51 protein-coding genes (1 of these 51 running past the window's edge) are annotated in these 57,671 nt (G+C 40.8%); 50 read left to right on the top strand and 1 reads right to left on the bottom strand.

All coding sequences use genetic code 11. The features are described 5' to 3' along the window. From G628_RS0104190 to G628_RS0104350, 33 genes are all read left to right on the top strand, one after another. On the top strand, window positions 1-1,432 hold the 3' portion of the coding sequence (locus G628_RS0104190) for a hypothetical protein (RefSeq protein WP_027208533.1). It extends 59 nt beyond the left edge of the window; the window shows 1,432 of its 1,491 coding nt (coding positions 60-1,491); the start codon falls outside the window, past its left edge; the stop codon is at window positions 1,430-1,432. Then, window positions 1,422-2,042 (top strand): uridine kinase, encoded by a 621-nt coding sequence (gene udk, locus G628_RS0104195; protein WP_026655798.1) that lies wholly within the window; start codon window positions 1,422-1,424, stop codon window positions 2,040-2,042. The genes G628_RS0104190 and udk overlap by 11 nt, the downstream gene beginning before the upstream one ends. Window positions 2,043-2,103: 61 nt before the next feature. Beyond that, the gene (locus tag G628_RS0104200) at window positions 2,104-3,198 is read left to right on the top strand and encodes a DUF6077 domain-containing protein (RefSeq protein ID WP_027208534.1); all 1,095 of its coding nucleotides are present in this window, start codon (window positions 2,104-2,106) and stop codon (window positions 3,196-3,198) included. Between the two features lies 1 nt (window position 3,199). Further along, entirely contained in the window at window positions 3,200-4,078 is an 879-nt protein-coding gene (locus tag G628_RS0104205) for a hypothetical protein (protein WP_027208535.1), read from the top strand. Between the two features lie 13 nt (window positions 4,079-4,091). Further along, window positions 4,092-4,970: a LicD family protein gene (locus G628_RS0104210; RefSeq protein WP_027208536.1), complete on the top strand. Its 879-nt coding sequence runs from the start codon at window positions 4,092-4,094 to the stop codon at window positions 4,968-4,970. Window positions 4,971-4,972: 2 nt separating this feature from the next. Next, window positions 4,973-5,686, top strand: a complete 714-nt coding sequence (locus G628_RS0104215) for an IspD/TarI family cytidylyltransferase (RefSeq protein ID WP_027208537.1) — start codon at window positions 4,973-4,975, stop codon at window positions 5,684-5,686. Between the two features lies 1 nt (window position 5,687). After that, complete coding sequence (locus tag G628_RS0104220) at window positions 5,688-7,136, top strand: MBOAT family O-acyltransferase (RefSeq protein WP_027208538.1); 1,449 nt, start codon at window positions 5,688-5,690, stop codon at window positions 7,134-7,136. A 67-nt stretch (window positions 7,137-7,203) separates the two neighbouring features. Further along, the gene (locus G628_RS0104225) at window positions 7,204-8,274 is read left to right on the top strand and encodes a hypothetical protein (RefSeq protein WP_027208539.1); all 1,071 of its coding nucleotides are present in this window, start codon (window positions 7,204-7,206) and stop codon (window positions 8,272-8,274) included. Window positions 8,275-8,290: 16 nt separating this feature from the next. Next, window positions 8,291-9,757: a DUF6056 family protein gene (locus G628_RS0104230; RefSeq protein WP_155833762.1), complete on the top strand. Its 1,467-nt coding sequence runs from the start codon at window positions 8,291-8,293 to the stop codon at window positions 9,755-9,757. A 7-nt stretch (window positions 9,758-9,764) separates the two neighbouring features. Then, complete coding sequence (locus G628_RS0104235; RefSeq protein WP_027208541.1) at window positions 9,765-11,318, top strand: hypothetical protein; 1,554 nt, start codon at window positions 9,765-9,767, stop codon at window positions 11,316-11,318. Beyond that, window positions 11,315-11,680 carry a transporter gene (locus G628_RS0104240; protein ID WP_026655787.1) on the top strand — a complete coding sequence of 122 codons (366 nt, stop codon included), beginning with the start codon at window positions 11,315-11,317 and terminating at the stop codon, window positions 11,678-11,680. The genes G628_RS0104235 and G628_RS0104240 overlap by 4 nt, the downstream gene beginning before the upstream one ends. Then, window positions 11,673-12,029 (top strand): multidrug ABC transporter, encoded by a 357-nt coding sequence (locus G628_RS0104245; RefSeq protein ID WP_026655786.1) that lies wholly within the window; start codon window positions 11,673-11,675, stop codon window positions 12,027-12,029. The genes G628_RS0104240 and G628_RS0104245 overlap by 8 nt, the downstream gene beginning before the upstream one ends. Before the next feature lie 184 nt (window positions 12,030-12,213). Beyond that, on the top strand, window positions 12,214-15,483 hold the full coding sequence (locus G628_RS17965) for a glycoside hydrolase family 25 protein (RefSeq protein ID WP_051199016.1): 3,270 nt from the start codon (window positions 12,214-12,216) through the stop codon (window positions 15,481-15,483). 81 nt (window positions 15,484-15,564) lie between these two features. Continuing rightward, complete coding sequence (locus tag G628_RS0104255; protein WP_207637985.1) at window positions 15,565-17,016, top strand: hypothetical protein; 1,452 nt, start codon at window positions 15,565-15,567, stop codon at window positions 17,014-17,016. Between the two features lie 19 nt (window positions 17,017-17,035). Next, a complete protein-coding gene (gene rfbB / locus G628_RS0104260; protein WP_027208543.1) occupies window positions 17,036-18,121 on the top strand; it encodes a dTDP-glucose 4,6-dehydratase in 1,086 nt (361 codons plus the stop codon). Window positions 18,122-18,173: 52 nt separating this feature from the next. Further along, the gene (gene rfbA / locus G628_RS0104265) at window positions 18,174-19,043 is read left to right on the top strand and encodes a glucose-1-phosphate thymidylyltransferase RfbA (RefSeq protein ID WP_027208544.1); all 870 of its coding nucleotides are present in this window, start codon (window positions 18,174-18,176) and stop codon (window positions 19,041-19,043) included. A gap of 32 nt (window positions 19,044-19,075) precedes the next feature. Further along, a complete protein-coding gene (locus G628_RS0104270; RefSeq protein ID WP_026655781.1) occupies window positions 19,076-19,450 on the top strand; it encodes a hypothetical protein in 375 nt (124 codons plus the stop codon). 14 nt (window positions 19,451-19,464) lie between these two features. Beyond that, the gene (rfbC, locus tag G628_RS0104275) at window positions 19,465-20,010 is read left to right on the top strand and encodes a dTDP-4-dehydrorhamnose 3,5-epimerase (protein WP_026655779.1); all 546 of its coding nucleotides are present in this window, start codon (window positions 19,465-19,467) and stop codon (window positions 20,008-20,010) included. After that, on the top strand, window positions 20,007-21,080 hold the full coding sequence (locus G628_RS0104280; RefSeq protein ID WP_242827166.1) for an ABC transporter permease: 1,074 nt from the start codon (window positions 20,007-20,009) through the stop codon (window positions 21,078-21,080). The genes rfbC and G628_RS0104280 overlap by 4 nt, the downstream gene beginning before the upstream one ends. Window positions 21,081-21,122: 42 nt before the next feature. Then, window positions 21,123-22,529, top strand: coding sequence for an ABC transporter ATP-binding protein (locus tag G628_RS0104285; RefSeq protein ID WP_027208546.1), 1,407 nt, complete (start codon window positions 21,123-21,125; stop codon window positions 22,527-22,529). After that, the gene (locus G628_RS18405; RefSeq protein ID WP_081670550.1) at window positions 22,513-24,672 is read left to right on the top strand and encodes a class I SAM-dependent methyltransferase; all 2,160 of its coding nucleotides are present in this window, start codon (window positions 22,513-22,515) and stop codon (window positions 24,670-24,672) included. Before G628_RS0104285 ends, G628_RS18405 begins: the two co-directional genes overlap by 17 nt. Window positions 24,673-24,681: 9 nt before the next feature. Then, the gene (locus G628_RS0104295; RefSeq protein ID WP_026655776.1) at window positions 24,682-26,793 is read left to right on the top strand and encodes a glycosyltransferase; all 2,112 of its coding nucleotides are present in this window, start codon (window positions 24,682-24,684) and stop codon (window positions 26,791-26,793) included. A gap of 27 nt (window positions 26,794-26,820) precedes the next feature. Continuing rightward, on the top strand, window positions 26,821-28,881 hold the full coding sequence (locus G628_RS0104300; RefSeq protein ID WP_027208547.1) for a glycosyltransferase family 2 protein: 2,061 nt from the start codon (window positions 26,821-26,823) through the stop codon (window positions 28,879-28,881). Between the two features lie 64 nt (window positions 28,882-28,945). Then, entirely contained in the window at window positions 28,946-30,685 is a 1,740-nt protein-coding gene (locus G628_RS16390) for a phospho-sugar mutase (RefSeq protein WP_026655774.1), read from the top strand. Window positions 30,686-30,732: 47 nt separating this feature from the next. Further along, window positions 30,733-32,136, top strand: a complete 1,404-nt coding sequence (locus G628_RS17970; RefSeq protein ID WP_051199017.1) for a glycosyltransferase family 2 protein — start codon at window positions 30,733-30,735, stop codon at window positions 32,134-32,136. A 5-nt stretch (window positions 32,137-32,141) separates the two neighbouring features. Further along, window positions 32,142-33,113, top strand: coding sequence for a glycosyltransferase family 2 protein (locus G628_RS0104315; protein ID WP_034500634.1), 972 nt, complete (start codon window positions 32,142-32,144; stop codon window positions 33,111-33,113). Then, window positions 33,110-34,498 carry an undecaprenyl-phosphate glucose phosphotransferase gene (locus G628_RS0104320; RefSeq protein ID WP_027208549.1) on the top strand — a complete coding sequence of 463 codons (1,389 nt, stop codon included), beginning with the start codon at window positions 33,110-33,112 and terminating at the stop codon, window positions 34,496-34,498. The genes G628_RS0104315 and G628_RS0104320 overlap by 4 nt, the downstream gene beginning before the upstream one ends. A 149-nt stretch (window positions 34,499-34,647) precedes the next feature. After that, the gene (locus G628_RS0104325; RefSeq protein ID WP_027208550.1) at window positions 34,648-35,928 is read left to right on the top strand and encodes an LCP family protein; all 1,281 of its coding nucleotides are present in this window, start codon (window positions 34,648-34,650) and stop codon (window positions 35,926-35,928) included. Between the two features lie 185 nt (window positions 35,929-36,113). Beyond that, entirely contained in the window at window positions 36,114-37,043 is a 930-nt protein-coding gene (locus G628_RS0104330; protein ID WP_026655768.1) for a glycosyltransferase family 2 protein, read from the top strand. Between the two features lie 3 nt (window positions 37,044-37,046). Then, window positions 37,047-37,706, top strand: coding sequence for a GTP pyrophosphokinase (locus G628_RS0104335; RefSeq protein ID WP_027208551.1), 660 nt, complete (start codon window positions 37,047-37,049; stop codon window positions 37,704-37,706). 309 nt (window positions 37,707-38,015) lie between these two features. Then, complete coding sequence (locus tag G628_RS0104340) at window positions 38,016-38,501, top strand: hypothetical protein (protein WP_026655765.1); 486 nt, start codon at window positions 38,016-38,018, stop codon at window positions 38,499-38,501. Window positions 38,502-38,527: 26 nt separating this feature from the next. Next, window positions 38,528-40,126 (top strand): LysM peptidoglycan-binding domain-containing M23 family metallopeptidase, encoded by a 1,599-nt coding sequence (locus G628_RS0104345; RefSeq protein ID WP_027208552.1) that lies wholly within the window; start codon window positions 38,528-38,530, stop codon window positions 40,124-40,126. 193 nt (window positions 40,127-40,319) lie between these two features. Beyond that, window positions 40,320-41,612 (top strand): UDP-N-acetylglucosamine 1-carboxyvinyltransferase, encoded by a 1,293-nt coding sequence (locus tag G628_RS0104350; protein ID WP_026667489.1) that lies wholly within the window; start codon window positions 40,320-40,322, stop codon window positions 41,610-41,612. 91 nt (window positions 41,613-41,703) lie between these two features. Here the strand turns inward: G628_RS0104350 and G628_RS0104355 are convergent, their stop codons facing one another. Beyond that, entirely contained in the window at window positions 41,704-42,795 is a 1,092-nt protein-coding gene (locus tag G628_RS0104355) for an HD-GYP domain-containing protein (RefSeq protein WP_026655760.1), read from the bottom strand. Window positions 42,796-42,978: 183 nt separating this feature from the next. On the opposite strand from G628_RS0104355, the gene G628_RS0104360 reads away from it, so the two are divergent. From G628_RS0104360 to G628_RS0104440, 17 genes are all read left to right on the top strand, one after another. Beyond that, window positions 42,979-43,728 (top strand): ECF transporter S component, encoded by a 750-nt coding sequence (locus G628_RS0104360; protein ID WP_051199018.1) that lies wholly within the window; start codon window positions 42,979-42,981, stop codon window positions 43,726-43,728. A gap of 141 nt (window positions 43,729-43,869) precedes the next feature. Beyond that, window positions 43,870-44,586 carry a LytR/AlgR family response regulator transcription factor gene (locus tag G628_RS0104365; RefSeq protein WP_027208553.1) on the top strand — a complete coding sequence of 239 codons (717 nt, stop codon included), beginning with the start codon at window positions 43,870-43,872 and terminating at the stop codon, window positions 44,584-44,586. A gap of 13 nt (window positions 44,587-44,599) precedes the next feature. Continuing rightward, window positions 44,600-45,913, top strand: a complete 1,314-nt coding sequence (locus G628_RS0104370; protein ID WP_027208554.1) for a sensor histidine kinase — start codon at window positions 44,600-44,602, stop codon at window positions 45,911-45,913. Window positions 45,914-45,955: 42 nt separating this feature from the next. Next, a complete protein-coding gene (locus G628_RS0104375; protein WP_027208555.1) occupies window positions 45,956-46,555 on the top strand; it encodes a CPBP family intramembrane glutamic endopeptidase in 600 nt (199 codons plus the stop codon). A 618-nt stretch (window positions 46,556-47,173) separates the two neighbouring features. Next, entirely contained in the window at window positions 47,174-47,908 is a 735-nt protein-coding gene (locus tag G628_RS18850; protein ID WP_196803701.1) for a sensor histidine kinase, read from the top strand. Between the two features lie 351 nt (window positions 47,909-48,259). Next, window positions 48,260-49,270, top strand: coding sequence for a sensor histidine kinase (locus G628_RS0104385; RefSeq protein WP_207637986.1), 1,011 nt, complete (start codon window positions 48,260-48,262; stop codon window positions 49,268-49,270). A 42-nt stretch (window positions 49,271-49,312) separates the two neighbouring features. After that, window positions 49,313-49,495 (top strand): hypothetical protein, encoded by a 183-nt coding sequence (locus G628_RS0104390; RefSeq protein WP_027208558.1) that lies wholly within the window; start codon window positions 49,313-49,315, stop codon window positions 49,493-49,495. A gap of 381 nt (window positions 49,496-49,876) precedes the next feature. Next, window positions 49,877-50,848 carry a sensor histidine kinase gene (locus G628_RS0104395; protein WP_196803702.1) on the top strand — a complete coding sequence of 324 codons (972 nt, stop codon included), beginning with the start codon at window positions 49,877-49,879 and terminating at the stop codon, window positions 50,846-50,848. A gap of 198 nt (window positions 50,849-51,046) precedes the next feature. After that, window positions 51,047-51,739: an ABC transporter ATP-binding protein gene (locus G628_RS0104400; protein ID WP_026655749.1), complete on the top strand. Its 693-nt coding sequence runs from the start codon at window positions 51,047-51,049 to the stop codon at window positions 51,737-51,739. Further along, the gene (locus G628_RS0104405) at window positions 51,739-52,485 is read left to right on the top strand and encodes an ABC transporter permease (RefSeq protein ID WP_027208560.1); all 747 of its coding nucleotides are present in this window, start codon (window positions 51,739-51,741) and stop codon (window positions 52,483-52,485) included. Before G628_RS0104400 ends, G628_RS0104405 begins: the two co-directional genes overlap by 1 nt. 45 nt (window positions 52,486-52,530) lie before the next feature. Then, window positions 52,531-52,893 carry a hypothetical protein gene (locus G628_RS0104410; RefSeq protein WP_027208561.1) on the top strand — a complete coding sequence of 121 codons (363 nt, stop codon included), beginning with the start codon at window positions 52,531-52,533 and terminating at the stop codon, window positions 52,891-52,893. A 75-nt stretch (window positions 52,894-52,968) separates the two neighbouring features. After that, entirely contained in the window at window positions 52,969-53,349 is a 381-nt protein-coding gene (locus G628_RS0104415; RefSeq protein WP_026655746.1) for a DUF5975 family protein, read from the top strand. A gap of 144 nt (window positions 53,350-53,493) precedes the next feature. Then, complete coding sequence (tsaE, locus tag G628_RS0104420; protein WP_026655744.1) at window positions 53,494-53,931, top strand: tRNA (adenosine(37)-N6)-threonylcarbamoyltransferase complex ATPase subunit type 1 TsaE; 438 nt, start codon at window positions 53,494-53,496, stop codon at window positions 53,929-53,931. A 21-nt stretch (window positions 53,932-53,952) separates the two neighbouring features. Continuing rightward, window positions 53,953-55,197, top strand: coding sequence for a tRNA (adenosine(37)-N6)-threonylcarbamoyltransferase complex dimerization subunit type 1 TsaB (tsaB, locus tag G628_RS18410; protein ID WP_027208562.1), 1,245 nt, complete (start codon window positions 53,953-53,955; stop codon window positions 55,195-55,197). Further along, window positions 55,194-56,114 (top strand): ribonuclease Z, encoded by a 921-nt coding sequence (locus G628_RS0104430; RefSeq protein ID WP_026667496.1) that lies wholly within the window; start codon window positions 55,194-55,196, stop codon window positions 56,112-56,114. The genes tsaB and G628_RS0104430 overlap by 4 nt, the downstream gene beginning before the upstream one ends. Before the next feature lie 37 nt (window positions 56,115-56,151). Next, a complete protein-coding gene (locus G628_RS0104435) occupies window positions 56,152-56,727 on the top strand; it encodes a DUF6715 family protein (RefSeq protein ID WP_026655741.1) in 576 nt (191 codons plus the stop codon). A 15-nt stretch (window positions 56,728-56,742) separates the two neighbouring features. Beyond that, a complete protein-coding gene (locus G628_RS0104440; RefSeq protein WP_026655740.1) occupies window positions 56,743-57,633 on the top strand; it encodes a ChbG/HpnK family deacetylase in 891 nt (296 codons plus the stop codon). Window positions 57,634-57,671: the final 38 nt, after the last annotated feature.

The following is a 57,671-nucleotide window of genomic DNA, read 5'->3' on the forward strand; positions in this document are numbered from 1 at the left end:
TATTTTATATGCAACGACGATAGTTTTGGAGAGAAAAGACAGCTTGTATAAGTATGCCGATTTCTTTGAACTTGCAAAAAAAGATCAGATTGACGTTCTTTTTATCGGATCTTCTCACGTAATAAATGCGATAAACCCTACGGTTCTTTATAATGAGTACGGATATACTTCTTACAATATGGGAGGACACGGTTCGCTCCTTCAATCAACATATTGGGAACTAAGGGAGGCGCTTCAGTACACGACTCCGAAGTGGGTTGTTGTTGATGCCTATATGCTTGAGAAGAACTATCGTTACCTCGATGACAGAGATGCAAATCCCGATGAGGATGAGGTAAATACTTCTGTTGAGCAGCTTCACCTTAATATGGATGTGTGGCCGTTTAACGACCTCAAAGTTGAGGCGGTAAACGATCTTATACAGGATAAATCGATCCGAAGAGAATTCCTTTTTAATTTCCTTGTTTATCACAACAGGTGGGAATACATTTCCGAGGATGATTTTAAATCGGTATTCGGAGATGAATCAAAGAACGAATTGTTCGGCGCAGAGATGAGATATGACGTTGAGACTTCTTTTACTTTCTGTAAGGAACCTGAAAAGGGAGAGGTTCTTCCGGAGGAAACGGTTGGAGAACGCTATCTTAAGGCTATCATTGAAGAGTGTAAGAAGAGAAAAATCGGAGTGCTTGTGACATTCGATCCTTTTAATCCCGAGTCAAAAGATATTATTGCGGCAAATTCAGCGGGTGCGATAGCAAAAGCCTGCAAAGTGCCGTATCTTAATATGCTCAACTCGGATGTTATTGATATATATTCAGACTTAAACGATCACGGACATCTGAATGCTGTCGGATCTACAAAGACAACCAAGGCGATAGGAAAGTGGCTTAAGAGTAATTCAAAGCTTGTTGATCACAGAGGCGACGAGGCTTATGCATACTGGGATGAAAAGAGCGATAATTTCTATGATTCGATAAGAGATGATACGACCGATGAGGACAACCTTATTTCCAAATTGAGTCTTTTGTCTCTTGGAGAGTATGGCTTTGTTTTATACTGCAATGAAGGTTCTCAGGTTTTTACGGATAAATCAATGGAACATGTCATAAGTGGAATAGCGGATTCAAATATGATCAAAACTACGTCTGGGCCGTATATACTTATTAAGGATCCAAAGACGGGCAAGACATATGAAGCTTCCGGCGACGGAAATCTTGAGAATGTTGAGACAGCGATGGGACATATGTATTATCAGCCTGTTGAACAGAATTTCAGGCTTTTTTATGAGGCGGACGATCAGGATACAAACTATCTGTATGACGACGCTCATGCGAGTGCCGATATTCAGATAATAATATATGATAAAGAAACCGGAGAAGTGGTGGAACATGAGTATTACACTTCAAAAGGAGGAAGATATGCAAGGTAAGATCTGTATTGTCGGAATTGCAGGTGGTACCGCTTCGGGCAAAACGACAATAGTAAGAAAGATAAAAGAGAATTTTGGTGATGATATTGTTGTCATCAACCATGATTCATATTATAAAGCTCACAACGACCTTTCATATGAGGACAGGTCCAAGCTTAACTACGATCATCCGGATTCATTTGACACTCAGATGATGATAGAGGATGTAAAAAAGCTTAAGAACAACGAGGAAGTCGATATTCCCGTTTATGATTTTTCGGTTCATAACAGAGCTGATGCAACGGTTCACATTGTTCCTAAGAATGTTATAATCCTTGAGGGAATCCTTGTTCTTGAAAATAAAGAATTAAGAGATCTTATGGATATCAAGGTTTTCGTTGATACGGATGCGGATGAGAGACTTATGCGAAGAATCCGCCGCGATATGGCGGAGCGTGCAAGGAGTATAGAGTCGATCCTTAATCAGTACGCGGATACGGTTAAGCCTATGCATGAGCAGTTCATTGAACCCAGTAAAAAATATGCAGATATTATTATTCCCAGAGGCGGCGAAAATCTTACGGGAATCAACATTTTACAGCAGCACATAAAGAGCATGCTTGTTATATGATAAGCATGGTTTGCCGTGATGCGGTTGTAAGTATAAGAAAATTGCTTTAGGAGAATGACATATGTTAATGGTTGCATGGTCCGTAGTGCGCCTGATCTATTGGATGTTAATAGTGCCATATCTTATCGGACAGCTTTTCAACTTTATATTACCTGAGGGAAAAAAGACGGTAGGAATCACTTTTATTCTTGGATTTCTTATTTACATTGCTATATTTGAAATGGTCGCGATTCCCTGCATAATCAATTATGTTTACGAGTCGTTTACGCATTGCAGACAGATTTATGTGGTGATCGTATCGCTTTTGGCAATCGGCGGATCTTTTAGGTTCAGTAAGTCGATCTTTAAGAGGGAGATTGTCTGTGACCTTAATATAGAGACCAAAATTTATTATGGAATCTTTATAGCACTTGTTCTTTTTCAAGTGGTAATGAACTTTATATATGCACCGTTCAACGGTGATGATGCCGAATATGTGACAAATTCACTTATAGCGCAGCAGTGGGGATCTATGAACAGGATCGACCCTAATGTTGGAGGACCAATTGACCTTAAAACGAGAAATGTGCTTGCAGCTGTTACAATGTGGATTGCCTTTATAGCCAAGAGCTCATCTGTACATGCCACTATAGTTTCGCATGTAGTAATGCCACTCTTTGTTTTACCGCTTGTTTATTATGTGTATTATCAGATAGGGAAGAGTCTTTTTAAGGAGAAAAAAGAAATCGTTCCCGTATTTATGATCTTTATAAATATGCTGTATATGTTTGGAAATGTTTCGCTGAGTACGCCTGCGACATTCCTGCTAATGAGAAGTTGGCAGGGGAAGGCTCTTTTTTCAAATCTTGCACTTCCGATGATCTTTTGGCTCTTTTTGCTTATGTTTGAAGATGTATCCGCAGTGAACGAGGCGGCCGGAACTAAAGAAAAACTTAAGATCACCGCACCCTGCTGGATAATGCTTGCGCTTGTAAATGTACTTTCATGTATCTGTACTGAGCTTGGTGTTGCGCTTGGATGCGGACTTGTTGCAATCCTTACGATTGTTTTATTATATGCATCAAAGAGATGGACTGTGCTTGTAGGAGCTTTTTTGGCGGTTATTCCCAATCTGGCTTATGTTGCCTTTTATTTAATTCTGGGGGGTGGAGCATAATATGTACGGAATTTTTATGGAATGTTATGTGGCGCTCAGACAGTATTTTGGAGGCGAATCGGCCGGAGATATCAGGGCATATCTTAACATGATCGTTTTTATTGCTTCGGCGATATTTATCATGATCAAGGAAAAAGACAGAGTAAAAAAGATACTTTTTGGAATAATGCCACTTGTGATAATTGTGGGATTTCTTTTGCCGATAACAAGGATAATATATGTCGGTCATGTTGATAAAGACAGCCCGGAAACGTATTATAGAATATTGTGGTTGATACCCATGTATATTGTTATTGCATACGCTGCATGTCTGATAATGATGAAAATGAAAAGCGATGCGATAAGAAGAGTGGTAATGGTTGCTGCGGTTCTTGCAATCATGCTTACAGGCAAACTTGTATATACCAACAGATACATGTATAAGGCAGAGAACATTTATCATATTCGCCAGGATGTTATTGATATATGTGAGCTTATAAAGCCTGCAGAAGGAGAAGATAATCCGAGGGCGGCTTTTCCCGAAGAACTGACATGGTATGTAAGGCAGTATGATACTCATATCCTTATGCCTTACGGAGCAGATATTATTGAGGGTGAAGCTAAGGGAATGTACTGGGATCCTGTGTATGATGCAATGAAAAATGTTGAGGTCACATCAGAAGGCGTTGAAATAGTGGATGCCAATGCGCTTGTTGATGCGACAAGAGAAGAAGAGTGTCGATATGTCATCATGCCCGAGGATACAGAGAAAAGGAAGCTGAGTAAGGATCTTACGACATTCGGTCTTAAGATTGTTGATAAAGTCGATAAGTTTTATGTCTATGAAGATCCTGTTGTAGTTGAGAAGCTTGAGGAAAAGAAAGCGGCAGAGAAGAGTTAAGGAAATAAGTTAAATGGATAAAGAAGTGCAACAATACCTCGACAGGGTGCATGAGTCGGATTTTGCCATGCTCTCGGAGGTAGACAGAATATGTAAAAAACATAATATACAGTATTATCTTCACGGAGGTACGTTCCTTGGTGCTGTAAGGCATCAGGATTTTATTCCGTGGGATGATGATGTGGATATTCTTTTTTTGCGTGAAGATTACGAGAGGTTTATTGACGTATATGAGAAAGAGGCGGATAAGAGATTTAAACTTCTTAGATTTGAGAGATATCCTCAGTTTTTTGATTTTATAACAAAGATCGCGGATTACGATCTTACTTATGAAGAGACCTCTTTTGGAGCGGAAGATTTCTACGATCACAGGTATTCTCATCCTACGCTCGATCTTTTTGTATTTGATAAAGAGGCGGATAATCACAAGTGGCAGCTTATCAGGATGAAGCTTCTCTATGCGCTTGCCATGGGCCACAGACCGTACGTTGATTATTCGAAGTTTAAGGGCGTGATGAAGATTGTATCTTTCTTTCTTACAACTGTCGGAAGGTGCATACCTTTCAAGGTTATAGCATATAAATATATTAAGCTTCAGACACTCGGAGGACTTGCAAAGAGAGCACCGGGTAACGAGAAAGGCTCGGGAGATGAGACAACTCTTTTCATCTCAAATGAGCAGCCCGATCCAAGGTACTGGGGACTTGATTTTGATGCGGATCACCTCATATACGGACCTGACACAGCCATGATAAGGGGCAAGGAATTCCCTATTCCGAAGAACCACGACAAGTGGCTTAAGAAGACTTACAGGGATTATATGAGTCTTCCGCCTGAGGATAAAAGAGTTCCCATGCACGTGAATGTTATAAAGAAAAACGAGGACCTATAATTATGAAAACAATAGCACTTATAATTGCCGGCGGTACGGGAGCCAGAATGAAGCAGGACATTCCCAAGCAGTTTCTTACGGTAAATGAGAAGCCTGTTATTGTATATACGCTTGAAGCGTTTCAGAATCATCCCGAGATTGATTCTATCGCCGTAGTGTGTGTTGAAGGTTGGGAACAGATGCTTATGGCTTATGCCCGCCAGTTCAATATTTCAAAACTTGAGTACGTCGTTCCGGGCGGTGAGAACGGGCAGGGTTCCATACGAAACGGTGTGTATGAACTTGAGAAGAATTTTGATGCCGATTCGATAGTGCTTATCCATGACGCGATAAGACCGATGGTTTCTGCGGAGATCATATCCGATTGCATCATGAAGACCAAGCAGTACGGAAATGCCATCACGGCTATTCCTTGTGCAGAGGCTATGCTTACCACAACGGACGGCGAAATGTCTGATAAGACATACCCCAGAGATAATCTTAAGAGAACTCAGACTCCGCAGGGATTCAGACTCGGAGAGATCTGTGATCTTCACAGAGAGGCTCTTTCAAAAGGAATAACAAATTCTGTCGCATCTTGTACGCTTATGACAGAACTTGGCAGGAAAGTATATTTTTCACAGGGCTCTGAGAAGAATATAAAACTCACGACAGTAGACGATATTGACATCTTTAAGGCGCTCCTCATGAGCAAAAGGAGTGAATGGTTGAAGTAAAATGCTTTTTAATTCATATGAGTTCATGCTTTTATTTCTGCCGATATTTCTTGCGGCGTATCTTCTGATAAGGACAAAGATCAAAGATTATAAGAAAAAAGAAAGCCTTTTGAATATATTGATGATTCTGGGCTCTCTTATTTTCTATAGTCTTTTTGAGATTAAAAACACAGTTATTTTATGTATGAGTATCTTCCTCAACATAAATGTCATAAATTGCATCAGGTTAAAGAAGAACACGAAGATCTGGATGATCGCGGGCGTAGCGGTAAACATTGCGATATTGTTTTTCTTTAAGTACAGCGTTGTTTATGCGGGAATGTTCTTTCCTGTTGCAATCAGTTTCTACACATTCAACCAGATTTCCTATATTGTTGATTTATATCGGGGTGAGATAAAAGAATATGATCTGATGGACTATCTCATCTATATTTTGTTTTTTCCAAAGATTCTGCAAGGGCCTTTGATGGGCTTTGCGGCATTTAACGATGGGCTTAAAAAAGCTTATAAAGATGATATGGATTGGGAAAAACTGATGCGTGGATTGCTTCTTTTATCCATGGGATTGTTTAAGAAGGTAATCCTTGCGGATACTTTTGCAAAGGCTGTCGAGTACGGATTTTCTGCGATTCCCAATCTTGGAAGGATGGAGGCGATACTTACCGCTGTGTTCTATTCTTTCCAGTTGTATTTTGATTTCAGCGGTTACTGCGATATTGCGGCATCTGTCTGTATGATGATGGGATTTGAGCTTTCGCTTAATTTCAATTCACCTTATAAGGCTGTTGATATAGGTGATTTCTGGGACAGATGGCATATCACACTCACTAAGTTTTTTACCAAATACGTATATATACCTCTCGGAGGTAGCAGAAAAGGGCAGCTTAGGACGTATCTGAATATCTTTTTCATATTTTTGCTCAGCGGAATCTGGCATGGCAACGGAAGTACGTTTGTTGTCTGGGGAATCATGCATGGCGTTCTGAGTATCATCACAAGAATGTTGAAAAGAGCGAAAAAGAGTGAGGAAAACCAGATTGTCGCAGAGGGTAAAAAGATTTGCGGAACTTTTTTTACCTTTGTCTATGTAACTGCTGCATGGGTGTTCTTTAGGGCGAGCAGCATTTCCGATGCGCTTCTTCTTTTTAAGAGAATGTTTGTCGGCGGAATAAGACCTTTTTACAGCACGTTTGCCGATGGCTTTAATCTCGATGAGATATGGTATGTGATAAAGATGACACCGCTTATGAAGTTTAGCTTTGCGTGGGATTTTTGTCTATGGCTTTTTCTTATTGCGGGCGGTGTGATAATCTTTTTGGGAAAAAATGCTGTTATGTATTCTAAGGAGTGCAAGATAAATCTTGGCACGACTGTACTTACTGCGGTGCTTTTAGTTTGGAGCATAATCAGCTTTTCGGGCGTAAGTACATTTCTTTATATGAATTTTTAATGTATTTTCAAGTTGATAATACATTTGTGCCGGTCGGAAGAACGGACGGCATGGGGCGGAGAAAATTATGAAAAGCTATAAAAAGTACTTTTTCATCTTAATAAGCATGGTTCTTGCGGTGTTTATCATCTGTGGGGGAATCGTGGTGTATGTGGATCCTTTTTTTCATTTCCATACTCCTGTTGCGGGATTTCCGTATATTGTAGACAATCAGCTCAGTCAGAATCCCGGAATGGCGAGGAATATGGCATATGACGGATGTATCATAGGATCGTCCATGACGGTTAATTTTGACACGGACGATTTTAAAGATATTCTTGGAACGGATACCGTAAAACTTAGTTACAGCGGGGCATATCCCAGGGATGACTACAATATTCTTTCTTTCGTGTTTGATAAAAATACCTATGCGAGGAAACAGAAGCCTGTAAAGCAGGTGTACTTTGCTGTAGATATCCCGACTATGACGGCAGATCCGGATGAAACAAAGTATCCGCTTCCGATGTATTTATATGACAAGAGTGTCATTAATGATGTAAAATATCTCATAAACAAGGATGTATTATTTGAGTATATTTTTCGTCCCGTTATCAGAGGAAAAGGTTCGGATCTTTCGGAAATCTATTTTAGCTGGTGGACACCTGAGTATTACAATATTCAATGGGTTATGCACAATTACGAGCAGCCTGAGATAAATCCTGTGGAAACTGAAAAAGATGGGCTGATTGAGAGAACGGAATTAAATCTTTCAAGGAATATTCTTCCTTTTGTGGAGTCAAATCCGGATACGGAGTTTTATTTCTTTTTCCCTCCTTACAGTATCCTGTATTGGAACAATGTGAAGCGCGAGAATACATTTGAGGCGACGATGAAACAATACAGATATGTCGCCGAGAGGCTTCTTGGGTATAAAAATGCGAGGGTGTTTTATTTCCAGACTATGGAGGAAACCCTGGACCTTAGTAATTATGCGGATTATTCACATTATAAACCCGCAATTAACAAATTTATGGTAGAATGCTTTAAGGATGGAAAATATGAAATTAAATCCGTTGAGGAAATGGATAAGGGGTTGTTAACTGTCAGAAAAATGGTGGCAGATTTTGATTATGCAGACCTTTTTTCGAGGAAATGGTAAGAAAGATTGCGGGTATATGAAATACGAGAGAACGCAAAGAGTATTGAATTGGGGAATGGTGATCGTGTCGGTTCCGATTATCGCGTTTTTGATAGGGACGATCGTAAGGGCAGCCATGTTTGTTGTGCCGGTATCGGATGATTATTGGTACGCGGTATCGGGAATCGGAGTCGATGGATTCTTTGATCGAATTGTTTCTGCATGTAAGTTTGCACATGAGGCGTACAGGCATGAACAGGGCGCATATTTCACTTCATTTATAGGTTCGTTTTTTAATCCCATAATATACGGCGGCTTTTCTGCAATGAAGGTCACTATGGTGATCAATGCGGTGCTTGTCTTTGCGGCGGTTATATTCTTGACCGGTGTCATAATGAAGAAAACTGCGGATGTTGGCGTGCATGTTGTATTATTTGTGATCGTGATCGCAGTGTTTCCGCTTACGGCGTATGATTCGTTCAGGGAAGTGTTTTACTGGTTTTCCGGAGCCTGTGCGTATGGGGTTCCCATTTCATTTGGACTTACGTCGATCGGTCTTTTTATCATTTATAACCTTAACAAGGAAGTTGCGCTGACAGGAAGAGAACCGTTGGTTCTTGCGGCAATACTCGGAGCGGCGACGGTCGGAGCATCCCTTGCAATAACGGGGATATTTGTGTATTTTCTTTTGTGTACTATTATCTATTTTGCGATTAAGAGAAGAAGACTTGAAAAAGATAATATGATAGTATTTATTACATGTCTTGCAGGGGCGGTTATCAATATGATCGCGCCGGGGAATTTGACGGGACATGGAATTGAAAACAGCGGCGCAGTTGATGTAAAAGCCGGAATCGGTTATGCGGCAGAGCATTATAAGTATGTGGTAAGGTGGCTTTTTTTTAACAGGAATTATCTTGTTCTTGTTATCAGCCTTATGGTTGTCGGATATCTTATCTATGACAGGATAAAGCTTTGCAAGACAGCTTGGATAGTGGTCGGAGCTATGCTTTTTGCTTCTCCGATGGTAACGGCTTTTGCGCAGGTAATGGGATATGGCATGGAGCAGATTCCGAACGGATGCTTTTTTATCACAGTGATGGCTACGACTGCCGCATTTGATAATCTGGCATTGTTTATCGGATGGTTAATGGGAAGAGCTTTGAAAGGACATAAGAAGATGTCCGTTCTTGCGGTTCTTTATGCAATTATTTTCGTGTGCTTTATAGCGACACCTTTTTCACCCGGAAAGTATAGCGTTGTTATGCTTAACAAGAAGCTTTATAGTGGTGAACTTCAAAAAAATTATGTTGAGACAAAGAAACTTACAGACAGCTTTGCAAATATGAAAGATAAGGATGTTAAAGTTGATGTCCCGACAAATCCTGAAACTATCGGGGATTTTTATTCCTTCTTTTTGCTTGACGATCCGGACAGCAGGATCAACAGTGATGTGGCAAAGGTATACGGATTGAGCTCTATATCCAATATAAGAGAGGAATGATGCAGTAATGAGAAATAAGAGAAATAAAAGAGAAGATTTTGATATATACAGCGATGATGATTTTGATATCTTCGCAGGAGACAGTATGGAAGAATTCGAAAACGATGATGACTTCAGAGACGCCGACGATTATGAAGATGAAGCCGGATATGACGGCGATTACAGAGATGATTATGAAAACGACGGCTATAGGGATGACTATGAGGATGATTACGCAGAGGGCTTTGAAGAAGGCTATGAAGATGACTTCAAGGATGACTTCTATGATTTTGATAAAGAGAATGTAAGATCGTCGGGAAAAAGAGGCCGTTCCGACGATTATGAAGAATATGAAGACGATTATCCTGCAGACTACGAAGATGAAGATCATGATGATGAGCTTTTTGAAGACTACGAGGATGACGGGCAGGAGGACGAGTATATGAGAGATTACAAAGGCAGCAGACGTAAGGATAGTCGGTCGAAACGTTACAGAGATGATTATGACGATGAAGAGTATTATGAGGATAGCAGGAGCGTAAGGAGAAGCGGGAAGAGAGGATACTCCGAGGATGATGACGACGGAGACTACGAGAAAAAAGGTAAGATTCCGCGTTGGGCTCACTTTGTTGTATTAGGTGTAATTGTAGCTATTGTCTTATATTTTGTTTTGCAGATCGTGAAATGGGATCACAGCAGTATTGAGCTGAAAGAGTCCGATGAAAAAAATATTTCTGCAGAGCTTCAGGATTTTATCACCTATAGATCTGACGAGCAGAAGGCAGGACATAAGGATGACGGTGAAGAGACGATACTTATGGTCGGAAATGACGCTATTACCCATGATCTGGGAGATACGGGAATTGCCGCTCAGATTGAAAAGGCTTCAGGTGCGAAATGTATAGCTGCGGGATTTCCCGAGACTACCGTTGCGCGTTCAGCAAACGGCAACGATCCTCTTGATGCTTTCTGTTTCCCGAGCGTAATAGATGCAATCACAAGCGGAGATTATTCCAAACTTCACGAGGCTACAAGTTCTGTTGATAATTCTTCAATGTTTGAAGACAGTATAAAAACACTTGAAGATGTCGATATGGATAAGGTTGATACTCTGGTTATCTACTACAATGCGCAGGATCTTCTTAAGGGAAGAATCGGTAGAAACCCTGACAACCAGTTTGACGAAGTGACATATAACGGAGCGCTTGCTACCGGAATTAAAAAGATTCAGGAAAAGTATCCTTATATGAGGATTATAGGTATGACCGTTACTTTCTGTTACGGCTTTGACAAGGACGGAAATGTAGTTGCGGGAGATAAGCTTGAACTTGGAAACGGTGATCTTTTCCAGTATTACCTTGGAATGATGACGGTTTGCTCAGAGGCTGAGAATCCCGGCGTAAGTGTTGTTGACAATTATAACGGAGATATTTCTGAAGAAAACAGTAAGGATCTTCTTGTTGACAATATTCATGTAAATGCCGAATGTAATAAGAATATAGCGGAGCATTTTGCGGAAGTCTTTAAGAATATTGTAGATACAGAAAAAGGAACGGGAGAAGAAGGGGAATCGGAAGAATGAAAAAGAACAGTATAGCCGGTATTTTTCAGTTGCAGGGAGCAGTTATTGTCTATTCTCTTTCGACTGTTGCTGCTAAATGCGCTTCCGAATATCCGACATTATCTCTCGGATGGATTGGCTTTTTTGCACTTGAATTTGTTGTTTTGGCAATTTATGCCGTTATATGGCAGCAGGTTATTAAGAAATTCCAGCTCTCTATAGCTTATTCCAATAAGGCAGTAACATTGATGTGGTCAATGCTCTGGAATTTTGTTATTTTCTCGGAGAGCATTACACCCGGAATGGTGATCGGCGTTCTTATTGTTATCGCCGGAGTTATAGTTATGAACAGTTCATCGGAGGAGGAAGCGGAAAGTGTATAAGTATTTTTTAATGATGCTTTTGGCTGAGCTTATAGCATCCTCTTCTCAGATCTTTTTGAAGATGAGTTCGAAAAAGAGCTATCCATCGGCCATAAGGGAGTATCTTAACTGCCTTGTTATAGGTGGGTATTCGCTGCTTATGGTGTCAATGGTCATTACGGTGGTCTTTGGCTATAATAAAGAAAAACTTGGATATATGGGAACGGTAGTAATGGAGCCCATAAGCTATGTTTTTGTATTGATCCTGTCGAGGATTGTTTTTAAGGAAAAGATATCGAAGAGAAAGATTGTGGGGATGAGTCTCATTATATGTGGGATTGCAGTCTTTTTCCTAAATAAACCAATGTAAAAAAGAAAATGCAGATTGGGGGCGTGAATCTGCGATATACGATATATAGAAATAAAAAATCCGAATGATAACAAAAAGTTGTTATTGTATTTCGAAAATGTTAAAATGCTATATATGGTATAGGGGGTTATCGAGGGAGGATATATTTAGTTACGTAAATTGATCAATCGTACGAGGAGTGTATATGAAAAAGATAACTAAGCGCGGATTATTTGTCGGCCGCAAAACTTCTAAAGACAGAAAAAGACGAGACAACAGGGAATATAGGGAAGAATACGACAGAGATGTTCGTGACGATCGTGAGTACAACGGATATGATGATTATGTAGATGATCGTGGATATGATGATCGTCGCTATGACAGGGAGTATGAGGTTTTTGATGATAATCGCGATTACAAAGTTGAGAGCGATTATGATGATTACGATTGCGACCGCGATTATGAAGACAATAAAGATTACGTAGATAGCCGCAAATACAGTGATGCAGGCTATGACTACGACAGAAGATATGAAAAAGAAGATTATGATAGGGATTATGCCGATGATGATCGTGACTACGAAAACGGAGATGATTACGGTCACGGATATGCGGATGATGATCGCTATTATTCAAATAATGCCCGCGGTTATGACGATGAAGTTCGCGGGTATGAGCGCATGATTGATGAAAAGTATGATGATTCTAATTATGACAGAGATTATGCGGATGACGATCGCGACTATGCGGAAGATGACAGGCAATTTAAGAGTACCGATCTTGCAAGCGCATTTAATGGCGATAATGAGTATGATACAAGATATTGCGACAGTGATTATGAGTATGACGGCGGATATGATGACAGATATGATAATGAAGAATTCGGCCGTGGACATAAGGCATCTAAGAAGGGTGCACGCAGATCCGGAAAGACAAGAAAGAGTCTGAGTGCGGTAGAAAGAACTGCAGCAGTTGTTGCTGTTGTGATTCTTGGTGGTGCGATCGCGACAGGAGTTTTCTATACAAAAGCGCTTGGCAGAAGTCATGAGATCAGTGCTTTTGCAGATGTCGGATCGACTATGAGCGATGTTCAGATTGTTGGACAGAGCGGACTTGTTGCGGTTGCCGATGCTCAAAAAGCAAAGCAGATGACCGCTAATATCATTGATGAAGCAAAAGAAGAAAAGGTTGAAGAAGTAGTAGAAGAGAAGGTAGAGGAAGAAGTTACCGGCGGAAAGGTAAGCTTTAGTGTTTCTTCTATCAAGAGCGACCTTAAGATAAAGTTTATCGGAAGTAACAAGAAGCTCGTTGCAAAAGTTCCTTTTAAGGTGACTGTTGAAACTCCCGACGGATCTAAAGTTGATTACGAGGATGACGATAAAGACGGTATCATCTATAAAAAGGATATGAAACCCGGCACATATAAGGTTACACCAAATGCGCTTCCTGCCGAGTTTTCACAGTACATCCTTGATACATCTACAAAGTCTGTAACCGTAAAAGACAAGGTAGAGATGAAGCCGGTTGATGTCAGCAACGAGGTTAAGAAAGAATCACAGATCAACGTTGCAAAAGAAGATACAGCGGTAAAGAACGTTGTGGAATCAACACTTAAAGATACTGTTGAATATGTTGAGAGTGAGAAGATTCCTGCAGACGGATCGGCTGCCGATAAAAACGGTACATATAAGGAAATTGATAAAAACAGTATTGCTGATCCTATGTCACAGTCATCGATAATTGACTTCACTAACTTTAGGACTGTTGCGTTGTTTACTACTGATAGTTCTACTTTACCGGATGCCGACTCGGATAATAGAAGCGGCGACGATTCAAGTGATGACAGCAAAAATGCTAATAAGGATGCAGCAAGTACAGGATTGAATGGCGGAGGAAGTAACAAGACTTCATCTGAAGATGAAGATGCAGCCAAATTAGCTAAAGAGAAAGAAGAAAAAGAAAAGCGGGAAGCAGCAGAGGCGGAGGCTTCAAGAATTAAGAAAGAAAAAGAAGAAAAAGAGAGGCAGGAAGCAGCGGCAGAAGCTTCCAGATTAGCCCAAGAAGCTGCAGATAAAAAAGCGAAAGACGATGCTGCTGCGGCAGAGGCTTCAAGACTTAAGCAGGAAGCTGACAAGAAGGCACTTCTTGAGAAAAACGGCAAGGTTCCTGTAAAAGAGACAGCAATAACACTTACTGAAGGTGATAAAAAGGCTATAGAAACAAAAGTATCCGGATTGGTGATTCAGATTACTTCTGACAATACAGGATGCGTATCATGTAGTGGAAATACAATTACTGCCGTGGCTAAGGGAACAGCAAAACTGACTGTTACAGCAGAGAATTATCAAACTGAATATATCACTGTAACTGTTAATGCCAAGAAAGCCGGAGATCTTCCTATCAATTTCAAGAAGATCACACTCGTACAGGATGAGAAGACAAATATCGGAATAAATGCAAATGATTATCCGGGATTCTCAGGAAAAGCGAAAGATGCTTCTATCGTAGGCGTTTCAGGAACAGAACTTCAGGGTAAGAAAGCCGGAAAGACAACGGTCACATATACTGCAACCGGATACAATGCATTTGATGTTGAGGTAACGGTAGTAGATAAGAAGGCACTTCTTAAGACTCGCGATGGTGAGCAGGTTTATGTAAAGAGCTCAGAAGGTGGCTTCAGAGAGGCAACATATGCCGATTACTATAACAAAGAGAATTTCTTCCTTAAGGACAAGGGAGAGGGCAACTTCAAATACAAAGGCTGGCAGACAATAAACGGAAAGACTTATTACTACAACAAGAACTGTGAGTACGTAACAGGTAAGCAGGTTATTCAGGGTGTTGAGTACGTATTTGGAAGCGACGGTGTCCTTACAACTTCTGCGGGAGCAAGAGGAATCGATGTAAGTAAGTGGAACGGTTCTATAGACTGGAAGGCTGTAAGAAACGAAGGAATCGAATTCGCTATCATCAGATGCGGTTACAGAGGTTCATCTCAGGGTGCACTTATCGAGGATCCTACTTTCAGAACTAATATTAAGGGCGCTCAGGCAGCGGGACTTAAGGTTGGTGTTTATTTCTTTACACAGGCTGTAAACGAAGCGGAAGCTGTTGAAGAAGCTTCAATGGTAATAGAGCTTTGTAAGGGATATGGACTTTCATTCCCTGTGTATCTTGACGTAGAGGGAAGTAACGGCCGAGGCGATACTATCAGTGCTGAGCAGAGAACTGCCAACATCAAGGCATTTTGCGGAACAATCCAGAATGCGGGATACAAGGCCGGCGTATACGCAAACAAGACATGGTTTACAAGCAAGATCAAGACCAATCAGATTACAAACTACAAGATCTGGCTTGCGCAGTATGCTGCAAATCCTACATATAACGCTACAAGATTTGATATGTGGCAGCATACATCAAAGGGTAAAGTGTCCGGTATTTCCGGAAATGTTGACCTTAACATTTTGTACAGATAATAAATGTGAATATAGGTACAATATATGAGTAACATCAACAAGGACAAAGGATTGGAATCTTTTAAGGTTCTGTCCTTTGTTTTGCCTTTAATTTTTTATATCGGAATTGCGGTTTTGGACGGCCCTGTATGGTGCGTTGATTCCCGGAGCTATGTAAGCATGGATTTCTCAAGAGAGCCTGTTTACCCGCTTTTTTTGGCGCTTATCAGAAAGATATTTGAAACCTTTAAATTCTCAGGCGAATATAAGGGGCAACCTTCATATCTTTTCTGTGCCGTGATAATTCAAAGCCTATTGTGGGTATATGCGTCGTGGCGGCTGGGAAATAAAGTCTGCAATGTTGCAAGCCATTATCTGAAGACAGGTGGTGCTTTGTTTCTTGGATACGCGGGTGTCTTTTCGCAGATGGCGGTTGCATCGCTTAACAGATTTGCAGCCAAAAGAGGCTCGATGTATTCTGAGAGCATTATGACCGAATCACTTGCAATTCCTCTCTTTGTTGTTTTCACAATAGAGCTGTGGAATTTGCACAGAGTGTATCTTCAGAGAAATCTCGTGAGAGTATTCGTCCTCGCGATTCTTATTGCAAGTATCAGAAAACAGATGCTTATCTGTCTTATTTTATGGGGCTTTTCGGCATTTGTAATTTATCTTTTTATAAACAGGCAGGAAGGCATACATAAGTTTTTTATAACCATGCTTATGATAGTTGCGGCTATTGCAAGTATAAAAGGAATTGACAGAATGTATAATTCGGCTCTTCGCGGAAGGTTTGTTGAACATATCGGAAACAACAAGGGCGGACTTGATACGGTTTTATATACGGCAAGAAGCGAGGATGCGGACCTTTTTAAAGATTATGAGGGCTATCCGGATCTCGATGCGTTATATACGGATATTTTTAATGCCTGTAATGAGCAGCAACTTAACATAGAATATGCTCCGGGTTATGAAAAGAGAGATCAGGCAAATGTATTTAATTCGGACTGGGCAGCGATGGCATCTCATTATGCGGAGAGCTATGATGTCATAGGTTTCGATATCGTGCAGGTTAAGTGTGATGAATATGTTGCAAGTCATTTTCCGGGACTTGAGCTGTGTGATGCTCAGCTAAAAGAAGATGAGATAGAGGGAATTCTTTTTAAAACTCTTTTAAAACACGCCTTTGAGAGAATAAAAAAAGGCGACGGCAAGGCAATAATATATGTATTTACCGCAAATGTACTTAAAGCGTTTGTAATATCTGTTGCAAATATCAGTCCGAAGATTCTTATTCCGATATCATTCTTTATGTATCTGCTGTTTTTGACTTCGTTTGTGCTCTTGTTCCTGAGCAGCGTTTTTGGAAATCGTGGAAATGAAAAGGATGTGAAGGTTGATTTTTTGCTGTTTGCGTTTCTTGCGCTTTCGGGAATTGCAATAAACTCTGTGGTTACGGGATCCATGATATTCCCGCAGCCCAGATATATGTGCTACGGTATGGGACTCTTCTACTTGGCACTGACTTGTGATATAATAGCCACGAAAAAATGAAAAGGAAAGGTATACTTTGATGAAAACCTATCTTGTAACCGGAGGGGCCGGATTTATCGGTTCTAACTATATTCACTATATGTTCAAAAAATATGGTGACGATATCCGTATCATAAATGTTGATGCACTTACATATGCGGGAAATCTGGAGAATCTTAAGGACGTCGAGGATCGTGACAATTATACTTTTGTCAAGGCAAATATTTGCGACAGAGACGCCATCAACAAGATCTTTGAAGAGAATGACATAGACAGAGTCGTTCATTTCGCGGCAGAAAGTCACGTTGACAGATCTATTGTAAATCCTGAGATCTTCGTTGAGACTAACGTTCTCGGAACGGCTACTATGCTTAACGCAGCTAAGAAAGCATGGGAACTTTCTGACGGAACATTCAAAGAGGGTAAGAAATTCCTTCATGTTTCAACCGATGAAGTATACGGTTCACTCGATGACGATCCGAATGCTTATTTCTATGAGACAACTCCATACGATCCGCACAGCCCTTATTCAGCAAGTAAGGCAAGTTCGGATATGCTCGTAAAAGCTTATATGGATACATATAAGTTCCCTGCAAATATCACTAATTGTTCAAATAACTACGGACCTTATCAGTTCCCTGAGAAGCTCATTCCTCTTGTGATCAACAATGCACTTGCAGGTAAGGATCTTCCCGTATACGGAGACGGTAAGAACGTTCGTGACTGGCTCTTTGTTGAGGATCATGCAAAGGCAATCGACATGGTACAGGAGAAGGGCAAGCTCTTTGAGACATACAATGTCGGCGGACACAATGAGAAGCAGAATATTGAGATCGTTAAGACAATCATCGATGTTCTCAGAGAAGAGCTTGATGACAGCGATCCCAGAAAGGCTAAGCTCAGCTACGATCTTATTAAGTATGTAACAGACAGAAAGGGACATGACAGAAGATATGCCATCGCTCCCGATAAGATCAAAAAGGAAATCGGATGGGAGCCTGAGACCATGTTCAAAGAAGGCATCAGAAAGACCATTAAATGGTACTTTGATCACAATGACTGGATGGAGCATGTGACAAGCGGCGATTACGAAAAGTATTATGCAAAGATGTATGACAAGAGATAATTGGCGGTAATTGCTTTGAGCCGATTATTTTAGATAAATACGGAGGAATATAATGAAAGGTATAATTTTAGCGGGGGGTTCGGGAACCAGACTTTATCCGCTTACAAGAGCTATTTCAAAGCAGATAATGCCGGTATATGACAAGCCGATGATCTACTATCCGCTTTCAACTCTTATGCTTGCAGGTATAAGAGATGTACTTATAATTTCAACTCCGAGAGACCTTCCTATATTCGAGGATCTTTTTGGAACAGGCGAACAGCTTGGAATGAATTTCAGCTATGCTGTTCAGGATCAGCCAAGGGGACTTGCCGATGCGTTTATCATCGGTGCGGACTTTATCGGCAGTGACTCTGTTGCACTTGTTCTTGGAGATAATATTTTCTACGGACAGAGCTTTTCAAAGCTTCTTCGTGATGTTGCGGCAAGAGAAAAGGGTGCCACAATCTTCGGATACTATGTAAGAGATCCCAGAGCTTACGGAGTAGTTGAGTTTGATGAGAACGGAAAGGCTATCAGCATTGAAGAGAAGCCTGAGAATCCCAAGAGTAACTATGCGGTTCCGGGACTTTACTTCTATGACAACGATGTTGTTGATATAGCAAGAAATGTTAAGCCTTCAGCCCGTGGTGAGATTGAGATCACGAGCATAAACAATGAGTATTTGAGAAGAGGAACTCTTCACGTTGAGACAATGGGAAGAGGATTTGCATGGCTTGATACAGGCAATCACGATTCACTTCTTGATGCCGCTGATTTCGTATGCGCATTCCAGAAGAGACAGGGACTTTATGTTTCATGTATCGAAGAGATTGCCTATAAGCGCGGCTTCATTGACAAGGAGCAGCTTCTTAAGCTTGCTGAGCCTCTTATGAAGACCGACTACGGTAAATATCTGGTTGAGGTTGCTAACGGACTTTGATCGGGCTTTAATATAAGAATCTGAGGTTGCAGATGGACTATAAGGTATTCAGGACGGCGGTGCTTGCTATTGTCAGTGCGCTAATTTTGGTGCTGGTCATAGTCTATGCTACAAATGCCGACAAAATTAATGAGATTTTCGGTAAGGGAGGAGCTTCCGGTGAAGGAGCTTCTGCCGCGACCTCTTCAAGCAGTGATATCGGTATGTACGGAGAGCAGATAGGTGATAATACGCAAGCCTTTTTGTTTGAAGAAGGTTTTTTTGATGCAAATGAGGAAATACCTTCAGTAGTGGTTACAAAAAAGGACGAGGCGGGCACTGCTGCTTCTGAAGCGTCTACTGATATTACAGATGATGAAGAATATAATGATTACATAGAACCCGCAGCAGTTGTGGGCTCTAACTAAATTGGAGACAAGAAATGGGTAAGATTAGCGTTGAAACATGTGAAATAGAGGGGCTTAAGGTTATAACTCCCACTGTATTCGGAGATGCCAGAGGCTATTTTGTTGAGACTTATAACAAAAATGATTTTGTTGAAGCCGGTATTGATGTTGAATTCGTTCAGGACAATCAGTCTGCAAGTAAACAGGGCGTTTTAAGAGGCCTTCACTTCCAGAAGAATTATCCTCAGGATAAGCTTGTTCGTTGCATTAACGGAGAAGTATTTGATGTTGCGGTTGATCTTAGAAGAAATTCTGCTACATTTGGAAAGTGGTTCGGTGTTGTTTTATCTGCCGAGAACAAGAAGCAGTTCTTTATTCCAAAGGGATTTGCGCATGGATTCTATGTTCTTTCCGAGTATGCTGAATTTGCTTATAAATGCTCTGATTTCTATCATCCCAATGATGAGGGCGGACTTAAGTGGAACGACCCCGATATTGGAGTAGAATGGCCGCTTATAGATGGTGTAGAACTCAACCTTTCCGATAAGGACAAAAAATGGGGAGGAATTAAAGAGTTTTGAACAAAAGAATGAAAATCGGAAAACCCCCCAAGAAAAAATTCTTGGGCGTTTTCTATGTATTGGCGTTTGTAGTTGCGCTGATAATTGTTTTGCATAGTAATCCTCTTGCAGACCAACATACAGAGATGCTAAAAAAAATATGCGGATGCATTTTGTTAGGTGTCGGATGTATTCTGGTCTATTTTTGGTATGACAAACTTACGGTTCTGCCGGTTGAACTCTGGAACAGCAGAAAACTTATCGCAAGACTTTCCGTAAATGATTTCAAAAAAAGGTATGCGGGATCGGCTATGGGAGCTGTATGGGCCGCCATTCAGCCGGTTGTTACGGTTATTCTGTACAGTATTATTTTTGGTAAACTCTTTCCAGCAGGCGATCATATTCTTCCTGACGGAAGGAAAGTTCCTCATTTGCTTTTCCTCACAGCAGGTCTTGTTCCGTGGTTCTTTTTTGTAGAAGCGCTTAATAACGGAACAACAGCACTTCTTGAATATAACTATCTTGTAAAAAAAGTTCTTTTTAAAATAAGCATTCTTCCTATTATCAAAATAATTGCTGCAATGTTTATTCATATATTCTTTTTGGGTGTGCTCCTTGCAATGGCATGGATTATGGGATATGAGCCGAGTATTTATTGGATCCAGCTCATTTATTACATCGGATGTGAATTTATACTGGTGTTGTCAATCAGTTACGCAACCTGCGCGCTTGTTGTCTTTTTTAGAGACCTCCTTCAGATCATAAGTATTATAATTCAGCTTCTGCAGTGGTATACACCTATTCTTTGGGATTTATACAGCAATATTCTTGATCCTTTAAGAAAAAAGTTTGTTGATCAGCATATGCCGATAGAGCAAATAAGAATGTATGAGGATCTGATAAAAATCTTTGTTAAGCTTAATCCTATGGCATATATCGTGGAAGGATATAGAAGTTCAATCTACGGAGAGACCTGGTTTTTTGAGCATTTTTATTCATCAACGTATTTCTGGCTGTGTGTTGTAATGCTCTTCTGTATAGGAACAGTTTTATTTAAGCGCCTTAAGCCGCACTTTGCGGATGTACTTTGATACATAATTTTGAAACAATCCATAGATCATGGAGAAATTTACATGAAGAATGATATAGCTATTGAGGTAAAAAACCTCACTAAATCATATACGCTTTACGAAAAGCCGGGGGACAGGATTAAAGATTCACTCGGCCTTGCCAAGAAGAAAAAGTTTAAGGAAAAGATTGCCCTGAATAACGTAAATCTTACGGTGAAAAGGGGTGAGACTGTTGGTATCATCGGAACAAACGGTTCCGGAAAGTCTACAATCCTTAAGATAATAACTGGAGTTCTTACTCCGACATCGGGTGAGGTAAACGTAAACGGCCATATTTCAGCTCTTTTGGAGCTTGGAGCCGGATTTAACATGGAATATAACGGAATCGACAACATCTACTTAAACGGTATGATGATCGGCTTTTCCGAAGATGAGATAAAAAAGAGAATGGACGCAATCCTTGAGTTCGCGGACATCGGAGATTATGTATATCAGCCGGTTAAGACTTATTCAAGCGGTATGTTTGTAAGACTTGCCTTTGCGGTTGCGATAAACATCGATCCCGAAATTCTTATAGTAGATGAGGCACTTTCTGTAGGAGACGTATTTTTCCAGGCAAAGTGCTATCATAAGTTTGAGGAATTTAAGAAAAAAGGTAAGACGATCCTCTTTGTGTCACACGATCTTTCAAGTATAAGTAAGTATTGTGACAGAGCGGTTCTTTTGAATCAGGGCGTGCTCATCGGAGAGGGAACACCTAAGAAGATGATTGATATCTACAAGCAGGTTCTTGTGGGACAATATCCTCTTCCGAGCAGCGAAGGCGAGAATCTTCTCTATGATGATGATATCAGGGAAGCTGCCGCCAAAGCAGACAAAAAAGCTGATTCCAAGATAAAGAAGAGTAGTTCCGAAGGCTCCGCAAATGCCGGTAAAAAAGGAAAAAGAAAAGACGGAAAGGAAACCTTTAGTGAATGGGCTTCCGAGGAAGATGCGGGTGCAAATCCCGATACTCTTGAGTACGGCGACGGATCGGCTAAGATTTATGAGTACTTTGCTACCGATTCAAACGGAGTGAGGTCGAACTCAATAATTAAGGGCACTGAATTTACGGTGCACATGAAGGTCAGGTTCGAAAAGGATGTTGCGGCACCTATTTTTGCACTTACCTTCAAGAATATCATGGGAATTGAGATCACAGGTACCAATTCCATGGTTGAGAAAGCCTTTTTGGAACCTGTAAAAGCAGGTGATGAGAAGGAGATAACCTTCACACAGAATATGTCTTTACAGGGCGGAGAATATCTTTTAAGCTTTGGGGTTACAGGATTTGAGCAGAATGATTTTACTGTATACCACAGGCTGTATGATGCCCTTAATATCACGGTCGTATCAGATAAGAATACGGTTGGATATTATGATATGAACACAACATGTAAAGTGAGAGATATAGATGCAGGAACAGATTAAGATTGGCAATGTCACACTTAATTTCAAACATTATTCCGGGGTCGATCTGTACAGTGACGGTGCTGTAGAGAACGATCTTCTTGAGATTGTAAAAAATCATAAAAAAGAAGAGTTTCAGGAGATCATTGAGAAAAAAGCAAGCTGGCCTATTCTCTACCATCTTTCTGAACAGAGAGCGAATATTGTCGAGTGGATTCCCATGGATCCAAACGCAAAGGTTCTTGAGGTCGGATCAGGATGCGGAGCGATAACGGGAATGCTTTCAAAGAAAGCAGCGAGTGTTGTTTCGTGCGATCTTTCCAGAAGAAGATCCGAGATCAATGCCTACAGAAACAAAGAATGTGGAAATGTGACCATTCACGTGGGAAACTTCAGGGACATTGAGCCTGATCTTGACAGAGATTTTGATTATATTTTTCTAATTGGCGTGTTTGAGTACGGACAGGGATATATCGGAACGGACAACCCGTACGAGAAGTTCCTCAGAATGCTTAACAGACACCTTAAAAAGGGCGGAAGAATTGTAATTGCCATCGAGAATCGTCTTGGACTTAAGTATTTTGCAGGATGTTCAGAAGATCATCTCGGAACATACTTTAAGGGAATCGAAGGTTATACGGCTGACAGCGTTGCCAAGACTTTTACAAGGAACGGACTTATCAATATATTTAAAAAGTGTGGAATGAATGATTATCATTTCTACTATCCGTACCCTGATTACAAGCTCATGACAATGATCCACTCCGATTCTTATTTCCCTAAGTTCGGAGAGCTTCAGGACAATGTAAGGAACTTTGACAGGGACAGAATGATCCTCTTTAACGAGAAACATGCATATGAGGATCTTGTCAAAGACGGAATGTATCCGGATTTTGCCAATTCTTTTGAAGTAATACTGGGACCCGGATTTGATACAGTATACAGTAAGTACAGCAACGACAGAGTTGATGAATTCAAGATAAGAACAGATATCGCCATAAGCAGAACGGGAAGAAAAGTTATTAAGAAATTTCCGCTGAGTGAGGCTGCACGAGAGCATGTTTTCGGTCTAAGGGATGCTTATCTCGGACTTCAGGAGAAGTTCAGGGGCGGCGATTTTGAGATAAATGATTGCCAGATAGACGAGACGGAAGGCTGTGCTGTTTTTTCTTTTGTAAACGGTGTTCCTCTCGCGTCGCTTCTTGATCAGTGCATAGACAGGGATGATATGGAAGCCTTCGATGCACTTATAAATGAGTATATTAAGAGACTTAATTATAAGCCGGATTATCCTGTGTCCGATTACGACCTTATCTTTTCCAACATAATGGTAAACGGACCTATCTGGACTATAATTGATTATGAGTGGACTTACGGAAAATGTATTCCGCCCAAGGAGCAGGTGTGGAGAGCACTCTACTGCTACAGACTCGAAGACAGGAAGAGAGAGAAGTTTGATCCGAAGCCTGTCTATGAGAGACTTGGGTTAAAAGAAAAAGAAATGAAGGTTCTTCTTGATGAAGAATATGCATTCCAGAAATATGTTACGGGAAACAGAAAGTCTCTCGTTGAGATCTGGAAAGATATAGGAAGAAAAGTTATTGTTCCAAAGGAACTCTCAAAGTCTGCGGATGCGGCAAGAGCTGCAGACTGCGTTCAGGTTTATTTTGACGAGGGATTTGGATATTCGGAGGATGATTCGATATTCCCCGAGGAGCAGTATGATGACAAGAATGAGATAAGTCTCGATATTCCGGTAGATTCAAGGTGCAAGGTGCTAAGGCTCGATCCTGCATTTGCTCCCTGCATGGTTACCGTGATAGAGGCTGCATGGAACGGATTGTCTATCGAGGACGGCTCGGCGGATATTACACTTAAGCCTGTAAACGGCGAGTGGATCACAGATGATTCCTTCATGTTTAATACAGACGATCCGAATATTGAGTTCGATCTTACGGCAAGCGGACTCAGTGTAAAGGAGAATAATCATCTCACGGTGAGACTTCTTACTACGATGGTTCCTAAAAACGCCGCAGATGCTATTATCAATTCCGTTGATCTTCAGCCTGGTGTTGAGCAAAAGGAAAAAGTGGGGATAATAAAGAAAATCGGAAGAAAGATTGTTGAAAAGCGTGAGGCACGTTATTACAGAGACGAGGAGTAAAAACGGGGAATGCTTAAGGGGTTAGTTAAAAGTACTCTTGCAACAAAAAGAACAGCTAAATACAACAGGATGGTCAATGCCAAGGCATCAGCTTATGACAAATGGCAAAAGAACATCGAGAAGAGCCCTGTTATCCAGGCGGAAGCACCCGTTCAGTATGAGACGGGAGAGAACGGAGAACTCATACCGCATAAGCTTCCGGAACCTAAGGTAAAGGTTGTTCCGTATGCAAAAGTATGGGAGATGACTGACGCCAAAGATGATGAAAACACGGTATACATTTTTGTAAGTCCCAAGGGAAAACTTACGAAAAGAGCCGGAGAAGTAATAAAACAGTATTTTATAGCGCATCCGGAGCATAACGTTGTCTATGCGGACGAGGATGAGATTGGAAGAGGCGGAAAGTTTATTCATCCTTTCTTTAAGCCTGACTGGTCACCGGATTCATACTTAAATGCTTTTTATATAGGCAGTCTTTTTGCTTGCAGATCCAAGACTGTACATGATGCGATTCCTGAATATGACAATGCTGTCAAGATGCTTGGCGGAACAGCGAACAAGAAAAATTCGCCCGAGCAGATCGGACTTGAAGCGTCGCTTCTTTCAGCCGATGTTCTCTTTTGCATGCTGGCTATTCATGAGAGGGCGTTTGCAAAGAGGACGGGAACAGAGCTTCCGATCGGTCATATAAGAGAGGTTCTGTTTCACAGAAACGCAGGACAGGATGTCTTTTACGGAAGAAGTTTCCATAACTCAAGACATATGCTGCTTAAGCCCGTGACGGTGAGCATTATCATACCGTCAAAGGATCATCCCGAGGTTTTCCAGCAGTGTCTTAATTCGATAATCGAGACAACTAAGGATGCCGGAATAACATATGACATTGTTGTCATAGACAACGGAAGTTCTGCGTCAAACAGGGTTAAGTACGGTGTGTATGCATCGAGAGCGCCCAGAAAAAACGGACTTACCAAGATAAATTATATATACAAGCTTCAGGACTTTAATTTCTCGGCTATGTGCAATCAGGGCGCGAGAAGTTGCACGGGAGAGTATCTTCTTTTCCTCAATGACGATATCGAGGCGGTTAAAGACGGGTGGCTGACGGAGCTTATTTCACAGGCCCAGCTTAAGCATGTGGGAGCTGTCGGAGCAAAGCTTATCTATCCAAAGACCGACCTTATACAGCATGCGGGAATTGCAAATGTGAGAAGAGGCCCCGTTCACAAGCTTCAGAAGATGCATGACAATAAGAGCCATTATTTTGGCTACAACAGAGGAATACACAACATGATAGGCGTGACAGCGGCCTGCCTTCTCATAAGCAGACGCAAGTTCAACGACGTGGGAGGTTTCCCCGAGGAACTTAAGGTTGCTTTCAATGATGTGGATTTCTGCTACAGCGTTTTTGAAAAGGGCTATTACAACGTTTGCTGCAATCATACTTATCTTTTGCATCATGAGTCTCTTACAAGGGGACTTGATAACCTTGATCCGAAGAAGATGGACAGACTTGCGGCAGAAGGCGAGGTGCTTATGAAGAGGCACGCGCACCTGTATAACAAGGATCCTTTTTACAGCCCGCATCTTACGGAAGATGAGACGATATCGGCGATCATTCCGAGAGAAGACTACACGCCTGTTGAAGACATACCTTATATGTCGCCTGTTCTTCATGAGAAGGGAATTAAGGGGGCGAGAGAAGATCAGTGCCTGAGAGTCGGATGCGAGTACAACGCTTCTATGGACAACTGGCTGTATGGCGTTAATACCGCAGATAATATTGAGGGATATTTCCTTAAGGGATACAGTTTTGTTATAGGATCTGACAATGCACTCTATGACAAAAAGCTTCTTTTGAGGCTTGTAGAGAGGTATGAGGATGGTGCAGGACCTGTTGGGCCTGAAGTTTACAGTTTTACGCCCTATATCTGGTACAGACCGGACATCCGGGTAAGACTCCAGGATCAGGTCAATGTGGACCTTACGGGATATAAGCTAAAGATTAAAAAGGGTGAATTAAAACCCGGATTCTATCAGATCGGAATGCTTGCGATAGACAGAACGAGCAGGCTTAAGCTCATTAACTGGGTACCGAACATATTACATGTTAAGAATTGAATGTAAGGAATTGATTGGAAGTTTTTTATGTCAGAAAAAGATTTTGATTTTAAAGCAGCATATGAAAAAGAAAAGTTAAAGAGCGCAGATCTTGCGTCAAGGATTGCGGAACTTGAAGATAAGAACAGCGAGCTTGAGTTTAAGCTCTCAAGGATCAAGAACAATCCTATCTGGAAGGCAAGTACGCCTGCGAGAAATGCCATGCACTTTACGATAAGGCAGATCGACAGGGTGAGAAATCAGGGCTCTGTAAAGGGAGTTATCGCCAAGATAAAGTACAAGCAGGTAGAAAAAAAGGCCATGACTCATTACGGAACGGAGAGCTTTCCAACTCCCGAAGTAAGAAAAGAGCAGGAAGAGACTGTTTTCGAGAAAGCGCCTTTGATCTCTATACTGGTGCCTCTTTATAACACTCCTGAAAAGTTTCTTCGAGACATGATTGAGTCTGTTCTTGTACAGACATATTCAAACTGGCAGCTTTGCCTTGCGGACGGTTCCGATGATGAGCATGTTGGACTTGTATCGCAGATTGTAAGCGAATATATGAAGGAAGACAGGGCTTTGGACAAAGAGGGAAATTGCAAGATTTCCTACGAAAAGCTTGAGAAGAACGAGGGTATCTCGGGAAATACAAATCACTGTCTTGAACTTGCAAAGGGTGAGTATGTCGGTCTTTTCGATCACGATGATATTCTTCATCCGGAAGTTCTTTACTGGTATGTCAAGGCTATAAATGAGGAGAATGCGGATTACATCTATTGCGATGAGACGACCTTTAAGGGCGATGATATCAACAAGATGATAACAATGCATTTTAAGCCTGACTATGCTATTGATAACTTAAGGGCAAACAATTATATTTGTCATTTCAGTGTGTTTAAAAGAACTCTTCTCGAGGGAACTGAGCTCTTTAGAACTAAATTTGACGGAAGCCAGGATCATGACATGATATTGAGGCTCACGGATAAAGCTGAGCATATTGTGCATATTCCAAAGCTTTTATATTACTGGAGATCTCATGCGGGAAGTGTTGCGTCGGATATAAGCGCTAAGCCCTATGCGATTGAGGCTGCAAAAGGAGCTGTGGCAGACCACTTAAGACGCCACGGATACGACCACTTTAAGATTACGAGCACCAGAGCTTTTGAGACAATCTTTAAGATTAGTTATGAGGTTGTCGGAACACCGAAGGTAAGCATTATTATTCCCAACTGCGAACACGCAGAGGATCTTAGAAGGTGCATAGATTCGATATATGAGAAATCTGTTTACGACAACTATGAGATCATTGTTGTCGAGAACGGAAGTAAGGGCTCTGAGATAAAGGGCTATTACGATGAACTTAAGTCTGGATCGCTTAAAGATATTGTGAAGGTCGTAGATTTCTACGAAGATAAGAGTAATCTTAATCCTGACGGTTCAAAACCTAAGTTTAATTATTCCAAGGTTGTGAATTACGGTGTGAAGGCATCTGATGGCGAGTACATCATCCTTCTTAACAACGACACCAAGGTCATAACCGTAAACTGGATAGAGGAACTTTTGATGTACGCTCAGAGATCGGATGTGGGAGCGGTTGGAGCAAAGCTTTATTTCCCCGACAGAAAGATTCAGCACGCAGGTGTTGTTCTTAAGCTCGGCGCCCACAGAACAGCAGGGCATTCCCATTACGGACAGGCAGGTATGAACCTGGGATATATGGGCAGACTTTGCTATGCTCAGGATGTAAGTGCCGTTACGGGTGCGTGTCTTATGGTTTCACGAAAGAAGTACGATGAGGTTGGTGGACTTGATGAAACTTTTGAAGTGAGCCTAAACGACGTTGATTTTTGCCTTAAACTCAGAGAAAAAGGGTATCTTAACGTGTTTACTCCTTTTGCTGAGATGTTCCATTACGAATCTCTTTCACGGGGACTTGACCTTGAGGGAGAAAATGCGAAGCGTTACGAAGATGAGTCGGAACACTTTAGAACAAAGTGGAAGGAAATCCTTGATAAGGGAGATCCTTATTACAACCCGAATTTTTCTCTGGACAGAAGTGATTACAGTCTGAATGTAGAGGGTTATTCGAGTTTAAGGGATCAATAAGGCGTGATATATCATAAATCATGCTATAATAAACCAGTAGTTTTATCCTAAGGAGGAAAGAAAAATGAGTGAAGCATCAAAACAGCTTGAATATTGGCTTAATGATTCATATTTTGATGATGAGACAAAAAAAGAATTGATGGCTATCAGAAACGATGAGGCCGAAGTTGAAGATAGATTTTACAGAGAGCTTGAATTCGGTACCGGCGGACTTAGAGGCGTTATCGGTGCCGGAACAAACAGAATGAACAAGTACGTTGTAAGAAAAGCAACACAGGGACTTGCAAATTATATCAAGAAAAACGGCGGACCCGACGCAGCTAAGAAAGGGGTTGCTATCTCTTTTGACTGCAGAAGATTTTCACCCGAGTTTGCCGATGAGACGGCTCTTTGCCTTGCTGCAAACGGAATCAAGGCTTATGTAAGTGATATCTTACGTCCCACTCCCGAGCTTTCTTTTGCACTCAGAGAGTTTGGATGTATCGCAGGTGTAATGGTAACAGCTTCTCACAATCCTCCGGAATACAACGGATACAAGGTATATTGGGAAGACGGCGCGCAGATCACACCTCCTCATGACAACGGAATTATCGCAGAGGTTATGGCTATCAAGGACTATCATGAAGTTAAGACAATGTCCAAAGAGGATGCCATCGCACAGGGACTTTATGTTTCTTTTGGAACAGAGATAGATGACAAATACATGGTTGAGCTTAAGAAGCAGATCATCCATCAGGATGTTATCGATGAGATGGCTGATAAGTTCACAATTGTATATACACCTTTCCACGGAACAGGTAACCTTCCTGTAAGAAGGGTTTTGAAAGAACTTGGATTTAAGAATGTGTATGTGGTTCCCGAGCAGGAAGCTCCCGACCCCGATTTCACAACTTTGGAATATCCCAATCCCGAGGATCCCAAGGCATTTAAGCTTGCGCTTGAACTTGCAAAAGAAAAGGATGCGGACATCGTTCTTGCAACCGATCCCGATGCAGACCGTCTCGGAATCTACGCTAAGGATCTTAAGACAGGTGAATATGTCGGATTTACAGGAAATATGTCAGGTATGCTTATCGGTGAGTATATCTTGAGAGAGCGTACAAGTACAAAGACTATGCCTGCTAACCCTGCTTTTGTAACAACAATCGTTACCACAAATATGGCAAAACGTGTTGCTGAAAAGTACGGACTTTATTATACTGAGGTTCTTACAGGATTTAAATATATCGGTGAGCAGATCAAGATCTATGAAGAGAACAATCAGTCTCATAACTATGTATTCGGTCTTGAGGAGTCTTACGGATGTCTTGCCGGAACTCATGCAAGAGATAAGGACGCTATCGTTGCCGTTATGTGCCTTTGCGAGCTTGCAGCTTTCTATAAGAAGCAGGGCAAGAGCGTTTGGGATGCAATGATCGATATGTATGAAGAGTACGGCTATTACAAAGAAGGTCAGTATTCTATCACAATGAAGGGTAAGGAAGGTGCTGAGCAGATCGCAGCTATCATGGAGAAACTCAGGAATAATCCTCCCAAGACATTCGGAAACTGGAAAGTTGAAGAGTTCAGAGATTATAAGACAGATAAAGTTATAAACATGGAGACAGGTGAAGAGTCCAAGACAGGACTTCCTTCTTCAAACGTTCTGTATTTTGCACTTAACGATGATTCATGGTGCTGTGCAAGACCTTCAGGAACAGAGCCCAAGATCAAGTTCTACATGGGCGTAAAAGGTAAGAACCTGGAAGATGCCGAAAAGCTTCAGAATGAACTTACCGAAGCTGTTAAGAATGCGGTAGGCTAAGCTGAGAAAACTTGCTGAAATAATATATAGTTAGGATATAAATAATTATGGGAATCAAAAATGCGGTCATAAAAACAATAACATATGCTAAGCGCAATGGTGTTGAGGCCGCATTTTTTGCTGCCCTTGAAAAATCTTCATTACGTGCTTCCGAAAATTACGAATTTCATTCTCTTTCCGAAGATGTTCTTAAGGAACAGAACCTTGAGTACAGAAGGTTCGCCGAGGAAGGGGAAACGGTGAACTTCAGCATTGTTGTGCCCATATACAACACTCCTTCGGACTACCTTAAGGAGATGATCGAATCTGTTATAGCGCAGAGCTATGCAAATTGGGAGCTCGTGCTCGCAGATGCTTCGCCTGAAGCTCTGACTCTTGCGGAAGAATATGCGAAGAACGATCCGAGGATCAAGTATCACCGTCTTGAGGAAAATGCAGGGATTTCCGAGAATACAAACAGGGCAATTGAATTTGCAAGAGGAGATTATATAGGTCTTTTGGACCACGACGATCTTCTTACTCCCGATGCTCTTTATGAGGTCTTTAGAGTCATTAAAAAGAGCATGAAGCAAAATCATCTGTCCGGATATAAAAACTGTCCTATAAGGCTTATATATTCAGATGAGGATAAGTTTGAGGACGATAATGGTAAGAGGCGCTTTTACGAGCATCATGCAAAGCCCTCTTTTAATATGGACTATCTTTTTTCGAATAATTATATCTGTCACTTTACGGTTGTGAGAGGGGATATAATAAAGAGATTGAAACTAAGGTCAAAGTTTGACGGTGCGCAGGATTTTGACTTATTTTTGAGAACAAGTTGCGAAGCGGCTCTTTCAATAGACATGGCTTCGGGACAGATGGCACACATAGGAAAGGTTCTATATCACTGGAGATGCCACAGCGAATCTACCGCGGCCAATCCGGCAAGTAAGATGTACGCTTACGAAGCAGGTCTTCATGCGATTGAGTCGGCACTTAACGATGCAAAGATAGAAGCAGAAGTTTCCAATCTTCCGCATCTTGGCTTCTACAGGGTAGATTACAAGCCCGATATCCTGACATGCAGAAAAGATATAGGATGTGTGGGCGGAAAGCTCGTAGATGATAAAAAGAAGATTGCGGGCGGAATATATGAAAAGGACAAAACAGCTCTTTATAAAGGGCTTTTGATCGGATATAGCGGAGGACTTCAGCACAGAGCTGTAGTTCAGCAGGATTGCTATGCGGTTGATATAAGATGCATGGCGATAAGACCTGAGTTTATCGGCGCCTATGAAGAGATTACGGGCCGGAAATATATAGATACATTTAATGACAATGCTGCAGATGACAGATTTGCAGGGTTATCTGAGGAAGAAATCATAGAGCTCAGTTTACGTGTGTGCGATGAAGTCAGAAAACGTGGCCTTAGGATCATGTGGGATCCGCAGGTTGTTAAGAGGATATGACCCAGATGGAAAAAGTTACGGTGGTAATACCCAATTATAACGGAAAAAAATATCTTGATGACTGCCTTAGAAGTCTTAAAAAGCAGACGTATAGCGACTTTCGCGTTATCATTGTCGATAACGGTTCAACGGACGGAAGCGCTGAATATATCATGGGTAAGTACCCCGATGTCGAAGTTATTGCTCTTAACGAGAATACCGGATTTGCAAATGCCGTGAACGTTGGTATAAAGGCAGCAGATTCCGAGTATGTTTTTTTGCTCAACGATGATACGGTATGCGATGAAAGGGCGGTCGAGTCTTTGGTCAGAACCATGAACAGGGGAAAAAAACTCTTCAGTGTTCAGGCTAAGCTTCTTCAGCTTAAGAATCCCGAGCTTATTGATGACAGCGGGGATTATTATTGCGCTCTTGGATGGGCTTTTTCACCGGGAAGAGATAAAAAGAGCAGCTTTCTTACGAAACAGACAGCCGTAACATCTGCTTGCGCAGGTGCTGCGATATACAGGCGTGCTTTGTTTGATGAAATCGGATATTTTGACGAGAAACATTTTTGCTATCTTGAGGACGTTGATATAGGATATAGGGCCAGAGTCAAGGGATATATCAATGCCTGCGACCCGGATGCTCTTGTTTATCATGCGGGAAGCGGAACTTCGGGCTCAAGATACAACTCTTTTAAGGTTGAATTAACAGCAGGTAATAACTTATACTTTATTTATAAGAATATGCCGGTTTTGCAGATAATTATAAATTTACCTTTTATTATCGCGGGGATTATTATTAAGCATGTCTTCTATGTGCGTAAAGGATTGGGAATGAGCCATGTAAGGGGAATCATGGCCGGTTTTTCCAAAATCTTGAAAAATGCGGACAGAAGACAGAAGTTTGGAAAGAAGGAGTTTCTTGCATGCGCAGGCCTTCAGCTGGAACTGTGGATTAATATTGCAAGAAGATTTGGGGCAACAAGAGTATGATCAAGGACAATCAGGTACATTTAAATAGAGCGCATGTCATTGTGGACGGGCTTATTATAGCCGGTTCATATATTGCGTCTTATTTTATAATCAAGGATCCCACTATCGGACAGTATTCGCAGGAAGAATATTTTAGATATCTGTACTATGTTGTGCCCGCGTATTTGTTTCTTTATTACTTGATGCAGCTGTATACATCAAGGCGTGCACTGAAACTCTGGGATGAATTTGTTGATATATTCGAGGCGAATGTTCTCGGTGTGTTGGGATTGTATGTACTTTTGTTCTGGATAAGTAAGGTTGAATATTCCAGAAGGCTTACTGTTATCTTTTTTGCGATAAATGTTGCTGCTACAACGATTGCGCATGGGATTCTTAGAAAGTTCCTGCAATTTATCAGGAAAAAAGGCTATAACATAAAGCACATTTTGCTTGTCGGATATTCGAGGGCAGCAGAAGGTTATATCAGCAGAATCCTCGACAATCCTCAGTGGGGCTACGTGATCGCGGGTGTTTTGGATGATTTTGTGCCGATCGGAACAAGCTATCACGGAATTGAGGTTATCGGAAATACCGATAAGCTTGCAAGTTATCTGGAAAATAATCAATTTGATGAGATTACTATCACGCTTCCTTTGAATGATTATGACAGACTTGAGGAATTTGTTGCACAGTGTGAAAAATCGGGAGTTCACACAAAGTTCATTCCCGATTATTCATCTCTTTTTCCAAGTAATCCGTATACGGAAGATGTGCAGGGAATACCTGTTATCAATATCAGATACGTACCTCTTACAAATTCATTTAACAGGCTTGCAAAGAGGATGGTGGATATAATCGGTTCTTTGATCGGAATTATTTTGTGTTCGCCGGTGATGTTTGTTGTGGCTTTCCTTATAAAGAGTACGGACAACGGGCCTATACTCTTTAAGCAGGAAAGAGTGGGACTTAACGGCAAAACATTCAATATGTATAAATTCAGAAGCATGAGAGTTCAGACCGAATCTGAAGAGAAAAAGGGCTGGACCACAAAGGACGATCCGAGAGTTACAACGATAGGTAAGTTTATCAGAAAGACAAGTATTGATGAACTTCCGCAGCTTTTCAATATATTGATCGGACAGATGAGTATTGTCGGACCAAGACCCGAGAGACCTCAGTTTGTTGAGAAGTTCAAGGAAGAAATTCCCAGATATATGGTTAAGCATCAGGTAAGACCCGGGCTCACAGGCTGGGCTCAGATAAACGGCTACAGAGGAGATACTTCTATAAGAAAAAGAATTGAATATGACCTCTATTACATCGAAAACTGGTCGATGATGTTTGATTTCAGAATAATAATCGGAACCATAAGATACGGAATTGTCAATAAAAATGCATATTGAGCGTATAGACTTGTATATTTTTCACTTTTGTGGCAAAATGTATTGGGTATACGCTAACTTTTTTACGCAAATGTTAAAAAGTGTTGCACAGAAGTTTTAATAATCTATGACCAGTTTGTTGGGACAACATGGAGAATTGGAGAGGTAATATGGCTAATCGTGATGATGAATATTATGACAGAGGCGGTCGCAGACCTTCTCAGAGAGATGATAGATACAGAGACGATATGAGATCCTCAGGAAGAGGAAGAGACTCTAGATCTAGACGTGATTATGATGATTATGATGAGCGTCCTGTCAGAAGAAGAGAACCTGACGGAAGAGGCTCCAGATACGATGACCCCAGAAGAGGCGGTCAGTCATCAAGACCCGGTGCACCCAGAAATGGTAAGAAAAATAATAAAGCATTAATACTACTTATAAGTGAGATCGCAGTTGCGTTGTTGCTTTTGGTTGCTGCTTATAACATATTCTTTAAGATGGGAGCTACAAAGGTCGGAAGAGTTAATCTTGATGAGTCCGAGATCAATGATAGTATCAGTGAAGCAGCTGCAGACAGTGAACACATGAAGGGATATACAAATATTGCTCTTTTTGGTGTTGACTCAAGAAAGGGACAGCTTGATAAGAAGACAAGAACAGACTCGATCATAATCTGTTCTATCAACAATGATAACGGTGAGATCAGACTTTGTTCCGTATATCGTGATACATGGCTTAATCTTAGTGATGACTCTTATGATAAGTGTAATGCTGCATATGTATACGGTGGTCCTGAGCAGGCAATCAAGATGCTCAATATGAACCTTGATATGGATATTAAGCACTGTTATACAATCGGTTTCAGAGGATTGTCAGATGTTGTTGATGCTTTGGGTGGTGTAGAGATTGATGTTCCCGATAACGTTGTTAAGCATCTTAATAACTACGAGAATACAATGGCTCAGGAACTTAAGATGGAATATAAGCCTGTAGAGAAAGCGGGACTTCAGAGACTTACAGGTCTTCAGGCTACAGCTTACTGCCGAGTAAGATATACGGCAAATGGTGATATCGACCGTGCGGCAAGACAGAGAGAAGTTATTCAGGCATGTCTTGAAGAGGCAAAGAAGAAGAGCCCTGCTGAACTTGAAGAAATTGCAGAAAAAGTATTTAAGGAATCATATACAACACTTCATTTTGATGAGATAGTCAAACTCCTCAAGAAGGTTCCTAAGTATGAGATTGTGGATCAGGCCGGATTCCCCAGCGAAGGCATGATAAATCCTAATGCCAGAGTTGGAAAGAAGAGTGTTGTAGCACCAGTGGATCTTGAGAGCAACGTTAAGTGGCTTCACGGATTCCTCTTTAATGATACTGAGTATGCTGTATCTGATGATGTTAAGAAGTACAGTCAGAAGATCAGTACAGATACCGGTGCGGGTAAATAATTAACCTACGGGTATTAAGAAATATAGTAAAGTAAGAAGACTAGCGCAGTTACAGGAAAGTAAGGCGATTTTTAGCAGAATATAATAGAAGGGCCGGGTTCTGTATGAGCTCAGCCCTTTTTGTTCATTAGAAATATCAGTAACTCTATGATTGGGACTGATTATTTAATATAATTGAGGTAGAGATGTATAAAGTTGATGTGATAATACCAACGTATAAGCCGGATAAATCTCTTTTCGAACTGATCGATGATCTTGAAAAGCAATCGATAAGACCTGAGCATATTATCATCATGAATACGGAAGAAAAGTATTGGAATGATTTTATAGATAAAGCAGGTGCGAATCCGGCGGATAAATACGACAATATTATCGTTGAACATGTCAGCAAAAAAGAATTTGATCACGGAGAGACCAGAAACCGTGGGGTGAAGCTTTCTTCCGCAGATTTTTTCCTTATGATGACACAGGATGCTTTTCCGAGAGACAAGGTGCTTATAGCTTCTCTTGCGAAGGCACTTGATGAAGATGTTGCCGCTGCATATGCAAGGCAGTATCCGAAGCCTGATTGCAATCTTGCGGAGAGATATTCGAGAAAATTCAACTATCCTAATGAGTTTATCAGAAAGACTCAGGCGGATGTTAGCAGATTGGGAATAAAAACTTATTTTTGTTCAAATGTATGTGCCATGTACAGGCGCGATATATACGATAAAATAGGTGGATTCACGCATAAGACGATCTTCAATGAAGATATGGTATATGCGGGAAATGCATGCCAGAAGGGGTATGCTATATGCTATGTTCCGGAGGCGGGAGTGGTTCATTCACATAACTACACCTGCATGCAGCAGTTCCACAGAAATTTTGACCTTGGAGTATCACAGACAGATCATCCTGAGATATTCGGTAGTATAAGTTCCGAGTCAGAGGGAAAGAAGATGGTCGGACAGACCGTTAAGCATTTCAGACATATAGGAAAGGGTTACCTTATACCGCATTATATAATTATGTGCGGCTTCAGATGGCTGGGTTACAAGCTTGGCAGAAATTACAAAAAACTGCCACAGAGTTTGGTAACGGCTTTTTCGATGAACAAGGAATATTGGGTGTAAATAATGGAATTAGATCTTTCAGGAAGCAATATAAAAATATCCGATGACATACACACATGGGAGGAAGTAAACCTCCTTTATAATGCTGCGCTCAAACAGATACAGACCAAAATTGAAATCCTTAACGAGGAATTTCAGGAGGTTCACAGATATAATCCTATTGAGCACGTCAAGGCCAGAGTTAAAGGCCCTGAAAGTATCGTAAAAAAGCTTAAGAGAAACGGATACGAGTCCACAATCGAGAACATGGTGCGCTATGTTAATGATATTGCCGGAATTCGTATAATATGCTCTTTTACATCAGATATATACAGAATAGCCGAGATGATCAGCAGCCAGAAGGATATCCAGGTGCTGACTATCAAAGACTATATCATGAATCCCAAGGATAGCGGATACAGGAGCTATCATATGATTGTTTCGCTTCCTGTTTATCTTTCGGACAGAATAGTAAATGTCAAAGTTGAGATTCAGATAAGAACTGTTGCAATGGATTTTTGGGCTTCACTGGAGCACAAGATTCAATATAAATTTGAGGGGAAGGCACCGGTACATATCAATACCGAGCTCTATGAATGCGCCAAGATGGTAGCAGATCTGGATGCGAGAATGTTGTCTCTTAATGATGAAATACAGGCGATTGAGAATACTGCCAATAATTGATGCAGTAACAGGTATTTTTGGGGAAAATGCCTTAAAAAGCCGTATTAATGAGGAGTGGCCAGACACATCGCTGCGCCCGGCCTATTATGAAAAAATCTATCTAAATTTTAAATTAAGTTCGTCGTTTTTTTGCTCTGAAAATACTATACAAGTTAAATATGAATAAAATATGAACGACCCATGAACAAATAGTAAAAGTACACAATAATAAACTTTTTGATATTACAATCTTGTCTAATTTGCATAATGGATGATAAGCTATATTGTATGCAGATTAGGGGAGTAATGCATATATGAGGAGGGAAAGTTATGGAAAACTTTATGGACAAACTTGCTGAAAAGTTTAGCCCACAGGACATAATAAAAGCCAATTCCCAAGCGGAGATGGCTGAAGCCCAGAGAATCAAGAAGGAAGCCGAGCATTACAGAAGAGAAATCGAAGAATTGCGCAAGCATGCTGCAGAGTACAGCCAGCAACTTGAACAGCTTGAGGAATTGATGGAAGCTTCAAGGGACTATACTGAAGAGTTTGAAAAAGTTATCAATAGGATACATGAGAGTGATTCAAAGACTCATGATGTCGGTGTACAGATATACAGAAATGTTCAGGCGATTGTTGATAAAAACCGTGAGAAGATCGAGGAAGAGATGGCAGAGATCAATAAGAAGATGGAAACGGTACTTGATATTGTTGAATATAAGAATAATGCGGTTGGACCGTTGTTGATAATTATAGTGCTTATGGTTTTTGCAGATCTTTTATTTAATGTTCTAAAGATATTCGAAGTACTTTAACCAGCTTATAGAAAGACTTTAATGCGATGAATTTAAGAGATACGGTATTTAAAAAGAAGATTAAAATATGGTTTTTGGAATCGGCTGTGGTAATTATCTTTTTGTGGATATTGTTCATGCCAAACATGACCAATTACGAAAAGAATGAGAATAACTACTTTACGATAAAGATAAATGGCAATGTTGTGGGTAACGTGGGTTCTCGAAATGAAGCTTACGAAGCTTACAGATATGCCAGAAGAGCAATAGCCAAGGGTAATGAGGGACTGACTCTTACAATGGCTGATCTTTCTATCGAAGGTGAGAACAGGATGTGGGGTGTCGTAGAATCCCCTGAGAGAATAGCTGCCAAGATGGCAAGTGTTCTCAATCAGAGTAAGTTTGATACGGTTCAGAAGACATATTCATTAAAAATAAATAAGTTTTCCTTAAATCTGGCAAGTATTGATGAAGTACAGAATCTTTTGGAACGAGTTATTTCAATGTACGATGAAAAGGATATGTTTGATGTAAGCCTCGAACTTGATCCTACCAGAGAAGTAAACGTACTTATGCCAAAGGTTCAGAGTAAGGAAGAAATTCAGGAAGAAGAAGGAACGCTTAAGCCTCTTCTTTCAAATATCGGTGTTAATAAGACTATAAGAGATGCAGCGGATGCTGCGGACTTAAAGGGCAATTATAAAGAGTTTGATGAGTTCAGATACGGACTGGTTAGCATTGATTTCAAAGATAAGATTGAAATTGTTGAAAGTTATCTTCCTGCCAACAAATTGGCAAATCCGGATACGGCTTTTACTGATCTTACAGGAGATAAAAATAAAGAAGAAACATATGAAGTTCAGACAGGTGATAGCTTATACAGTATAGCTGTTCATCATAATCTGACTGTCGATCAGCTTGTTGAGATGAACCGTGATAAGCTTCAGGATGCAGCTTCTACCATAAGAGATCACGATAACTTAACGGTTGTGATTCCAAGACATGAGCTTTCTGTGAAATATGACATGAGAGAGTTCCGTAAACATGAGAGCTATCAAGCTCCCACACAAAAAATTGATAATAAAAAATGGTTTACAACTGAGTCTCAGGTTATTCAGGAAGCGGTTCCGGGAGTACGTGATGCGGTTCTTCTTACTACTTATGTTGATAATCGAATGGAAGGCGTTCCGAAGGTCGAAAAGGTTGATAAAATAAAAGAGGCTGTTCCTATGGTTATAGAACAAGGAACAATCGAGCCGCCTTCATATATCAAACCTATATCCGGAGGAAGATTGTCCTCTGGATTCGGTAAGAGAGCAAGACCTACCAAAGGAGCAAGTACATTCCATAAGGGTGTTGACTGGGCTACTCCTGTAGGAACTACTGTTGTGGCATCTTCAGCCGGAACCGTAACAAGAGCCGGTTGGGGTAGTGGATACGGTTACTGCGTATACATTAAGCATAATGACGGAAGAGAGACGAGATACGGACATCTTTCCAAGATCACGTGTCAGGTAGGGCAGAAAGTAAATCAGGGAGATAAGATCGCATTATCAGGAAATACCGGTGTTTCATCGGGACCTCACGTACATTTTGAAATTCGTGTCAATGATAATCCGGTTAACCCATTGGAATATATTAATTAAAATGATATAATCATTAATAAAATATTAGCAAAATGTATGTAAAACCTGCTCATTTTGTAGAAAAAACACGGTACCATGGGGGCTCTGCTTGTTTTGACACAGTGTTGGTATTGTGCTATTAATATTAGATGCCGAGTGTAATTAGGTTGGTGCTACATATGTGGTGAGATTGCCCGGCAGGGAAAGGTTATATATGGAAAAGTATATTATAAAAGGCGGAAATCCGCTTGTAGGTGAGGTGGAGATTGGAGGAGCCAAAAACGCTGCGCTTGCGATTTTGGCAGCTTCAACTATGACGGATGAAGTTGTTCATATAGAGAATATGCCTGATGAGTCGGATACCAATGTGATGTTGCAGGCTATTGAGAGCATTGGAGCAATTGTTAAGAGAACCGGAAGACATTCAGTTAAGATATGTGCTTCGCAGATTCATGACTATGTTATAGAGAACGATTACATCAAAAAAATAAGAGCATCATATTACCTTTTGGGAGCCCTTCTAGGTAAATACAATCAGGCAGGAGTTGCACTTCCCGGAGGTTGTAATATTGGTCTCAGACCTATAGACCAGCATATAAAAGGATTTAACGCTCTCGGAGCATCAGTAAATATTGAACATGGGATCATCGCTGCACATGCTGATAAACTTGTGGGAAATCATATTTATCTCGATGTTGTCAGCGTAGGCGCTACCATTAACATCATGATGGCGGCTGTTATGGCAGAGGGACAGACTGTTGTCGAAAATGCAGCCAAGGAACCTCATGTAGTTGATTTTGCAAACTTCCTTAACAGTATGGGTGCTAATATAAAAGGTGCCGGTACAGATGTTATCAGAATTCAGGGCGTTGAGAAGCTTCATGGCACTGAGTATGCTATTATTCCCGATCAGATTGAAGCGGGAACATTCATGCTTGCCGCTGCCGCAACAAGAGGCGACATTACTATAAAGAATGTAATTCCCAAACATCTTGAGTCAATAAGTGCCAAGCTTATTGAGATGGGATGCCAGGTTCATGAATCAGATGATGCGGTAAGAGTAGTTGCAACAAAGAGACTTCAGAATACACATGTTAAGACTCTTCCTTATCCGGGATTTCCTACGGATATGCAACCTCAGATGACAGTTGCACTTGGACTTGCAAGTGGAATCAGTGTTGTTACGGAGAGCATTTTTGAGAACAGATTCAAGTATGTAGACGAACTCACAAGAATGGGCGCCAGCATTAAAGTTGAAGGCAGCTCAGCAATAGTAGAGGGAGTCAGCAAATATACGGGAGCAACAGTTTCGGCTCCTGACTTAAGAGCAGGTGCGGCGCTTGTAATAGCGGCACTTACTGCAGACGGTATCTCTACGATAGAAGATATTAAGTATATCGAGCGAGGATATGAAGATTTCGACCAGAAACTTCGCGAACTCGGAGCTCACATCGAGAAAGTCGAGAGCGACAGAGATATGCAGAAATTTAGGCTTAGAAATGCATAAAGAAAACAATTCTTTTTGAAAATAATTAAGACGGTCAATCGTGTGATTGACCGTCTTTTTAAACTTTTTAAACATATCGGATTAAACGTTGTCAGATGATTTCCTTGATATAAACGTCCGGACACTTGGTCAGGTCGATATAATCATTACCGACTTTAACTGTGGGGCGTGAGAGATGCATCTTGTTTATGAAGATGATCTCACCTATCTCACCAGTGCTGAGACGAACAGTGTTAAGAAGGTATGTATTAACTATGTTCTGTAAGAACGCAATTATCATCTCGGGATCGTATTTCTGGTATCCTTCCTCTTCGAACATCGATATAGCGATGAAAGGACACAGAGGTCCGCGGTAGTAGCGGGCACTTGTCATCGCATCATATACGTCCGCAATGGCGACAAGCTTACCGAATTTATCAATCTGAGGTCCGCGGATTTTAAGCGGATATCCCGAGCCGTCACATCTCTCGTGATGCATAAGCGTTGCATTCTTGATATGCTGACTGATGTTAAGATTCTTTATTATCTCATATCCACGCTGAGGATGAGTCTGCATAAGCGTATATTCGTCTTCTGTGAGCTTATCGGGCTTTCTGATGATCTCATCCGGAATAAGGAGCTTTCCTATATCATGGAAAAGACCTGACTGAGTGGCAATCTCAACTTCGGATTCATCCCATTTAAGCCACTGGGCAAGGATGTTTGATATAAGAGCAACGTTGATACTGTGCGTAAATGTGGCATCATCGTAGGATCTCAGATTATGAAGCATATCGAAGATATTGGCTGACGATCTTCCTTTTTCAAGAAGACCATAAATGGGAGCCATCATATCATCGAATACAAGATCTCTGTTGTTTTCGATGATGTCCTTTATGGTGTGCTCGAATTTCTCGGCGCATTCCTCGAAACTGTGCTTAAATTCTTTAAACTCAGGTGATTGTTTGATACGCTCAGAATAAGTGAGTCCTTCATCGTTGGTTATGTCGACAAACTCATTTTCGAGTTCGACGAGTTCATCTTCGATAAGAACATCGATGATTGAATAGAAAGCTAACCTGGCAATGTCTTTGTCCTCCAGGACTGTACCTTTGTCAAGAAGCTTCAAACTTGAATTATAAGTGTGTACATCATTTGCAAGCACCATACCGGGTACGAGCTTGCGTGTAAGAATTCTTTTCATTATCCCCTCATTAAAAACAAAATACATCAAAATAATGATAATTTATTATAGTTACGCAATTGTTTTTTTGTCAAACATTCTTGACAAGAAAGAGCATTGAGAATACCATAATTTTGAATTTTTTACAATTTTTTTATACAAAATACGCTATTTTTATAGGTTAGTTGGGAAGGAACAGTACGAATGAACGAGAAACAGAGTATTTTTGAAACTATTGCGCAGAGCTGGCAGTATTTTGCTGCGCTTGTAATATTGGTTGCGTTTGCATTTGTTATTACACTTGCGGTTGAAAAGGTTGCGGTAAGAAAAGAGGGTAAACAGGATCAGAAGCTTTTGAGTGTCCGCAAGATGGCTATTATCGGAGTCTTTTCCGCTGTTTCTTTTGTACTCATGCTTCTGGAGTTTCCGCTTCCGTTCGCACCTTCTTTTTATAAGTTTGATTTTAGTGATATGCCCGCACTTGTAGGAGGCTTCGCAGCAGGTCCTTTTGCAGGTGTAATGGTTGAGTTCATCAAGATATTATTAAAGCTTGTTATCAAGGGAACAAGCTCGGGATTTGTCGGTGAGATAGCAAATTTCGTTGTCGGTACTTCTTTTGTACTTCCCGCAACGATCATCTACAGACTTCATAAGTCAAGAAAGGTTGCGCTTATAAGCTGCATTGTCGGAACAGCCTTCATTACACTGGTAGGTTCACTTCTTAACGCATTTTTCCTTCTCCCTGCATATGCAGTTATCTACGGCTGCGATATAAGTTCATTCGTGGAGATGGGAGCAGCTATAAATCCCGCGATCACGAACATAACAACTTTTTGCTTGCTTGCGGTCGCACCGTTCAACCTCGTAAAGGGTATTGTGGACAGCGTGATAACATTTGCGCTATATAAGCACATAAGCCCGATACTTAAGGGAAACAGCAACAGAACAAAATAAAACATCAAACAAAGAGGAGCGTTCGTAACGGAATGCTCCTTTTTATTTGATAGAGACAGCTTCTTTTGGCATAATAGAAAGAAGCAGTTGGGGGACGCTGATTTTATAAGAGTTACAAACTTTAAGGCGAGGAGAACGGGCATGATCAGGATAGCAGTTTGTGATGATTCGAAATTTATGCGTAGTGAAATAGGGAATAAGATACTCGATTATTCAGTGAAAAAAGATTTTGAGTATTCTCTGGATACCTATGATGTGGGGGAAAAGCTTGTGGAGTCAGGCGTAAAGTACGACCTGATATTTATGGACTATGAATTTGAAGATAACGGAGCGAACGGACTTGATATCGCGAGGAAGATCCGCGAGTCCGATAAGAATTCGACTATTGTGTTTGTAAGCAGTTATCCGTCTATTGTTTTTGATACTTTTGAAGTAGGTACATTCAGGTTTTTGACAAAGCCTGTTGATGATAAAAAATTCTGTGAAGTTCTTGATGCCTTCATGCAGACGCTTAAAGAGGACAATGTTCTCAAGATACGTCTGGACGGCGAAAATCATTTTTTCAAAGAGAGCATAATCTCATATGTTGAAGGTATGGGTAAATACTGTATCTTACATTTCTGCGACGGCCGCGATAATATGGAGTGCCATGAGACTCTTGGTGCCATCGAAGGACGTCTTTCCTCAAAAAAGTTCTACAGATGTTATAAATCATTTCTGATCAATCTCGCTCAGGTTGATTCCTATAATCACAGCGAAGTGACCATGAGCACAGGGGATAAGCTACTTATCAGCAGACTTAAGTATAAAGAGTTCAATGATATTTATGCGGATTACCTTGTGAAAGCGGGAGTGTGAGGAGATGGATGGTATGATGCAAAATATGGGGATTATTCTTGTTATATGTGCTATTCGTGCTTTTTTTGGATTTGCATGTTTCTGGATTGTTTTTGATAAGTTTTTTTCGTATCAAAGCAGAGAATGGAAAAAGACCAATTTGATTTGGATAGCTTTTTATATAGCCTTTTCGTTATCCTACAGATTAGCTGATTATGGACCAAGAATATTATCTGAATTTGTTTGGTGGGTATATCTTGTTAGAGCGATTCCTTTTTTATGGGCAAAGTATGGGATAAAGCCAAAGTTTATCATAATGGTTTTATTCTATGAAAATATAGTAGATTGTTTTGCTCAGAATGTGGAATACTTATTTGTTGGAAAACTCCAGATTATTGGCTATCCCAAGATTACTGCTGATATTTCAGAAGCAATAACAGAAATAATAGTGTTTGCTTTTTTGATGGTCTTAATACTTCTTAAACGTGTGAATATTATGAAAATCTATTTTACTGAATTGACAATTCTGGAATATATAATCTTATTTTTGACAAGTTTGGTCTATTCTGTGTTACAAGCGTCAATTCTTCGCGAGAACACGATTATTGAAGTAATGAGATTGATAACTGTTATTATGTTTTTGTTCCTTATGATTGTCATAATGCATGTTATTATGGTTCGTGATGAGAATATATCAATGAATGCTATGATAGGTAATCTGAAAGAACCTATGAAACAGATTACTGATTCATATATCGAGATGAATGAGAAGAATACTGAGCTTAGACGGTTCAGGCATGATACGAAGAATCTGCTTTTTGCACTTTCATCGCTTATTTCGAATAAAAAATATGAGCAGGCATCGGAATATATTGAAAAAATGCAGGAGGAAATAGAAACAAACAAGGGTAAAGCTTTCGATACCGGTAATTTTATTGCGGATGCGCTCCTGGAATCTAAAGCAAAGACTGCGGCACAAAATGAAATTACTATGACGGTTGAAGGCAACATCCCCGCAAACAGAATTGAAGATGTAAATCTTGTAATTCTGATTTCTAACCTTGTCGACAATGCTTTAGAAGCTGCGAAGAAGGTAGAAGGCGAGAAAAAGATTGAGATTCAGTCGATACTTAAGAAGAATATCTGGATTCTTTCTGTAAAGAATTCATGTGTGCAGGATGTGGTTATCAGAGAAAACAGAATTGAAACTACAAAAGAAGAGAAAGAGTCGCATGGGTTTGGAATCTCAAACATTGAGCGTGTGGCTAAGAAGTACGGCGGAAATTTGAAACTTAGCTGTGAGAACCAAGTATTTACAGCCAGAGCGACGCTTATGCTTATGGCATAAAAATATCGTGCTGACTTATTTTTTGACTTACGGGAGGGGAATATGCTAAATGAACTGATTGGGGCTGTGATACAAGTGGTTATATTTGCACTTATACCGGTGATTATTTGGTTTATAACGGCGCGGAAAAAAGAAACATTTTTTTATTGGATTGGTTTCAGGAGACCTGCACAGGGCAAATGGCTAAAGACAGTTTTTATTACTGTTGTTTTGGCAGCCATATATATTATGCTTACTAATTTGAGTGTGAGGATATTGCCTGATGGAGTTACAACAGCCGGGGCTCAGTTTGCAGGGATGGGGGCTTCAGCTCTTCCTGCGGTTTTTATTTATGCGTTTGTTCGAACGGCGTTATCGGAAGAGATTCTTTTTAGAGGATTTATTTTGAAATGTGTTGAGCGAAAGTTTGGCTTTGCTATGGGAAATACGGTGCAGGCATTTTTGTTTGGTCTTATGCACGGAGTTCCGTTTGGGCTGGCAACAGGGAGCGTATGGGCTTTTTTATTACTTACAATGTTACCCGGGCTTTTTGGAGCGTATATGGGATGGATGAATGAGAAGAAGTTTGGCGGTTCGATTATTCCAAGTTGGATATTACACGGATGCATGAATTTTATGACTGCTATCATGTCTTTGATGTAAAAAAGATGTCTTTTGCATAAATGGGGGGATGGGGATTTGATTCAAAATATATGCATTATGCTGGCAATATATACAGTGCGGGGAGTGGTTGTATTTGCCAATTTTAGGATTGCTTTTAAGCATTTTTTTTATTTTCAAAGTAATGAGCGAAAGAAAAAGGACTGGATATGGCTTGGATTATATCTCGCTATTAATTACTTATATAGACCAATATTAAATTATGGACCAAGATCATTTCGTTTGATTTTTCTTTTATTGTATTTATTTCGTATTGTGCCGTTTTTATGGTCTAGGTATGGATGTAAATTGTCATATTTGGTTATCTCGTTATTTTATGGAGGCATTATTGATTCTATATCTGTAAATATAGATTATATATTTTGGGGCTATGCCAGAAGTAATATATATGCTGCATTAAATGCCGATGTTTCAATAATGATAACAGAGGTATTAGTGCTTATCTTTTTGTCGGTATTGCTATTGCTTAAGAAAGTGGGCTTTATAAAAGTCCATTTTACGGAGCTTGCGATTACAGAGTATATTTTACTTTTTCTATTGGAGATGTCTTTGGGAATACTTCAAGCTAATACATTTAGATCAGAGGCGTACACAGATTCAATGAAAGGATTAAGTGTTTTTATATTTATAGTTTTTATATCGCTTATCATACATATCATAATGGTTCGCGAACAAAACACATCCATGAATGACATGATAGGTAATCTGAAAGAACCTATGAAGCAGATCACAGATTCTTATATCGAGATGAATGAGAAGAATACTGAGCTTAGAAGATTTAGGCATGATACGAAGAATCTTCTGCTGGCGTTACGATTCCTGGTTGCGGAAAAAGAAAATGATCAGGCAATTGAATATATCGACAAGATGCAGGAGGAAATAGAAGCAAACAAGGGTAAAGCTTTCGATACCGGAAATTTCATTGCGGATGCACTTCTTGAATCCAAGGCAAAGACCGCTGCACAAAATGATATTACTATGACGGTTGAAGGCAACATCCCTGCGAACAGGATTGAGGATGTGAACCTCGTAATACTGATTTCTAACCTTGTTGACAATGCCTTAGAAGCTGCGAAGCAGGTAGAAGGCGAGAAGAAGATTGAGATTCAGTCGATACTTAAGAAGAATATTTGGATTCTTTATGTAAAGAATTCATGCGTACAGGATGTGGTTATCAGAGAAAACAGAATTGAGACCACAAAAGAAGAGAAGGAATCGCATGGCTTTGGGATCTCAAACATTGAACGAGTGGCTAAGAAATACGGCGGAAATTTGAAACTTAGCTGTGAGAATCGTGTGTTTACAGCCAGAGCGACGCTCATGCTTATGGCGTGATGGGGGTGTGCCAATAAAAATGCAAAATACAGGGAGATGGGGGATTTGATTCAAAATATCTTGATTATTCTGGGAATAAGCGTTTTGCGTGGGATTACTGTCATTGCATGCTTTTGGATTATTTTTGAGCGCTTTTTTTCGTATCGTAGCAGAAAATGGGATATAGGTAGTTGGTTTGGGATTATTTTCTATATAGCAATTTCGCTGTTATATAGGTTTGCTTTAAACTCAGAGATACTTCTGATTAGCAGGATAATGCTGATTATACACTTAATTAGGATTATTCCCTTTTTGTGGGCAAAATATGGATTTGATCTGAAATTTCTGGTAATGGTGCTGTTTTATGAAAATATGATAGACTGCTTGGCACTGAATGTTGAGTATTTATTCGTGGTCAAGAGTAACATTGAGGGCTATAAAGGGATAGAGAGTGATTTCGCTATAGCTTTAACAGAAGTAGTTGTCTTGCTGTTCTTGTTACTATTAGTGGCACTCAAAAAAGCAAATATCCTAAAGGTGTATTTTACTGAGCTTACTATACCGGAATATATTATTTTGTTCTTAAATTGTTTTTTTGGAGGAATATTACAAAGCGCTATCCTTAAAGAAAAGATGGTGGTTAGCGGAATGAGAACATTGTCATATATTACCTATGCATTACTTATGATTCTTATTATGCATGTCATAATGGTCCGAGAACAAAACACATCCATGAATGATATGATAGGTAACCTGAGTGGGCCTATGAAGCAGATTACAGATTCATATATTGAGATGAATGAGAAGAATACTGAGCTTAGAAGATTCAGGCATGATACAAAGAATCTTTTATTGGCATTAAGATCTCTTGCCATGGAGGGGAAGACTGAGCAGGTAGTCAATTACATCGATGAGATGCAGGATGTGGTGGATGCAAGCAGAGTAAAAGCATTCGATACCGGTAATTTTATCGCGGATGCACTTCTTGAATCCAAGGCAAAGACCGCTGCACAAAATGATATTATTATGACTGTTGAAGGCAACATCCCCGCGAACAGGATTGAGGATGTGAATCTTGTAATACTTATCTCTAACCTTGTCGACAATGCTTTAGAAGCTGCGAAGCAGGTAGAAGGCGAGAAAAAGATTGAGATACAGTCGATACTCAAGAAAAACATTTGGATTCTTTCCGTAAAGAATTCATGTGTGCAGGATGTGGTTATCAGAGAAAACAGAATTGAAACTACAAAAGAAGAGAAAGAATCTCATGGATTTGGAATCTCAAACATTGAACGAGTGGCTAAGAAATACGGCGGAAATTTGAAACTTAGCTGTGAGAATCGTGTGTTTACAGCCAGAGCGACGCTTATGCTTATGGCATAAAAATATCGTGCTGACTTATTTTTTGACTTATGGGAGGGGAATATGCTAAATGAACTGATTGGGGCTGTGATACAAGTGGTTATATTTGCACTTATACCGGTGATTATTTGGTTTATAACGGCGCGGAAAAAAGAAACATTTTTTTATTGGATTGGTTTCAGGAGACCTGCACAGGGCAAATGGCTAAAGACAGTTTTTATGACTGCTATCATGTCTTTGATGTAAAAAATATGTCTTTTGCATAAATGGGGGGATGGGGATTTGATTCAAAATATATGCATTATGCTGGCAATATATACAGTGCGGGGAGTGGTTGGACTCGCAAATTATTGGCTGGCGTTTGAAAAATTCTTTGTTTTTCCAAGTTTAAAACAGAAGAAAGCTAAATGGATCGGAATTGGAGTTTATTTTGTAATTAATTATCTATACGAACCTATGATACATTATGGGCCATTGTCACTGTATTATGTTGTTTTGGTGCTGTACCTTGTGCGCATAGTGACTTTTTTATGGGCGGGATATGGGTTTGACTGGACATACATGGCACTTGCGTTGTTCTATGGGAATTGGATAGATTGCATTTCTCAAAATATACAAATTGTGTTCATGGAAAATATTAGTGGTGGCTTTTATTATGCTTTTGAAGCAGATATTTTTGTGATGCTGACAGAAATATTGGTGTTATGCGTTCTCATAGTGTTGGTGTTGTTAAAACGAGCAAATATCTTAAGAGTTTATTTTACAAAACTGACTACTTATGAATATATTCTTCTGTTTATGGTGAATATGTCATTTTCACTTATGGAAGTGAGGATTTTTGAGTTATATAAGGTTACTGCTTCGGTTAGAGTGCTAAGTGCTATTACTTTTATACTGCTTATATCGCTTATCATACATATCATAATGGTTCGCGAACAAAACACATCCATGAATGACATGATAGGTAATCTGAAAGAACCTATGAAGCAGATTACAGATTCTTATATCGAGATGAATGAGAAAAATACTGAGCTTAGACGTTTCAGGCATGATACGAAGAATCTGCTTTTTGCACTTTCATCGCTTATTTCGGATAAAAAATATGAGCAGGCATCGGAATATATTGAAAAGATGCAGGAGGAAATAGAAGCAAACAAGGGTAAAGCTTTCGATACCGGAAATTTCATTGCGGATGCACTTCTTGAATCCAAGGCAAAGACCGCTGCACAAAATGATATTATTATGACTGTTGAAGGCAACATCCCCGCGAACAGGATTGAGAATGTGAATCTTGTAATTCTGATTTCTAACCTTGTCGATAATGCCATAGAAGCAGCAATGCAGGTCGAAGGTGAGAAAAAGATTGAGATACAGTCGATACTTAAGAAGAATATCTGGATTTTATCGGTAAAGAATTCATGCGTACAGGATGTGGTTATCAGAGAAAACAGAATTGAGACCACAAAAGAAGAGAAGGAATCGCACGGTTTTGGAATCTCAAACATTGAACGTGTGGCTAAGAAATACGGCGGCAATCTGAAACTTAGTTGCGAAAACCGTGTGTTTACAGCCAGAGCGACGCTGATGCTTATGGCGTGACATTGATTGGATTTAGGAACCTAATATTTGTGAAAATACAAATCAGATTGGTATTTCTGTTAACGACCTATAAAAGGAATCAAATGTACAAAAGTGCATTTGGTTCCCTTTTTTGTATAGTTGGTTCCCAAAAGCAAATTCTAAGCACATTGGCTGATAAGATTAGACAGGATAAAGAATGGGAAAAGGGGGATGCTTATGAGCAATGTGTTACATATCGCGGGCCTTAATAAAAGCTACAACGGCAGAAAAGTTGTTGATAATATCTCGCTTGATGTGGAAAAGGGAGATATTGTCGGATTGATCGGACCAAATGGCGCCGGTAAGTCAACAACTATGAAGATGATAATGAATCTCATCAGCAAGGATTCCGGCGAGATAGTGATCGGTGAAGGAACAAACTTTGTTGAGAAGATCGGCTTTGCAACTGAATCATCGGCGTTTTATGAGTATCTGTCGGGGTACGACAATCTGATGCTTATTGCAAAGTTATATGACAATGTATCTGAAGAAAAGGTCAGAGAAATAGTTGATTTTGTGGGATTGTCGGAACATATCGGCAAAAAAGTAAAATCGTATTCGACAGGTATGCGCCAGAGACTGGGGCTTGGAAGGGCGCTCCTTAACGATCCTGAGCTTCTTATCCTTGATGAACCTACAAACGGACTGGATCCGTATGGAATGAAAGATATTTATGAAATGCTTGAGAAGCTTGCAAGGGTGGATAACGTAGCAATCCTTATCTCGTCGCATCTTTTGCATGATATAGAAAAAATATGCAATAAGGTGGTCATGATCGATGCGGGAAAGATTCTTTTCAGCGGTGATATCAGTGAACTGGGAGAAGGCCTTGAGGACAGTTACTACAGCATGTATAGGAGGCAGGCGTGATGAAGAATGTAAAGAATGAACTGTATAAGCTCTGGAAAGGCAGAAGGCTTGGAATATTTCTTTTGATTCTGTTTGTTACATGTATAGCCATGGGTGTGCTTGTCAGCTCGATTCAGATGAAGGGACTTCTTGAAAAAGACGTGATTGATTCAATGACAGGCGGCAATTTTCCCACACAGGTTCTTGGCATGATAGCAGATATAGTGTTGCCGGTATTTGCCACTCTTTTCGTGACTTTTCTTGTTACCGATGAGGCAGACAGTGGCAGTTTGAAGCTTCCGCTTCTGTGTGGGCAGTCGCGTGAAAAGCTGATAGCGGCTAAGGCGGTAGTGGTTCTTATCGGTGCGATGGCCCTTATTGCGGTTACGTATGTTACGTCAAATATCGTAGCTGTCGCGTTCTGGGGAAGTGATACGGTGGTTGAGGCTCTTTTCCAAAATGCGGTTATATATGCGGAAACTTATTTTGCGCTTGCAGGCTGGTCAATGGTTGTGTTGTTTGTTTCACTGTTTGTGAAAAACAGCGGCTCAATGGTAGGCGTAGCGGTAATTGTTCTGGTAATAGGATGCATTTTGAGTTCTGCATGCCCGCAGATAGCGAAATATGAAGTGATGTACTACCTTAAGGCATTTGTAAGTATGGTGGCGATTGACCGAACACTTGCGATGGCGGTATGCGGCGGAACCATAGTAGCTTTTTTTGCCATGATAACGCTTAAGTTCAAGGCTTTGCAGATTCAGAAATAAAAGAGGGAACAATAAATTTTTTTATAAAACAAGGAGGATTTAAGAATGTTTGAACAGAAAAGAATGTTAATTGTGATCGTGTGTGCAGGTTTAGCTATGATGGGAACTTTAATCTGGAGGGCTGTATACTCTATAAAGCATAAGGGAGATGAAAAAGCTCTTGAAGCTATGACAAAAGCGCAGGCGGGTTCATCATGGACTTTGTGGTTTTGGTTTATATGCTGGGAAGGATTTGCGCCATATATATTTGGAGAAGATGCAGTTTTTTCGATAGGCAGAGTTGGATATGTTATAATGTTTCTTGTTGGAACTCAATGCTTATCTGAGCTGTTTTATGCTTACTATTATACTAAGATGGTAAAGACAAAAAAGACAGATAATGAACAGGCTAACACTGAACAGGCATGATTGGTTATATAAGGCTTTTTAACTGTTAACAGATATAGTGTCAAACAGCATTATTGTTGAGAACAGGAGGAAAGTATGAATAACACCGAGCTTTACACAGAGTTTAGGGAAGAGTGCATGGATAGGGTTACCGTAGATCGTGAGGAATTCTGCAAAAGGATCAAGAATCTGAAAAAGGGTGCGATTATTGAGCCTGATAAAGGGACGTACCAGCTATATTCCAAGTTGGTTAGTGTCTCAGATCGGGAGCAGGAACAGGATGCACCGTATGTTCTTGAGATTGATCCGGCTGCGAGAGTCCGCTTTGAGGGGAGTTTTAGCGAATATGAGGATCTGCTCAAAGAGATCAATAAGAACAGAATAGGACATTATGATGTAAAGGTATACAGCAAGTTACAAGACGGTAATGCGGACAGCGATTTTTTTATCATGGACGTTTATTACCAGATGCAATAAAGTAATCTTTATCGCAAAAAATTACAGAAATAAAAGCAGTGCCGAGCACTGATCAGGGATAACCGTAAAAAGACAATTCGCTTTTTGCGGTTATCTTTTTGTGATATAGTTAAAGAGGCAAAGTTTGAAATATGCGAGGTTTGTATGGATATAGTTACCAGACACGAGACGAATAGTGCCGAGGAGACGTTTGAGATTGGCAAAAGGATTGGCGAGAGCGCGACGCCGGGAATGGTGTATACTCTTGTTGGTGATCTTGGCGTGGGAAAGACCGTTCTTACGCAGGGAGTTGCCGCGGGACTTGGGATTACGGGACCTGTGAGCAGCCCGACTTTTACTATCCTGCAGGTTTACGACGAGGGAAGGATTCCTTTTTACCACTTTGATGTATATCGCATCGGTGATGTCAGCGAGATGGATGAGATCGGGTATGAGGATTATTTCTACGGAGACGGCATCTGCTTTATTGAATGGGCGAACCTCATAGAAGAGATATTGCCTGAGCATTATACGGAGATAGTCATAGAAAAGAACCTTGAAAAAGGCTTTGATTATCGACTTATTACAATGACAAAAAAATAAATGATATAAAAAGTGAGTTATATGAAAATACTTTCTATCGATACATCGGGACTTGTGGGAACCGTTGCGGTTTCTGACGGAGATATGCTTGTTTCCCAGTTCTCGGTGCAATATAAAACTACACATTCTGAGATCTTGATGCCTATGCTTGATGACATATGCAAAAAGATAAATCTCGATCTGTCTACGATCGATGCCATAGCGGTGGCTGAGGGACCCGGCTCTTTTACGGGACTTCGTATCGGAAGCGCAACGGCAAAAGGACTTGCGCTTGCTCTTAATAAGCCGATAATACCGGTACCCACCGTTGACGGGATTGCTTATAATCTCTACGGAGTTGAAAAGATAATTTGTCCTATGATGGATGCCAGAAGAAATCAGGTGTACACGGGACTTTATACGTTTGTGCCAAAGACCTACGAGGGAAAAAGTCTTGAGAGGTCTTTTGACATGCAGGTTATACATGAGCAGTTTGCGACATCTGTTGAGGATATAGCGAACAGGATAAACGAGATTGGAAAGCCGGTTGTGCTTTTGGGCGACGGTGTTCCGGTCTATCATGACAAGCTGGAGGAGCTTTTGAAGGTTCCGTATTCGATAGCGCCTTTTTTCCAGAACAGGCAGAATGCGGCGGCTGTTGCGGCACTTGCGGGAGTTTATGCGGCTGAGGGAAGGATTGTCAATGCCGATGATTTTGCTCCCGATTATCTGAGACTCTCCCAGGCTGAGCGCGAAGCTCTTGAGAAGGATAAAAGCGGGGGTGAGTCTAAAGGTAAGCTTACCGAAAAGAAGGCTGCGAGCAGGAATAATCCCGGGATTATCAGGATCAGGGAGATGAGCGCTGAGGATATCGAGGATGCTTATAATCTTGAGAAGACGAATCTGGGAAAAGAGGCTTGGACGCAGAAACAGCTTCTTGATGCACTTACAAGAGACGACACGATCTATCTTGTTGCCGAGAAGGCAGAAAGAGTCGTAGGTCTGTGCGGTGTTCAGAATATTTCGGGCGACGGCGAGATCACGAATGTGTCTGTTTCGGGCGATTGCAGGAGAGAGGGCGTTGCTTACAAGATGCTTAAGCAGCTCCTTGAGAGAGGCCACGGAATAGGGATAAGTGACTACACTCTTGAAGTTCGTGCGGGAAATGCGCCTGCGATAGGGCTTTATGAGAGACTTGGCTTTGTGAGCGAGGGCGTAAGACCCGGATTTTACGATGAGCCCAAGGATGATGCGGTTATTTACTGGAAAAGGAAACAGGTTTTATGATAGATGTTTGTTTGCTGGGAACGGGCGGAATGATGCCGCTTCCCAACCGTTTGCTCACTTCTTTGTACGTGAGATATAACGGAAAATGTATACTTATAGATTCGGGTGAGGCGACTCAGATCGCACTTAAGAAAAAGGGACTTAGTTCCAAACCGATAGATATTATCTGCTTTACTCATTATCATGCGGATCACATTAGTGGTCTTCCGGGACTTCTTCTTACGATGGGAAATGCTGAGAGGACAGAGCCGCTACTTATGGTTGGACCTAAGGGGCTTGAGAGGGTTGTGAATGCGCTCAGAGTGATAGCGCCTGAGCTTCCGTTTGAGATTAAGTTTAAAGAGATAACGGAAGGTGAGATGTCTTTTGAACCCGAGGGAATGCCCGGATTTACTCTTTCTGCGTTTAAGGTTAATCACAATATTCCCTGCTACGGATATACCATGAATCTCAGAAGACAGGGAAAGTTTAATGTTGATGCGGCTGTGGCTGCAGGAATTGACAGGCGTTACTGGAACGGTCTTCAGAAGGGCGAGACGATAGAGCTTGAAGACGGAACGGTCTATACGCCTGATATGGTGCTTGGTGAGGCGAGAAAAGGTATTAAGCTTACTTACGTCACGGATACAAGGCCTACGGACAGCATCGTTAACAACGCTAAGGATTCAGATCTTTTTATATGCGAGGGTATGTACGGAGAGCCCGATAAGCTTGTAAAGGCGAAAGAGCACAAACACATGACGTTCTATGAGGCTGCGAGACTTGCCAAGAATGCGGAGGTAAAAGAAATGTGGCTTACACATTACAGTCCGTCACTTGTTAATCCGCAGGAGTTCATAGGAGAAGCGAGAAAAATATTTGCAAATACAGTTGCGGCGAAGGACGGCAGAAGTCTGACGCTTAGGTTCGAAGAATAATCTGCAGACTGAATCTTTTTTTCAAAACGGAGGGGACATGGAAAACAACAGTGTAAAGTCAGCAATTCTGAAATCAATCGTATTATTGGCGCTCGGAGCGGTCGTCGTAGTGGGATTGTATTTTATGTTCGTGGGAAGCAAAAAGAGTCCTGAGGAAGAGCAGTACAATCTGACAGCGGTTGATGAGATCACTACTACCAATCTTGAAAAGAACTATCCGGCGAACCCGAGGATGGTGGTTGAGCTGTATGCAAAGACCATGCAGGTTCTTTATAAGGAGGAATACACTGAAGGGCAGCAGGACAAGATGCTTTATGTTCTTAAGGGAATCATGGATGATGAGCTTCTTGGGCAGCAGGTGAATTTTTCCAAGTCCATGAAAAATGAGATAGCGGAGAGAAAAGAAGGGGATTATTCGATTTCAAATTATCTGGTGCAGAATACGGAGCCTGATGTTGTTACCGTATCCGGAAAGAAGATGTGCAATGTGCAGTGTCTTTTTTCACTTAGAAAAGGAACGTCTACGGTTGCCACTTACTACCAGTTTATTCTTCGCCAGGATGATGAGAAGAGATGGAAGATCCTTGGCTGGGATGTACAAACAAAGCAATAACTTGGAGGATGGTTTTTGATAGAGTATCATGCGGACGACTACGGGCTTTTTCCCGAACAGAGTCGTCATATTATGGATTGTTATCACAAGGGGGCGCTCAATGGCATAAGTATCATGCCCAACAGCCCGTATTTAAAAGAGTGTATGGATGCGATCTCGGATATAAGAGAGAAGCTTTTTGTCACCGTACACCTTAATTTTGTTGAGGGCAGGCCTATCAGCGGAAACAGGGCGGATCTGCTTGTGAATGAGAGGGGAAATTTTGACTGCGGTTTTATCAAACTTCTTTTGGTGAGCTATATTCCTTTTTTGAGAAAGGCGTATTACAGGCAGATCAGAAGAGAAGTTGAGACGCAGCTTCGCGCATGCGGTGAGTATATGAACGGTGGCGTGTACAGGATTGACGGACATGTGCATTATCATATGATTCCCGTTATCTTTGATGCGCTTATGGATGTTGTTAAGAGCAATAAATTTAAGGTTTCATACATAAGATTTCCGTATGAGGAAGTGTCCGTTTATTCCGGAAATATACTGAAACTCAAGGGGCTTAGGCTTGTAAATCTTGTTAAAGTGATGATCCTGAACGCGCTTGTTGTAAGGAACAAGATGAAATACAAGACTTTTTTGAAAGGACTGGGCTTGGAAAACAAGCTGTTCATGGGCGTAATGCTTTCGGGGCATATGTTCTATGACAACGTCAGGGCATGTATTAAGAGCGCTGCGGATATCCTGGAGAAAAGAGGGAATGATGAGATGGAGATTCTTTTCCATCCGGGTGATGTAACCGTGCCTGCAGATGTGGAGAGGCTTACGAGTAGGGATGATTATGATTTCCTCACAAGTCCGAACAGGATGAAAGAGGCGGAAGCGCTTAAAAAATTTGGAAGTAATCTTAGCAGATGATCTGCGAAAAGGTAAGTTATGGAAATTAACAAGAATGT

The sequence above is a fragment of the Butyrivibrio hungatei NK4A153 genome (assembly GCF_000424465.1).
Taxonomy (GTDB): Bacteria; Bacillota; Clostridia; order Lachnospirales; family Lachnospiraceae; genus Butyrivibrio; species Butyrivibrio hungatei_A.

Excerpts from the sequence above, each read along its gene's own strand:
- udk (WP_026655798.1), top strand. The coding sequence starts at position 1,422 with ATGCAAGGTAAGATCTGTATTGTCGGAATTGCAGGTGGTACCGCTTCG.
- G628_RS0104200 (WP_027208534.1), top strand. The coding sequence starts at position 2,104 with ATGTTAATGGTTGCATGGTCCGTAGTGCGCCTGATCTATTGGATGTTA.
- G628_RS0104205 (WP_027208535.1), top strand. The coding sequence starts at position 3,200 with ATGTACGGAATTTTTATGGAATGTTATGTGGCGCTCAGACAGTATTTT.
- G628_RS0104210 (WP_027208536.1), top strand. The coding sequence starts at position 4,092 with ATGGATAAAGAAGTGCAACAATACCTCGACAGGGTGCATGAGTCGGAT.
- G628_RS0104215 (WP_027208537.1), top strand. The coding sequence starts at position 4,973 with ATGAAAACAATAGCACTTATAATTGCCGGCGGTACGGGAGCCAGAATG.
- G628_RS0104220 (WP_027208538.1), top strand. The coding sequence starts at position 5,688 with ATGCTTTTTAATTCATATGAGTTCATGCTTTTATTTCTGCCGATATTT.
- G628_RS0104225 (WP_027208539.1), top strand. The coding sequence starts at position 7,204 with ATGAAAAGCTATAAAAAGTACTTTTTCATCTTAATAAGCATGGTTCTT.
- G628_RS0104230 (WP_155833762.1), top strand. The coding sequence starts at position 8,291 with ATGAAATACGAGAGAACGCAAAGAGTATTGAATTGGGGAATGGTGATC.
- G628_RS0104235 (WP_027208541.1), top strand. The coding sequence starts at position 9,765 with ATGAGAAATAAGAGAAATAAAAGAGAAGATTTTGATATATACAGCGAT.
- G628_RS0104240 (WP_026655787.1), top strand. The coding sequence starts at position 11,315 with ATGAAAAAGAACAGTATAGCCGGTATTTTTCAGTTGCAGGGAGCAGTT.
- G628_RS17965 (WP_051199016.1), top strand. The coding sequence starts at position 12,214 with ATGAAAAAGATAACTAAGCGCGGATTATTTGTCGGCCGCAAAACTTCT.
- rfbB (WP_027208543.1), top strand. The coding sequence starts at position 17,036 with ATGAAAACCTATCTTGTAACCGGAGGGGCCGGATTTATCGGTTCTAAC.
- rfbA (WP_027208544.1), top strand. The coding sequence starts at position 18,174 with ATGAAAGGTATAATTTTAGCGGGGGGTTCGGGAACCAGACTTTATCCG.
- G628_RS0104270 (WP_026655781.1), top strand. The coding sequence starts at position 19,076 with ATGGACTATAAGGTATTCAGGACGGCGGTGCTTGCTATTGTCAGTGCG.
- rfbC (WP_026655779.1), top strand. The coding sequence starts at position 19,465 with ATGGGTAAGATTAGCGTTGAAACATGTGAAATAGAGGGGCTTAAGGTT.
- G628_RS0104285 (WP_027208546.1), top strand. The coding sequence starts at position 21,123 with ATGAAGAATGATATAGCTATTGAGGTAAAAAACCTCACTAAATCATAT.
- G628_RS18405 (WP_081670550.1), top strand. The coding sequence starts at position 22,513 with ATGCAGGAACAGATTAAGATTGGCAATGTCACACTTAATTTCAAACAT.
- G628_RS0104295 (WP_026655776.1), top strand. The coding sequence starts at position 24,682 with ATGCTTAAGGGGTTAGTTAAAAGTACTCTTGCAACAAAAAGAACAGCT.
- G628_RS0104300 (WP_027208547.1), top strand. The coding sequence starts at position 26,821 with ATGTCAGAAAAAGATTTTGATTTTAAAGCAGCATATGAAAAAGAAAAG.
- G628_RS16390 (WP_026655774.1), top strand. The coding sequence starts at position 28,946 with ATGAGTGAAGCATCAAAACAGCTTGAATATTGGCTTAATGATTCATAT.
- G628_RS17970 (WP_051199017.1), top strand. The coding sequence starts at position 30,733 with ATGGGAATCAAAAATGCGGTCATAAAAACAATAACATATGCTAAGCGC.
- G628_RS0104315 (WP_034500634.1), top strand. The coding sequence starts at position 32,142 with ATGGAAAAAGTTACGGTGGTAATACCCAATTATAACGGAAAAAAATAT.
- G628_RS0104320 (WP_027208549.1), top strand. The coding sequence starts at position 33,110 with ATGATCAAGGACAATCAGGTACATTTAAATAGAGCGCATGTCATTGTG.
- G628_RS0104325 (WP_027208550.1), top strand. The coding sequence starts at position 34,648 with ATGGCTAATCGTGATGATGAATATTATGACAGAGGCGGTCGCAGACCT.
- G628_RS0104330 (WP_026655768.1), top strand. The coding sequence starts at position 36,114 with ATGTATAAAGTTGATGTGATAATACCAACGTATAAGCCGGATAAATCT.
- G628_RS0104335 (WP_027208551.1), top strand. The coding sequence starts at position 37,047 with ATGGAATTAGATCTTTCAGGAAGCAATATAAAAATATCCGATGACATA.
- G628_RS0104340 (WP_026655765.1), top strand. The coding sequence starts at position 38,016 with ATGGAAAACTTTATGGACAAACTTGCTGAAAAGTTTAGCCCACAGGAC.
- G628_RS0104345 (WP_027208552.1), top strand. The coding sequence starts at position 38,528 with ATGAATTTAAGAGATACGGTATTTAAAAAGAAGATTAAAATATGGTTT.
- G628_RS0104350 (WP_026667489.1), top strand. The coding sequence starts at position 40,320 with ATGGAAAAGTATATTATAAAAGGCGGAAATCCGCTTGTAGGTGAGGTG.
- G628_RS0104355 (WP_026655760.1), bottom strand. The coding sequence starts at position 42,795 with ATGAAAAGAATTCTTACACGCAAGCTCGTACCCGGTATGGTGCTTGCA.
- G628_RS0104360 (WP_051199018.1), top strand. The coding sequence starts at position 42,979 with ATGAACGAGAAACAGAGTATTTTTGAAACTATTGCGCAGAGCTGGCAG.
- G628_RS0104365 (WP_027208553.1), top strand. The coding sequence starts at position 43,870 with ATGATCAGGATAGCAGTTTGTGATGATTCGAAATTTATGCGTAGTGAA.
- G628_RS0104370 (WP_027208554.1), top strand. The coding sequence starts at position 44,600 with ATGATGCAAAATATGGGGATTATTCTTGTTATATGTGCTATTCGTGCT.
- G628_RS0104375 (WP_027208555.1), top strand. The coding sequence starts at position 45,956 with ATGCTAAATGAACTGATTGGGGCTGTGATACAAGTGGTTATATTTGCA.
- G628_RS18850 (WP_196803701.1), top strand. The coding sequence starts at position 47,174 with ATGAAAGGATTAAGTGTTTTTATATTTATAGTTTTTATATCGCTTATC.
- G628_RS0104385 (WP_207637986.1), top strand. The coding sequence starts at position 48,260 with ATGATAGACTGCTTGGCACTGAATGTTGAGTATTTATTCGTGGTCAAG.
- G628_RS0104390 (WP_027208558.1), top strand. The coding sequence starts at position 49,313 with ATGCTAAATGAACTGATTGGGGCTGTGATACAAGTGGTTATATTTGCA.
- G628_RS0104395 (WP_196803702.1), top strand. The coding sequence starts at position 49,877 with ATGGAAAATATTAGTGGTGGCTTTTATTATGCTTTTGAAGCAGATATT.
- G628_RS0104400 (WP_026655749.1), top strand. The coding sequence starts at position 51,047 with ATGAGCAATGTGTTACATATCGCGGGCCTTAATAAAAGCTACAACGGC.
- G628_RS0104405 (WP_027208560.1), top strand. The coding sequence starts at position 51,739 with ATGAAGAATGTAAAGAATGAACTGTATAAGCTCTGGAAAGGCAGAAGG.
- G628_RS0104410 (WP_027208561.1), top strand. The coding sequence starts at position 52,531 with ATGTTTGAACAGAAAAGAATGTTAATTGTGATCGTGTGTGCAGGTTTA.
- G628_RS0104415 (WP_026655746.1), top strand. The coding sequence starts at position 52,969 with ATGAATAACACCGAGCTTTACACAGAGTTTAGGGAAGAGTGCATGGAT.
- tsaE (WP_026655744.1), top strand. The coding sequence starts at position 53,494 with ATGGATATAGTTACCAGACACGAGACGAATAGTGCCGAGGAGACGTTT.
- tsaB (WP_027208562.1), top strand. The coding sequence starts at position 53,953 with ATGAAAATACTTTCTATCGATACATCGGGACTTGTGGGAACCGTTGCG.
- G628_RS0104430 (WP_026667496.1), top strand. The coding sequence starts at position 55,194 with ATGATAGATGTTTGTTTGCTGGGAACGGGCGGAATGATGCCGCTTCCC.
- G628_RS0104435 (WP_026655741.1), top strand. The coding sequence starts at position 56,152 with ATGGAAAACAACAGTGTAAAGTCAGCAATTCTGAAATCAATCGTATTA.